Origin of the sequence: Pseudoalteromonas translucida KMM 520, assembly GCF_001465295.1 — a bacterium.
GTDB classification, from domain to species: domain Bacteria; phylum Pseudomonadota; class Gammaproteobacteria; order Enterobacterales; family Alteromonadaceae; genus Pseudoalteromonas; species Pseudoalteromonas translucida.
This window is the reverse complement of record NZ_CP011034.1, coordinates 2710559-2768229: the sequence shown is the minus strand read 5'-3', so window position 1 is coordinate 2768229 and position 57671 is coordinate 2710559. Positions and strand designations below refer to the sequence as shown.

Here is a 57671-nt window from a genome sequence, read left to right as displayed (position 1 = left end):
TTATGCGGGGCCAGCAGTAGATGACGATTATTAATGCGCCTAGCTATAGCCGAAATTAACTTAACAGCACTTGCGCATAATCTTGCGCAAGTTAAGAGCTTTGCGCCTAATAGCAAAGTAATGGCCGTGCTAAAAGCCAACGCTTACGGGCATGGCTTAGTTACCATAGCGCAGCACTTAAACGATGCCGATGCATTTGCTGTGGCACGTATAGATGAAGCGCTGGCATTGCGTGCTGGCGGTTTAACTAAACCAATTGTATTGTTAGAAGGCTTTTTTGATGAAGCCGATTTACCCATTTTATTAGCTAATAATTTTCAAACCATTATTCATGACGAAAACCAATTAGCGGCACTGGAAAATGCGCAGCTTGAGGCTCCTATAAACTGCTGGTTAAAAATAAATACCGGCATGCACCGATTAGGTATTGCACCAGAGCAATTTGATGAGTTTTATAATCGCTTACAAAAAACAGCCAATGCGAATAATACGGTTAATTTAATGACCCACTTTTCGTGCGCGGATGATGTTGACAGCAGTAAAACAATGCAACAAATAGCCTTGTTTAATCGCTTGGCAGAAAACGTTGAACAGGCACATTGCTTATCAAACTCTGCCGGTATTTTAGCTTGGCCAAGTGGCCACGGTGATTGGGTGCGCCCAGGATTAATGCTTTATGGTGTATCGCCTATGGCAAATACCACAGGTAAAACGTACCAATTAGAGCCAGTTATGCGCTTAACCACAAAAGTAATTGCAGTACGTAATGTAGCTGCCCATGAAGCGGTGGGTTACAGCGGGCGTTGGCAAAGTGATAAGCCAACCCAATTAGCGGTTGTTGCTATGGGCTATGGTGATGGTTATCCGCGCCATGCGAGAGCGGGCACTCCGGTAATAATAAATAAGCAGCGTTATGGTATTGTAGGTAGCGTAGCTATGGATATGATCACCTTAGATATAGGCAATAATACACATAATATTAAAGTAGGTGACGAGGTAACTATGTGGGGACCTGAGCTACCAGTAGAAGAAATAGCCCAGTGCGCCGATACTATACCTTACGAGTTATTGTGTAATATTACACCAAGGGTAAGCTATCAGTATCAGCGTTAAACTGCTGGTACTATTACTCTTTTATAAAGTAAATATCGCTAAAGCCCATACGGGCAAACTCTTGATCGCGAAAGTTACGCACCGACGCTGAGCCTTTCGAAGTCATTTCGATTTGCTGTACCATAGATAAGTAATTAGTAAGATCGATACCTTCAGCGGCGGCAATTGCCTGATACATGTCGTGGTATTTATCTTTAGCGAAATTAATTTCGCGCGGTTGGTTTTTAAATGTATAGGTTATTCTGCGTGCCATATTAAGCTCATTTCGATTGCGAATTAGGGTGATTTTACACTGTATTGAATCACCATTGAATGATTTTTTTAAATGAAATAATAAAGAGATAAAAAATGAAATTAACAGTAGAGATCAGCAAGTACCCACTTCATCAAGACTATATCCCGTTTATAAAAGGCTTTATAGATCGCTTAAACGAGTACGATAATTTAAAAGTAATTACTAATACCTTATCAACGCAAATATTTGGTGATTACGATTTAGTAATGCAAGTGTTAAGTACTGAAATTAAACGCTCGTATGAAGAGTTTGGTAAAGCTATTTTTGTATGTAAATTTCTATCTGGCGATTTGTCTCCACAATAACGGCTAATATATATTAGTAACACGGAACCACACAATATGGACTTTTTAACACAAACCTTAAGCGGTTTTACAGCAATGTCGCATTGGGAATATATTGCAGTGGGGCTGTCTATGGCTTATTTATTATTAGCAATAAAAGAGAGTTTATGGTGTTGGCCAGCCGCTTTTTTTAGCACCCTTATTTATACTATTATGTATTGGAATGGTGCATTGTTAATGGAGTCATTACTGCATTTTTATTATATGTATATGGCGGTGTTTGGTTGGCTAGTGTGGCGTAAAGGCAAAGCTAGCAACGATAGTTTAAGCATTACCTCATGGTCAATGAATCGTCATATAATATTGATAATAGTGACCAGCATAGTTGCTCTTGCCATTGGTTACTTTATGAAAAATTACACCCATGCAGACTTTGCTTACCTTGATAGCTTTACAACCTGTTTTGCGGTAGTTACCACTTATTTAGTGGCAAAAAAAGTACTCGAAAATTGGCTGTATTGGATTGTAATAGATGCCGCGTCTATGTATTTATATTACGAAAAAGGCTACTACCCAACGCTCGCGCTCTTTATTTTTTACACCATAGTGGCTGCGTGGGGATTTAAAACCTGGTACGAAGAGTACGAGCAAAAACAAGCTAAACCGATAGCGCAGTTATAAGACATTCATGCAGTCAATTAGCAATATTATCAACGGGTTTAATGCACAATTAACACTACTTAGTAGTGAGCGATTACATAGTGGTTTAAGCAATGACAACTTTTTAGTGCGCGCTGCACTAAATAATCAACAGTATGCTTATTTATTAAAAAGTTACCGCGATCACTGGCCAACATTAGGCTTAGCTGCACAAGCTCGATTTGCGCAGCAGCAACTGTGCCCTAAACCACTTTGGTTAGACAAAGCTAACAGGCTCGCTATTTTTGAATACATAGAAGGCGACACAGCCCAAAGCAATTGTACCCCTGAGCTAATTAAAAAGTTGGTTGGTTTACATTGTCATAATGTAGTTAGCGAGGCGATGAATATAAAGCAAGAGCTGGATTTTTATCAACATACAGCATTATATCAACGATATAGCCAAACTGTAGATGTGGCGGTAGCACAAATAGCAAAACTACCACGTGATGAAGGGTTTTGTCATAATGACTTAGTAAAAGAAAACATCATAGAAAACCCGCAGGGCATGTTTTTAATCGACTTTGAGTACGCACAAACCAACGACGTTTACTTTGATTTAGCCGCAATAGCTGTAAGCTTTGAACTAAACAGGGAGGGTAAGCAACAGTTACTTAAAACGTATCAACAGCAGTTACCGCTTTCGCAACGCTTTTACTGCTGTATTAATAAGCTAGAGTATTATCAAATAGTGCTTTTAGTACTATGTATTTGCTGGTATAGCGCTCGCTCAATAAATGAAAAAGTGATGCCCCTGTGCGCGCAATTAGACGCATTGATAGCGCTGCAACATTAACTTATCTCTTAAGTGGCTAATTTAAGCTAGTGGCCCACTTGGCTTTTTTAGCAACAAATAGCTAATTTACCAACTACCACTAAGTCTTTTATTTAAAAGCGTTTAAATAATAAGCATATGAGCGAATGGCGCTAGCATTTACCTTTAGATGTCTTTATCATTACGCATGCCAAAGCATTGATATCGCGAGTTGATGTGGCGGCAACAAATGTGCTCTCGTGGTGAAATGGATATCACGTGGCCCTCCGGAGGCTGAGTTGTAGGTTCGATCCCTACCGAGAGCGCCATTTGCATTCCTCTAATACACTTGCTAACTTTTAGTATTATCCTTTAAAAAATATTCAACATGACTTATCTACCAATTAAATGTGGCGACTACGATCAGCTTGAGCTTTATTGCATGCGTGCAAATAAAGTGACTATCACATTAGATACCCAAACCTTAGTGGGTGTTGCTAAAACCTTAGAGAACATTAAAGGCGAAGGCGAGTTTTTGGTGCTGCAAGAGCCAACAAACAAAATAATAAAAATACGGCTAGATAAAATTAAAACGATTTCACTCGCTTAGTTTGTAGCTATTTATTACTAGTAAAAACTTTAAAAGTAGACATTTAAGGTTGAAAAGTGCTATTTAAGAGACACACCTTATAATTGTAGAACCTCCCGCACTTATGCTTATCACTTTACCTATATCTGAGCTTGTCCCTGGCATGTTTGTTGACAATGTTACCAAGCAGCATGAAAGCATTAGTAGTATAAAAATCAAAACCAGTGGACTAGTGCGTGATAAGTCAATAATTAAGCGTTTAGTAACAGAAGGGGTGCTAGAGCTACTAATTGATTTTACTAAGAGTGATGTTGAGATACCCGCCAAATACAAACCACAAAATAAAGCTAAAGTAGCTAGCAGCCAAGAAAAGCCAGCTAAAGCTGCTGTCGCTATATCGGTAGAGCAAGAGTTTGCAAAAGCGAGCGTAAGCTATGAGCAGCATAATCGCAAAATACAGGCTTTATATGGTGACTTAACAGCAGGGCTCACGCTTAATTTAAATGTATTAGATGAAATTGCCGGTGAAATAGTGGCATCGGTATTTAGAAACCCCAATGCAATGACCATTCTTACCCGCCTTAAAGACAAACACAGCTATAATTGGCGTCATATGATCAACTGCGCCATTTTTGCAGCAGTATTTGCTAAATACTTAGGCTATGAAGAGTCTACTGTGCAGCAGCTTGCAATGGGGGCATTGCTGCATGATTTAGGTCAGGCAAAAGTGCCGCAGGGTATATTATCAAAGCAGACTAAAGTAACTAATAATGAGTTTGCTGCAATAAAAAAACATGTTGTACAAAGTTTAGGTTTAGTTAAAGGCGAAAAAGGAATAGCGTCATTAATGATGGACATGATAGTAAACCATCACGAACGGTTAGATGGTTCTGGCTACCCACGTGGTATAAGTGCTGATAAGCTAAGTCGTCCTGCTCGTATAATGGCAATTGTAGATGTATACGACGCGATAACAGCAGATAGGCCTCATCAAAATGGTGACGAGCCAATTAATGCACTGCGTTATTTACTTGCCAATAAGCAGCTGTTTGATGCTGAATTAGTGCAGCTATTTATTAAGTGCTTGGGAGTACACCCGGTAGGCACTATTGTAAAGCTGACCAATGAACGCTTAGCATTAGTACTTGAAGGAAATAACCTTAACCCAATTAAACCTAAGGTTAAGTTATTTTATAATGCGAAACATGGCCATCATGTTACGCCAAAAGATATTGATTTGAGTGAAGCTAGTGAAAAACTTAAAATTATTGCCAGTGTTAAACCCCTTGATTATCAGATTAACTTGTCTCGTTTATTAAAAGAGCATTTACTTTTATAGCGTTAGCACATTTGCGTTTTTGGCTTTTTTTAGCCGAAATAAACGCACCTAAAAAGCAACTTGCCATTAATGTTAACCACAATAAAGTACCTAGCTCTACATGCAGTGCTAAACAGCAAAATGTTAGCGAGATTAATGCACAAGTAATAGCGCCCAGCCAAAAGTGATTAACGGGATTATCACACTGCCCAGCACGCGTACACGCACAATAGTTTGCTTTATAAAAACAAAACACACTAGCGCCACAAAAAATAAGCCCAGCCAAAATAAGTAAAATACTCACCGTTTTCCCTCACTATAGTTTTATAGAGAGTGTAGATTGCAGCGCACTTCAAGTCAATCCAAATGAGAATCAATTACAATTAGAGCTTGTGCTCTAATAGCACAGTTCTAGTCCGATGAGTTTTAATAAGTTGTTAAATGGTCGTTAAAAAACGTGTTTTTTACTGTTTTTTGACGTGTTTGTAGAGTTTTTTATAAAAAATTAATGTAGTGTAATCAGGTTTGAAATCCTAATAACAACACACATAGCTACCCGAACAATAAGTTTGGTTAAGGAAACAACAATGAAATTTACTAAAACTCTAATCGCCGCGTCGCTGGTACTTGTTTCAGCAGATAGTTTTGCTGCAGCATTTCAGTTATCTGAGCAAAATGCCTCAGGACTCGGTCGCGCCTATGCAGGTGAAGCTTCAATCGCAGACGATGCGTCTGTAGTAGCTCGTAACCCAGCATTAATGTCACTATTTAAAGAAAAACAAATATCAGTGGCGGGTATTGCTGTACTTCCTGATGTAAGCTTAAAAGGTACTGATACAAATAACGGTATGGATCCAAGCGTACTAAATAATGACAGCATCGCTCCTAATGCAATTGTACCTGCGGGTTACTTTACCATGCCAGTTAACGATAAAGTGTCTGTTGGCTTTGGTGCATTTTCTAACTTTGGCTTAGCCACAGAATTTAATGGTGACTATGCTGCAGGTCAAATCGCCGGTGAAACTGAAATTGTAACGGTTAACTTAAATGCCAGTGTTGCTTATAAAGTAACAGAGCAATTTAGCTTTGGTATTGGCTTAAACTATATTTATGCAGATGCAACGATAATTCGTAAGTTTGGCGCATCACCAACACCAATTCCAGCTTCAACTGATGCAGTTCACTTAGAAGGTGACGATACTGGTTTAGGTTTAAATTTAGGCTTAATGTATCAACTTGATGAAAACAGCCGCTTTGGTTTTAACTACCGCAGCGAAACCGATATTACTTTTGAGGGAACTTTCTCAAGCGAATTACCAGCAGCATTAGGTGGTACAGAAGGTGCGTCAATTCCTGGTAGTGTTGAAATTACGTTACCAGCTATTGCTGAATTTTCTGGTTCGCACCAGTTAGATGAAAAGCTTGGTTTACACTACAGTGTAATGTGGACAGGTTGGAGTAGCTTTGACAAGCTAGAAGCTGATATAGGTGCTCCAATTCCTGCATTTACAAAAGAAGAAAACTACTCAGATTCTATGCGTTACGCAATTGGCTCTGATTACCAATACAGTGAAAACCTATTATTACGTGCCGGTGTTGCGTTTGATGAGTCGCCAGCTGATAAAAACCATATGTCGATTTCTATCCCAGATACAGACCGTTTTTGGTTTTCGTTTGGTGGTAACTATGCAATTGATCAGCATTCAGACTTTGATTTAGGTGTGAGTGTACTACGCGGTAAAACACAGAACTTTACAGAAACTGATAAGCTTGGTCAGCAGTGGTCTTTTGAATCAAAAGGTCATGCTGTATTAGTTGGCGCACAGTACAACTATAGATTTTAATACTTGCCTAGAGCCTAGAGCCTAGAGCCTAGAGCCTAGAGCCTAGAGCCTAGAGCCTAGAGCCTAGAGCTTAGAGCTTAGAGCTTAGAGCCACAAAAAAGCCGCGCTATGAAATTACATAGCGCGGCTTTTTTAATGCCTATAAAAATGTTCCGGGCTAATGCCCGGAAACTAAATTATAAGCTTTCTATTTTTGCTTTTTGCTCAAGTAGCTTGGTTTTAGCGTCGCTAAACTCAGCTAGTTTGGCATTTTCTTTAGCAAGTACCGCTTCTGGTGCGTTGTTAACAAACTTTTCGTTAGCGAGTTTGTTTTGCACTTGTGCTAGGCCTTTTTCGGCTTTTTCGAGTTGTTTATTAATACGTGAAAGCTCGGCTTCTACGTCAATTAAACCCGCCATTGGGATCATAATTTCAAGATTACCAACATAAGATGCTGCACACGCAGGCGCATCATCTTTATTTTCAAGCATGGTGAACTCTTCAATTTTTGCAAGTGATGCTAAAAATGAGTTGTTCTCCTCAATGCGGCGCACGTCGTCGCTCGAAGCATTTGCAAGTAGTACGCTAAGCGGCTTACTTGGGCTAATGTCCATTTCACCACGAATGTTACGAATTGCTAAAATGAATTGTTTAACCCATTCTAAATCGTCCATTGCTTTGGCATCAACGCTAGCTGCATTATAAACAGGGAATGCTTGTACCATAATACTGGTGTTCTCTGTTTCAAGGCCTGCAAGTGGTGCTACACGTTGCCAAATAGTTTCGGTGATGTATGGCATCATTGGGTGCATTAAACGCAACAAGCTTTCAAGTACGGTAATTAGTGTATTACGTGTGCCACGTTGCTGCTCTTCACTGCCTTTAAATAATACCGGTTTAGTTAGCTCTAAGTACCAATCGCAAAATTGGTGCCAAGTAAACTCGTACAGCGTGTTAGCTGCTAAGTCAAAGCGGTAATTATCTAAATGCTCAGTATAACTTTTAACAGTTGACTCAAATTGACCTAAAATCCAGCGATCGGCTAACGACAACTCTTTTTGTGCATCGGTTGCAAAGCCACAGTCTTGCTCTTCTGTGTTCATTAATACGTAACGACTCGCGTTCCATAGTTTGTTACAGAAGTTACGGTAACCTTCAAGGCGGTTCATGTCCCAGTTAATATCGCGACCGGTAGAGGCCATTGCTGCAAGCGTAAAGCGAAGGGCGTCGGTGCCATGTGCTTCAATGCCGCCAGCGAATACTTTGCGAGTATCTTTTTCGATTTTAGCCGCTAGTTTTGGCTGCATCATGTTACCAGTACGCTTTTGTACTAACTCTTCAAGTTCAATGCCGTCAATCATGTCCAGTGGATCAAGTACGTTACCTTTTGACTTAGACATTTTATCGCCGTTGTCGTCACGTATTAAACCAGTTACATACACGGTTTTAAACGGCACTTGTGGTTTGCCATTTTCGTCTTTTATAAAGTGCAGCGTCATCATGATCATGCGTGCAACCCAGAAGAAAATAATATCAAAACCAGTTACCAATACGTCAGACGGGTGGAAGGTTTTTAAATCATCAGTGTTTGCAGGCCAACCTTGAGTTGAGAACGTCCAAAGCGCTGATGAGAACCAGGTATCTAGTACGTCTTCATCTTGGCTTAATGTTACGCTGTCTGCAATGTTGTTTTCGCGGCGAACTTCAGCTTCATCGCGACCAACAAATACGTTGCCTTCGCTGTCGTACCAAGCTGGAATGCGGTGGCCCCACCAAAGCTGGCGTGAAATACACCAATCTTGTACGTCGTTCATCCACGAAAAGTACATGTTTTCGTATTGTTTAGGTACAAATTGAATGTCGCCGTTTTTAACCGCTTCTTTAGCCGGCTCTGCAAGAGGTGCAACGCGTACATACCATTGATCGGTAAGCAGTGGCTCAATTACCACACCCGAACGGTCGCCGTAAGGAACGGTTAAACCATGATCTTCAATTTTTTCAAGTAAGCCTAGTTCTTCAAATTCAGCTACAATCGCTTTACGCGCAGCAAAACGGTCAAGCCCGTGTAGGCGCTCAGGAATTGGCGCATCAAACTCAAGTTCTTTGCCATCAAAACTATAGGTTTCGCCTTGAGTAAGAATAGCGGCGTCTTTATCGAAAATGTTGATCATCGGCATTTGATGACGCTTGCCCACTTCATTATCGTTAAAGTCGTGCGCTGGGGTTATTTTTACACAGCCCGTGCCTTTATCTTTATCGGCATGTTCATCGGCGACAATTTTAATACGGCGATTAACAATGGGTAATAAAATCTCTTTACCAATTAAATCTAAGTAGCGTTCGTCATCAGGGTTTACTGCAACGCCCGAGTCGCCCAGCATAGTTTCTGGACGAGTTGTTGCTACTACTATGTAGTCTTTACCATCTTGCGTTTTAACACCGTCGGCTAGTGGATAACGTAAGTTCCACATGTGACCTTGCTTGTCTTTGTTTTCAACTTCAAGATCAGAAATAGCAGTATGTAATTTAGGATCCCAGTTTACTAGGCGTTTGCCACGGTAAATTAGGTTTTCTTTGTGCAGGCGTACAAACACTTCTTTAACGGCTTCAGATAGGCCATCGTCCATGGTAAAGCGTTCGCGATCCCAATCAACCGATGCGCCAAGACGACGAAGTTGCTTAGTGATTGTGCCGCCCGATTCTTTTTTCCATTCCCAGATTTTATTAATAAAATCTTCGCGGCCTAAATCGTGGCGTGTTTTACCTTCTTCAGCATGCAGTTTACGCTCAACCAACATTTGCGTTGCAATACCTGCGTGGTCAGTACCTACTTGCCATAATGTATTGTTACCTTGCATACGTTTAAAGCGCGTTAAGGTATCCATTATAGTGTCTTGGAAAGCGTGGCCCATGTGTAAGCTACCAGTGACATTTGGCGGCGGGATCATAATTGAATACGGGACGCCTTGGCCAGATGGTTTAAAGTAGCCTTTTTCTTCCCAGCCTTGGTATAGAGACTGTTCAATATCTTGCGGATTGTAGGTTTTATCCATTACACAGAACCTTAAATAAGTACTTAAATTAGTTGGTTAGCTATTTTACTAAAAGTGTTTTTAGTTATTAATATCTTGCGTGGTGATGTTGGCACCGAGTTGGCGTAGCTTTTTAAAACGCTCGCGAGCTGCTTGTTTAGCAACGGCTTCTACGGGTACAAAATCAAAAACTTGGTTAAAGCGGCGAATAAAATCCGGTAAGTTATTAGCCAAGTTAATTAAAACTTTACGATTGCCAACAGGGGGCGTAGTACCAATTTCTACCGGTGCGCCGCCTTTTGGGCCTTCACCTTGTAGGTTGTGAGGTACAAAACTGTCGGGATCAAATGCCCAAAGTGTTTCATCAATGGCAAAGGCGGTATTTTCGTTATCTACACAAATAAATACACGTTGGCCAAGCCGATACTGATCAGCGGCAATTTGAGCCGCCAAAGCAAAATGATCATCAGGCTTAGCCAGCGACTCATCTTGTTGCTTTAGAACGAAAAATTGGGCGTTCATGTTCATTGTATCGGGGTTTCCCATGACATTGAATGTGTCGCTAGTTAATACACATAAATTAAGAGGCTGATTTTGCCATATAACGGGTTTTGCTTCAATTAATACCCAAATAAATAAGGCGCCAAACGGCGCCTTATTAAGTAGCTAAGTGGTATGCTTAATCTTGAGCGGCTTCGCTTACGCCGGCTCTGTTTAATAAATATTGAGTAAGCATAGGAACAGGACGGCCTGTTGCGCCTTTTTTAGCGCCACTGCGCCAGGCTGTGCCTGCAATATCTAAATGTGCCCAGTTGTACTTTTTAGTAAACTTAGATAAAAAACACGCTGCGGTAATAGTACCAGCTGCACGGCCCCCTAAGTTAGTAAAGTCGGCAAATGGGCTCTCTAGTTGATCTTGATAGTCGTCCCATAGCGGTAGTTGCCATGCACGGTCGCCACTTTGCTCCGATGCTTTTAACAACTCATGCGCAAGTGGGTTATGGTTAGAGAGTAAACCGGTTGCATGTGCGCCTAGTGCTACAATACAAGCACCTGTTAATGTGGCTACATCAATAACGGTTTCTGGCTCAAAACGCTCTACATAGGTTAGTGCATCACATAATACTAAGCGGCCTTCGGCATCAGTATTTAATACTTCAACGGTTTGCCCCGACATAGTGGTTAAAATGTCACCTGGACGATATGCATTTGGCCCCGGCATATTTTCGCAGCCGGCTAAAATACCAATCACATTAATAGGTAACTGCATTTGTGCCAGTGCACGCATTGCACCAATAACACCTGCAGCCCCGCCCATGTCGTATTTCATTTCGTCCATACCTTCGCCAGGTTTTAATGAAATACCGCCCGAATCGAAGGTTAAGCCTTTACCAACTAATACGATAGGAGCTTGATCGTCTGCGCCACCTTTGTAGTTAATTACCGACATAACCGATTCGTTAACACTACCGCGACCAACAGCTAAGTAAGAGTTCATACCTAGCTCAGCCATTTGCTCTTCGCCGATTAGATCAACAGTAATATTGTCAAAATTAGTTGCTAGCTGTTGTGCTTGCTCGCCTAAATACGCAGGATTACAAATATTAGGTGGCATATTTGCTACGTCTTTACACAGCTTACTACCTGCAGCAATAGCCAAACCATGCTCAATAGCGCTTTCGCCTATAGTTAGCTCGCGACGCGTTGGAACATTAAACACCATTTTACGCAGCGGACGACGTGGGTCTACTGTTTTACTTTTTAGTTGATTAAAGGTGTATAAACAATCTTGGGTGGTTTCTACCGCTTGGCGTACTTTCCAGTAGGTATCGCGACCTTTAACGTGTTGCTCTGTTAAAAAGCATACCGCTTCCATAGAGCCGGTGTCGTTTAAGGTATTTATTGTTTTAGAAATAATTTGTTTATATTGCTTATCGTCAAGCTCGCGCTCTTTACCACACCCTACAAGCAATATGCGCTCGCTTAAAATATTAGGTACATGGTGCAATAATAAAACTTGGCCCGGTTTTCCTTCTAGGTCACCTCGGCGAAGTAAATTTGAGATATAACCATCACTGATTTTATCGAGTTGTTCACCAATGGGGGATAACCGACGAGGCTCGTATACACCAACTACAATACATGCGCTACGTTGTTTTTCTGGGCTACCACTTTTTACGTTAAATTCCATTGTCACTCCTGATTTTGAGTCATCTTTAGAAGCTAAGCAGAAACTAAAAATATTTTTAGTCTTATATACCTAAATTATTTAGGTGTAGCTCTAATCTTAGCTGATTTTGCCCGACTCTTACTGTGTAATTGAACTTTATCTGCTTAAGGGTCACTAATGCAACATTATATCGTGTTGTTAGGTAGGATAATTAATTTTCATGGCTTATAATATTAGATCTATGCTCGGCAACGCTGAGTAAAATTATGACTAACTATAAACGTTCACTATTACAGTGACACACCATGTTTAACAGGGGCGACTATTGCTTATTTTTCGTTATTTGACTGCTGAGGTTTTAAAATCGCAGGTCGCCGTATTTTTAACTTTGATGACCATTTTTTTGTCGCAAAAGTTAGTTAGTATTTTAGGCGATGCCTCTGAGGGCAGTATTCCTGCTAAATTAGTGCTATCGATGATCGCACTTAAATTGCCGCAGTTAGCCTCGTTAATTTTACCGTTGAGTATATTTTTAGGCATAATTTTGGCCTACAGCCGTATCTACGCCGATAGCGAAATGACCGTGCTTAAAGCCTGTGGTGTAAGTGAATGGTATGTGGTTAGAGTGACGCTTATATCAAGTGTGGGGTTGGCTATTTTAGCCGCCGCGCTCACTATGCATGTAGCCCCTTGGGCAAGCGAGCAAGAGTACCAATTAAAAGAGCAAGCTAAAGCCGATGCAGGATTGTCGGCATTAAGAGCTGGTCGCTTTCAGCAAACCGGTAACGAAAAAGCCGTGGTATTTATTCATAACATTGAAAACGGTGGAAAAGAGCTTAATAAAGTATTTGTTGCGCAACTCCCCGATAGCGAAAAAGACAACCTTGCACGCCTAGTTTATGCAGAGCAAGGAGTTGTAATTGAAGCGCAAAATGGCGAACAACAACTTGTTCTTAGCGACGGCAAACGCTATGAAACTGATGGCTTAACGCCTGCGCTCAATTTAACCGAGTTTGACGGTTATAGTGTACAAATACGAGAGCAAGAAATAGAGCACCAACGCCGTAAATTAGAAGCAATTCCTACTAATCAATTGTTGGCACTTAATACTCCAGAGGCTACCGCGCAGTGGCAATGGCGTATTGCTATACCACTTTCTATTCCTCTGCTTACACTATTAGCAGTACCGTTAAGTGTGGTTAACCCACGCCAAGGTAAATTTGCTAAGTTAGTGCCCGCAATTAGCTTGTACTTAGGTTATTTTATTTTACTAAACGCTGCTAAATTTGCTGTTGAAGATGGCAAAATACCTCCCTCTATTGGCCTTTGGTGGATTCACTTAAGTGCCTTATTTATTGGCGGGCTATTAATAATTAAAGGGCGACCACTTGGCGCTTGGCTTAAAGCGGTAATTACTAAGCGGGAGTTAGGCGCATGATGAAAACCCTTGATTGGTATTTAGGTCGCAGCATTTTACAAACCACCGGCTTTGCATTATTGGTACTGGTAGGCATTAGCACCTTAATTAAATTTATCGACCAGTTAAAGTCAGTTGGCCGTGGTAGTTACGACTTAATGACCGCGATGCTCTACACGCTTTACACAATACCGGGCGATTTGGTGGTGTTTTTTCCGATGGCCGCGCTCATTGGTGGCTTAACTGGTTTAGGGGCGCTTGCCTCAAACAGCGAGCTGGTGGTAATGCATGCAGCAGGTATGTCGCGCTTACAAATTATAAGCTCGGTAATGAAAACCGCCGTATTTATGGCGCTATGTATGATGGCGTTAGGCGAGTGGGGAGTACCCGAGGCGCAATTACAAGCTAAAGAAATGCGTAACCAGGCAATTCATGGTGGCGATGTTTTTAATGCGCAAAAAGGCGTGTGGGCAAAAGACGGTAATAATTTTATTAATATAGAAGATGTAGATCAAAATGGTAAATTAAATGGTGTGCATATGTATCACTTTGATCAGTCGCTATCGCTTACACAAATAACAAAAGCAAAAGATGCGCTAAGTCGCGAAAACGGCTGGTTACTGCGCGGCGTCAATAAAGTAAAAATAAGTGATGAGCTTATTACTACAGAGCAAGTGCCTGAGGAGTTTTACCCATCACAACTTACTGCTGAAAAGCTGGGTGTGGTGTCGGTTAAACCTGAGTCGCTGTCGTTTACTGGGTTATGGTCTTACTTAGGCTATTTAGAGCAAAACGATCAAGATACCAGCACGTATGAACTCGCGCTTTGGCGCAAACTTATGCAGCCAATATCTATCGCCGTAATGTTGCTAGTTGCACTGTCGTTTATATTTGGCCCGCTGCGTACCGTCACTATGGGCGCACGTATAATAATGGGCGTAGTTACGGGTATAGTGTTTCACCTAACTAACGAAATATTTGGTCCTGTGGTTATGGTGTATCAAATACCTGCGTTTATTGGCGCTGTAGTGCCTAGCATTATATTTACCGGCTTTGCTGCCTACTTAATGAATAAACGCGCATAAAACTAGTTATAAAATGGGTAGTTACAAGATACCTTGAAACAAAAAAGCGTGGCTACTTTATAAAAGTGCCACGCTTTTTTGTGCTTATAAATTACAGTATATTACTTTTAATTAATCAAGCTCACGGTAAATACGCTTGTTTTCTTCTTTGGTGAGTGCAATAACCTCGGTTTTAGAAAGATAATCTTGTAAAGCTTTTTTATTTTTAAAATCAACCAATACCACTAAATTACCTAAACCAAGTAATGCGCTAACGCTGCGAACAATTGCTTGCGGCCAGCTAATAAGTTGCCCATCTAGAGTTTGTACTTTTAAGCGCCATGCGCGCATGCCAATAGTTTGCCCGCTTTTAGTCCAAAAATAAGCAAAAAAGAATACGTTTACTCCAACAAACAACGCGCTTCTAATACCAGAGAGTAACGTGGAGCCTTGTATTAAAGCGGCAGGATCGTCAGTTTTAACTATCATATCTAAAGATGTTAGTAGCTGAATGACTGCAAAGTAGAGTATGGCAGTAAGCATAGATAAAGAAACTACGACCAAGGCATCATAAACTAACGACGCAAAACGACGCCAAAAGCCAGCTCGTGGAAATTCATTCAACATAAATATACTCTCACTATTAATATGCGCGCTAGTTTAGCAAATAGGCTGGTAAATACTACCTCTTCAGTAAGGCATTAAAGTGCTGCACAGAGTTAAATGTTAATGGTTGCTTAATTGTTAAGCGGTTGATTGTACTTATGTCATAAAACGCTTGCCGCTACCCTTATTGATTGTATAATGCTTAGCATAGAGACGAAGGCAGTTTTATAAACCTAAGCTCTAAAGTGGTTTTTCTTTATCTTCTGGTATTTAGAAGGTTAAAGAAAAATTATGCCAGCGTGATGAAATTGGTATACATGGGGGATTCAAAATCCCCTGCCGAAAGGCGTGCCGGTTCGAGTCCGGCCGCTGGTACCACTTTTTATAGCCCCGATCAAATTGGTCGGGGTTTTTTTATGCCTAAAATTTGAGTTCCGGACTCGAGCGGCACGCGGGAGTGCCGCTGTTATAAGTTAAATTCCGGCCGCAGATGCCACTTTTTGATAGCCCCTGCTAGATTTAGCCGGGTTTTTTTTATGCCTAAAATTTGAGTTGCCGTACTCAAGCGGCACGCGAGAGTGCCGCTGTTATAAGTTAAAGTCCGGCCGCTGGGCGAGAGTGAACCCAAATGTAGTTTCGCCGTGACTCGAAGTGAGTTTATGAATGAACGATGGAGGCTGCTTCAGGGATGAATTATTTGCTCAGGTATCAATCTAACTTTTTATGGCTGTAGAAGTAACAATGGACGTAAACTGTCACTTGGAATGGCATGGTAATAAGTTTATCTAATAACAAGGCCTCTTGATAAAGAGGCCTTGTTAATTTTGCAAAAAAAGTAGAAATTAAGCTACTTGTAAATGCTGCTTACTTTGACTTTTAACAAACAACAAACAGCCAGCTAAAACTAATAAAGGGAATAGCGGGTCATAAATACTACCATGGCTGCCAAAGAACAGATTCAAAATCATGATAAGTGATCCACCTATAGCCCAAGCAATAGTCGTTGGCACTGTCCAAATAACAAGTTGCTTTTTAACTTCAGTGACGCCCATTAAGCGGTTAACAATGTGGAATAAGCTATCGTTAAAGTAGCCCGCAAATAAACTACCCATAGTTGCTGCTGATGCTGCGAATAACATATTCACACCTTCCATTTCGAGCAGTACTGGCGCAGAGATTGACGCTGCAGTAATCATTGAAACAGTACCACTGCCTTGAATAATTCGCACCAACGTAGCAATAATAAATGGGATCATTATTGGTGATATTGATAACTCAATAATTTGGTTGGCAATTTCAGCACCTGCACCTGATGCGCGTAATACCGCGCCTAATGCGCCACCGGCACCGGTTACAAGTAAAATAATACCGCAAGTCGTAATGCCTTCTTCTAGTTTCGTTGTTGTTGTTTCTTTATCCAAATGAGGCGTTAATGTATAAACAGCCAATAAAGTACTTATTGAAAGTGCGATAATAGGATGGCCAAGAAAGTTAAAAACAGCACCAAAAGTACTGGCCGATAACCCGTCCATACCAAACTGCTTTTCAGCAAGGCCCATAAGCGATTTCACTAAGATTAATACAATTGGCACTACAATAGGCATAATTGACTTGGTTAGTGAAGGGAGATTTTTAGCTTCTTTTGTTGCCATGTAGTCATTGTGAACTTGCTTAGCACCATCGCCTGTGTGGCTTACCGTTGGGATAGCAATGAACTCTGGGAAGTGCTTTTCTAGCCAGCGTGAGTATAGAATAATACCGTATACGCAAGGAGCGGCAATCAAAAGCCCAAAACCTAACATTGAAGCTAAATCTACGCCAAATATACTAGCGACACCTAAAGGGCCAGGTGTTGGTGGAATACAGTGATGGGCAACAACTAAACCACCGGCCAGCGATACTGTTAAGGTTAAAATAGAGCGATTCGACGTTCTTGCTAACGATTTGGCAATTGGGTAAAGAATAATAAGTGCACTATCAACAAACACAGGAATACTTACAATATAACCAGTTACGGCCAGTGCGGTTTCTTCTTTTTTCTTACCTAGCCACTTAATAAAGTTGTAGGCTATTGATTCACCAGCGCCAGAGGCTTCTAAAATAGCCCCCATCATTACACCTAAACCGATAACAATACCAATGCCACCTAAAGTGCCACCAAAGCCATCACTTATGGCTGCCATCGTTTCGTTTACACTTAAACCGCCAATTAAACCAGCCAAACAGGCAGCTGCAAGCATAGCAATGAAAACGTGTACTCTGGTTCTTAATACTAAAAATATTAACACAAATACGGCTATTATTAAGCCGATTACAGATATTGGTAACATACGCGAGACCTCTTTGTTATTAAGTAATAGGTTTACTTTATTTTTGGGTGTCTAAGTAAGCATTTAAAATAGAGTTAAAGTCTTTATCTTTAACAAATCCTATTGCTAGTTCTTTTTCGTTATTCATTGACTGTGGCCAACTAGAAACAATACGTTCTACATTTTCATCTTTTTCGTAACTAATGAGCTCTAAAACGGGCTCGCCTTTTATTTTAACTAAGCATTCGATCATTTCTTTTGGTGATGTTTTTAATCCAGGTAAATTTACAGTGCGAAAGCCTTTTAACAGTTTTGTGTCGAGCTGACTTGCATGAATAATATTTTTAATCACGCTGTTAGGACTCGATACCCATAAAGGTAAATCAACATCGACTGGGCAGTTTGATGCTTGCTGTTTAAGAGGTTCGCGTATCATGCCACTGACAAAAGAAGAGGCCGCTTTATTAGGTACGCCTGGGCGAATACAAATAGTAGGCAGGCGAACCGTAACTGCATCAACAAAGCCTTTTCTAGCGTAATCGTTGACGAGTAATTCACAAATTGCTTTTTGTGTACCGTACGAAGAACTAGGTTGCATAGCTGTCATGTAATCAATTTGTTCTGGAAGCTCCCCACCAAACACAGCAAGTGAGCTTGAAAAAACAAGACGAATATTAGGGTTAGCTTGGCGACAGCACTCGAGTAAAATGTGTGTGGCTTTTAAATTAACCAGCATGCCTAACTCAAAATCTTCCTCTGCATGGCTTGAAACAATTGCAGCTAAATGGAACACGTGAGTAGTTTGTTCATTGATGATTTTTTCTATATCTTCTTTAACGGTAATATCAGCAACGATAGAGTGAACTTTATTATTGGTAATTAAATTGCTGTCTAATTTAATACGGTCTACTACTTTAATTGTTTCAATTTGAGGAAACTGTTGTAGCAAGTTATTTAGTAGCTCTGAGCCTAAAAAACCAGCACCACCGGTGATAATAATATTCATGTAAATACCTTTGTATGTTTATTAACTGTGTTATTAGTTATTGATAAATAGAGCTTATAAGTAGAATTTTAGCCACTCAAGACCATCTTCAGTGTTGTTTTTAGGGTTGTATTCGCAGCCGATCCAGCCTTTATAACCAGATTCGTCTAGTACATTAAATATATGTGGGTAATTAATTTCCCCTTCAGAGGGCTCATGGCGTGCTGGTACAGAGGCGATTTGAATATGCCCTGTCACCGAGGCGAGATCATTAATTAGGTGGGTCAGATCACCATCCATTATTGCAGCATGATAAATATCTAGTTGCAGCTTCACATTAGGACGGTCAATTAATTTAATTAACTCAGCAGCTTCTCTTTGGTGAGCAATAAAATAATGAGGCACATCTCGGTTATTTAATGGCTCTATCATCAGTTCAATATCATGTTTTGCAAACGTATCAGCGGCATAGCGAATGTTTTTAATAAATGTGTCAACATGCTGCTCACGGCTAAATTGAGCGTTTACAATACCAGCCATAGCATGTACTTTTTTACAATTTAATGCGGTGGCGTAGTCGAGCGCTATTGCAACACTTTGCATAAACTCTTGTTCACGCCCCGGGATGGCTGCAAAGCCGCGCTCACCAGCATCCCAATCGCCCGCTGGCATATTAAATAAAGCTTGCTCTAATCCAAATTGCTGTAATTTATCTGCTAATACTTGTGCTTCAAAAGCATACGGGAAAAGGTATTCAACGGCTTTAAAGCCTGCTTTGTGTGCGCGTTCAAAGCGTTCAAGGAATGTGACTTCACTAAAAAGCATAGTTAGATTTGCTGCAAATTTAGCCATTATTTTCCTCTCCCTTTTAAATCAGTTACTTCTGAGTCGGTTAGGTAACGTGTTTCTTTACCTTGTAATAAAAATGCTAGCTTAGCGGTTTCTTCTAATTCTTCTGCGTTATCTACTGCATCTAAAAAATCACTACCAGTAATGATAGGGCCATGATTAGAGAGTAAAAATGCCCGATACTTTCCTGCTAATTTCGCTAAATCTTTAGCTATTTGCGGATCGCCCGGGCGGTAATAAGGCACCACAGGTAACTCACCAACGCGCATTACGTAATAAGGTGTAAATGCCTTTATTGCATTGCTAGGATCTAAATTTTCAAGGCAAGATAAAGCGGTTAAGTACGTTGAATGTAGGTGTACAATTGCATTGCAGTTAGGGTCTTTTTCGTAAATAGCTAAGTGAAAAGACACCTCTTTAGAGGGCGGCTTACCTGTAAGGTGTTTTCCATCTTTATCAACTACAGAGAGCTCTTCGGCCACCAAACGACCAAATGAAGATCCAGTCGGGGTTGTTAAAAAATGGCCATTAGACAGCTTTACCGAAAGATTACCGGCACCACCTGTGGCATACCCACGTTCAAACATTGAACGGGCAAGCTCTACTACTTGCAGCCTTAATTGTGCTTCATTCATTTAAAATACTCCTGAGCTTGGGTAAAGAAAGGTTCAGAGCCAAAATTCCCAGATTTTAATGCCAAGGAAATATCGCTATTAATGCCCTTTACCCATGGCACACCTTGGCTAATTTGAGGGCCTATATGAAAGCCATCAAGCTGTAAACTTTGGGTAACAACGCCAGATGTTTCGCCACCGGCAACAATAAAATTGCGCACACCATATTCTTTAAGTTTAATGGTTAATTGGCTAAAGAGGTTTTCAACTGCTTGGCTGGAAACATCGGCACCATACTTTTTATGCGTTGCTTGTAATGCATTAACATCGGCAGTGGCATAAATTAAGGGGGCGAATGGGGTATTTAAGTTGTTAATCACCCAGTCAAATACTTGGTTGCTATAATTATCTAAGTTTAAGCAATGGTTGATATCGAGCGCGAAGTGAGGAGCTTTAGTTTTATAAGCTGCAACTTGTTTATTGGTCATTAACGAGCACGAACCCGATAATATGACGGTGGCTGCTTTGGTTGGGTAGCCCGCTTTTTTGGCTTCGCCTTGATCTTGTAGTTGCTGCTGCCAGTTTTTTGCAATGCCGGCTGCTAATCCAGAGCCGCCAGTCACTAATTTTAGCGACTTAGCCGCTTGGCCTAGGGTTGCTAAATGTGCACTATTAAAGGCATCAACCACAGCGTAGCGTTTACCTGCACTTTGTAGCTCAGCAAACTGATGAGTAATGGCCTCAGCGCCTTGCTCAATGGTTTGGTAATTTACTAAACCGGCTTCTCCTTGCGACTGGCTATTCATTAAGCGCACCAAGCTTGAGTCGGTCATTGGCGTTACCGGGTGATTACGCATACCCGATTCATTAAGCGGCTCGCCAAGTACAAATAAGTGACCGTTAAATACGGTGCGGCCATTCACTGGCAAAGCAGGGCAGACAATAGTGAAAGACTCACCGAGTGCCGCTAATAAAGCGTCGGTTACCGGGCCAATATTACCTTTAGCCGTACTATCGAAGGTTGAACAATATTTGAAATAAAACTGCTGACAGCCTTGCTGTTGTAGCCATTTTAATGCGGCTAAGCTTTGCTCTATTGCTTGCTCTACAGGACAAGAGCGCGTTTTAAGGCTTACGACAACCGCATCCGCGTCAACCACAGTGTTACTGTGAGGTACATCGTTAAGTTGTACCGTACGCATACCATGTTCAACGAGGAAACCAGCAATGTCGGTTGCTCCGGTAAAGTCGTCTGCAATTACACCAAGTAACATAATTATTTCTCCACACCAGGTAACTTAATACCTTTAAAAACCTTTATAACGGCACTGTTGTCTTCTTTGCACATACCAAGCGCGATGCTAGTAAATGATAATTCGCAGTCGAACTCTTACGTGGTATTCAAAACATAAATCATTAGCAAAATAGCGCTATAGTCAGTAACTACGATTATTAGCGCGATGACTATTCATTTATTCACATTAATAGAAGTTAGACCTATGGGTTGTTAAATCTAGTTAACTATTGTGACTATATGTTAAGGTTATTTTGTCGTCAAGCACTTTAGCTCACAAAAAATACCCATTAGTAATGTGTTTGTAGTGAAAAGTATTAAATAAAAGCGTGTTTTTTTACTTTCCGTATAAAAATTTATAACTTAAACAATAGCAAACATAAATTCACACTTTTAATCATGGGAGTAAATGAGCGCCGAAATTAATTTTTATTTTGCTGTGTGCTAATCAAGAGTCGAGATGAAATTGAGATAATGTGTGACTTAGTGCTTCGTTTTTATAGTTATATAACTAAAGCAGAAGGAAGTTAAAATACATCACTGAGCTGGGCTTTAGTGAAAAGCAGATTTAAATAGTTAAAATTAACATCTGCTCAGTTATCAGCATGCTGCCAATTAGTTTAATAAAATAAGCCCGAGCCCAAAGAGTGATATGAGCTACATAGCTCGCCTTAATTTGGCAATAGTATGTAGCTGCTCAGGGTGACTCAGATACCTAACGTATCTAGCGTTACTTTAAATACGTTAAACATTTATTTACTTCATTAGTCGAGCCCATAACAACGGCTACGCGTTGGTGAATGTGAGAGGGAAGTATATCTAAAATACGTTCATGCTCTGTATATGCTTTGCCATTAGCGTTCTCGACTAACATAGCCATTGGATTTGCTTCGTATAATAAACGTAGCTTAGCGGGCTGTTCAGGCTTGTTAATATCGTTGGGATAACAAAAAATACCACCACGGGATAACACCCGATGCATATCACCCACCATAGCGCCGTTCCAGCGCATGTTAAATTTTTTAGCACGCACGCCACTTTCACCTAAAAGCAGGTCATTAATATAATCACTAAAGCCAGCTGACCATTGATGAAAATTAGACATGTTCACCGAAAACTCTTGCGTATCAGTCGCTATCGTTAGTTTTTCGGTGGTTAATAAGTAACAACCTTGTGTTTTGTCTAAGGTGTATAAGCGAGATGGGCCACCCGTAGTAAGCGCCAGCATAGTCGATGGGCCATATAACACATAACCAGCACATACTTGTTCAGAACCTTTTTGTGCAAATTGTAATTCACTATCAGCAGCAACATCGTTTTTAGCGCGATAAATAGTAAAAATAGTGCCTATTTGACCATTAATGTCGATATTAGAAGAGCCGTCAAGGGGATCAAAGGCAACAATATAAGGTGCATTCTCAGTAGCGGCAACAACATAGTCTTCCTCTTCAGAGGCTATAGTCCTGACTTTACCACTTTCTAATAACATATCTTTGAGTAGCTGATTACTAATAACATCTAGCTTTTTTTGCGTTTCACCTTGAATATTTTCATCAAGGGTAGAGCCCAACACATTAGACAGTGCTCCTTGGCCTACCCGAAATGAAATTTCTTTACAGGCTGTTAGTATGGTTTTAATGAGTAAAATTAATTCAATTTCAACTTTGTCTTGCTCTAAACATGGGATTAACCGTTTCATGCTTTTTCCTCATACCTATTTAGGCAATTAAGCTCTTTAAATGAAATAGCTAAACGCTGCGCCATTGATTGCTCAACTTTGCGTAGCCATACGCGCGGATCGTAGTGCTTTTTATTGGGGAGATCATCACCATCGGGGTTACCAATTTGGCTTTGTAGGTAGGCTGAGTTTTCTTTATAGTAATTACTAACGCCTTCCCAGCAAGCCCATTGGGTATCAGTATCAATGTTCATTTTTATTACCCCATAGCCAATGGCTTCAGTAATTTCGGTTGCTGCAGAGCCTGAGCCACCATGAAAAACAAAGTTTAAACTGTTGTGCGCCAAACCAAATTTGTTGCTCACAAATGCTTGGGAGTTTTTTAATATTTCTGGAGTCAGCTTCACATTACCTGGTTTGTACACTCCATGGACATTGCCAAATGAAGCGGCAATAGTAAAACAATCGCTCACTTGGCTTAATTGTTGGTAAGCATAAGCGACATCTTCAGGTTGAGTGTAAAGTAATGACGAGTCTAGGTGTGAATTATCAACCCCATCTTCTTCACCACCGGTACAGCCAAGCTCAATTTCTATCCCCATATTAATTTTTGCCATACGAGATAGGTACTGCTGACAGGTTTCGATATTTTCAGTGAGCGTTTCTTCAGATAAATCTAACATGTGTGAGCTAAATAACGGTTTCCCATGAAGTTTGAAATACGCTTCACCGGCCTCTAATAGGCCATCTATCCAAGGTAGCAACTTTTTAGCGGCATGATCGGTATGAAGTACCACAGGAATACCATAATGCTTTGCCACAGCATGCACATAATGGGCTGCTGCAATGGCGCCAGTAATTGCGGGTCGGTGATCTTTAAGAGGCACCCCTTTGCCTACAAAAAATGCCGCCCCACCATGTGATAATTGAATAATAATCGGTGACTTACATAAGGATGCAGCTTCTAGCGCAGCATTAATAGAGTTAGTGCTAACAACATTGACCGCAGGAAAGGCATAGTTATTTTCACGGGCAACACGATATAAAGTATTTAAATGCTCCCCACTAACAACACCAGCAGGGACTAGATTAATTAAATTGTTCATTGTTTATCCGTATTTTGTAGATTGCTAATTGTGGTTTCTATAAATAAGTGAAATTTTTAATAGTAATAGAAAACGTACTACTGATTATTAAAATATAAATAGATTAATTAACGGTATAAGTATTTTTAGTTAAAATTAGTATAGTGCTAAATAAAGAGGTAGAAAAATGCGCAACTTTTTTTGCTAAAGTTAATGCTAAAACCAGTGATTAGAATAGTTTGCAACTAAACTTCAACTTGTAAAAATTTATAGCTTTAATTTTGTTTGGTGTGTTTTATCAAGTTATTTTAGATAATTCACACCATTAAAAAGTGCGGAGAGGCTTGCTGCAAATAGCTTACTACTTGCCTCTGCCTTTGAGATCATCTACTTCAGCATGTGTTAAATAACGAACAGGGTGGTTATTTAGGATAAACATTAACTTGGCTGTTTCTTCTAATTCTTCTGCATTGTCTACAGCATCTTCTATATCGCTGCCGGTGATCACTGGACCATGATTAGCTAACAAAAATGCGCGATGATGAGGAGCGAGCTTACCGAGCTCTTCAGCAATACGTGGCTCGCCTGGGCGTAAATAGGGGATCACAGGTAATTGGCCAACACGCATTACGTAATACGGTGTAAATGGGCGAATGGCATTATCAGGATCCAGCGTTTCTAAGCAAGACAGCGCAGTAAGGTAAGTAGAGTGTAAATGCACAATGGCGTTACAGTCAGGGCTGTTGCGGTAAATTTCTAAATGAAAAGCCACTTCTTTAGAGGCACGTTTACCCGAAATAAGAGTACCGTTTATGTCTACAACAGAAAGCTCATCAGCTACTAAGCGGCCAAATGATGCGCCTGTTGGCGTAGCTAAAAAGTTACCGTCGGGTAATTTAAGAGATAGGTTACCCGCTCCGCCTGTCGCATAGCCGCGCTGAAACATAGAAAGCGCTAAGCTTACCATTTTCTCTCTAAGATCTTGTTCTGTCATAAATAAAACTCCTGTGCCTTTTCAAAAAACAACTCATCGCCAAAATTACCTGATTTAAGTGCTAGTGATAACGAACCATCAATAGACTTTACCCAAGGCACACCTGAGGCGATTTGAGGGCCAATATGAAAACCTTTTACAGCAAGGCTTTGTGTTACCGTGCCTGACGTTTCACCGCCAGCAACAATAAAAATTTGTATGCCAAATTCTTTTAGTAAATAAGCAAGTTTGCTAAAAAATAACTCTACTGCTTCACTCGATGCATGTGCACCATATTTAGCTTGAATTGCTTTTAGCTGTGCAGCAGGTTGCGTGGCATAAACCATAGGGGCAAATTTGCCATCAAGATTATTTACTACCCAATCAAACGCGTGTTGCACATAGAGTGTATTATTCATGCACGCCTCTACATCTACGGCAAAGTGCGGGGCAAGGGTTTGATAGCGTAAAACTTGCTTGTTGGTCATTAGCGAGCACGAACCCGATAATACAACGCTAGGCGCTTTGCTTGGCAAGCCAGCGGCTTTAGTGTCGTTTTGATCTTGTAGTTGCTGCTGCCAGTTTTTTGCAATGCCGGCTGCTAATCCAGAGCCGCCAGTCACTAATTTTAGCGACTTAGCCGCTTTACCTAGGGTTGCTAAATGTGCACTATTAAAGGCATCAACCACAGCATAGCGTTTACCGGCACTTTGTAGCTCAGCAAACTGATTAGTAATGGCCTCAGCGCCTTGTTCAATGGTTTGGTAATTTACTAAACCGGCTTCTCCTTGCGACTGGCTATTCATTAAGCGCACCAAGCTTGAATCGGTCATTGGCGTTACCGGGTGGTTACGCATACCCGACTCATTAAGCGGCTCGCCAAGTACAAATAAGTGACCGTTAAATACGGTGCGGCCATTCACTGGCAAAGCAGGGCAGACAATAGTGAAAGACTCACCGAGTGCCGCTAATAAAGCGTCGGTTACCGGGCCAATATTACCTTTAGCCGTACTATCGAAGGTTGAACAATATTTGAAATAAAACTGCTGACAACCTTGCTGTTGTAGCCATTTTAATGCGGCTAAGCTTTGCTCTATTGCTTGCTCTACAGGGCAAGAGCGCGTTTTAAGGCTTACGACAACCGCATCCGCGTCAACCACAGTGTTACTGTGAGGTACATCGTTAAGTTGTACCGTACGCATACCATGTTCAACGAGGAAACCAGCAATGTCGGTTGCTCCGGTAAAGTCGTCTGCAATTACACCAAGTAACATAATTAGCTCTCCACACCAGGTAACTCAATACCTTTAAAAATTTTTATAACGGCACTGTCGTCTTCTTTGCCAAAACCGGCATTACTGGCGCTGGTAAACATGTTAAGCGCGGTGCTAGTGAGAGGAAGTTCGAACTCGAGATCTCGCGCGGTTTCTGACACTAAGCCTAAATCCTTAACAAAAATATCAACCATAGAGTTAGGAGAATAGTCACCGTCAACCACATGTTTCATGCGGTTTTCGAACATCCACGAATTACCGGCTGCATTTGTTACAACATCGTACATAAGATCTAAAGGAATATTTGCCCGTGCAGCTAATGCCATTGCTTCAGCACCTGCTGCTATATGTACACCCGCTAATAGCTGGTGAATAATTTTTACCGTTGCGCCTAGCCCTATTTCAAGGCCTATGTTGTAAACTTTTGCGGCGGTTGCCTCTAAAACAGGCGCAAGTTTAGTAAAGGCTGCTGCTGAGCCTGATGCCATAATAGTCATTTCACCGCTAGCTGCTTTTATTGCGCCGCCAGATACCGGGGCGTCTAACATAATAAGCTGATATTCAGCTAAACTCGCTGCAATGTCTTTAGCGTCTTGGGCAGAAATAGTAGCTGATACCATAACGGCTGTGTTTGGCTTAAGGGCGCTAGCAAGGCCAGAGTCAAACAATACAGACTTTACTTGTTTTGCATTAATTAACAGTAAAAGTACCGCATCTAGGTCTTTGGCAAAATCATTCGCGTTGCTTGATACCGCTTTAGCGCCATATTCTTTTAATGTTTTTAGCGCTTCAAGGTTTAAATCAACACCGTATACATCAAGTCCTGCACGCACACACGACTGAGCTGCGCCCATTCCCATGGAGCCAAGGCCTATAACAGCGACTGATTTGATTGGTTGTTCATTCATTTATTCACCTCGTTTTAAACGTGTATGTGCTTTGTGTTAAATATAGTTAACTATTGTGACTATATGTTAAGGTGATTTGGTCGTCAAGCACTTTAGCTTATAAAACCGACCATTTAGTCATGGATTAGTACTTTCAAGTATTAGGTTGTGTTGTGAATTTATGTGGAATATAGGTAGTTAAAAATAGTAGCTATGGAAGGAGGTAAATATAATTTGTTTTAAATGGCTTAATACTGCCAAGGTCAACACGCCTTAACTAAAGCTAATCATACTTTTAACGGGTAAAAGTGTGATTAGCTTTGTTATGTCATATTTTTAATTCGTTTATTTTACGGTTATTTTTTCGTTAGTATTATCTAAAATAACAAACTCGCCATCAGCGCCGCTAAAAAGGCCTGTTTTTAAACCCTCTTCACGTTCATCATGCCATTGATAAGGTTTAAGACCACTACACCCAGCAAGCATAATTACGCCAAGGAGTAGGAATATTTGCCGCGTTTTTTTATTTAATATGTTCATTAAAATTTCACCCTTGCTCCTACAGATAGCACCTGAATATCGTTAACGTCGTTGCCCATATCTAAATCTAGTGAATAGATGCGGTATGAGGCATACACTTCAGTACCGAATTTATTTAATTGTTGCACAGTGCTTAACCCATAGGCTGTACTTTCGCTTCCTTCATTAGGTAGGTGTTTTGAGCGTGTGTAATCAAGCGAAAAAGCGGTTTGGCCGTAGCTCGTATAATTTCTAATTAAACCAAATTTAGCGAATAGATTACTAGGGTTATCTTGGTTTTCACGCTCTAACATACCACCAGAGAGCGTTAAATTTAACCCTGTATTTTCATGAAGTACCGAAACAGAGCCATCATATTGTAAATCAGCATTGGTCAAATTAGGTTCAGCAATAGCGGCTGCGCCAATCACTTTAAGCCCGTTACCTTGTCCTTCGTACGATAGCGTTGCATCGTATCGACTATCGCTAATAATAGATGTAGCTAAGCTAAAGCCATTAAAAGTAGGTGTATCGTAACGCAGGCGATTGCGTCGGTTTAGGCCATCAAAACTATTAAAGCCATCGAGGATCCTAATATCAGTTAAAGCGCCACTATTACGTTCTCTAAAAAATAAACCGCCGGCTTGATCCGTCACGTTTGCACTAGCAATAAGTGCTGTGCCAGATAGGTCTCTTAATGCGCTTGAATGTGATGGGGTGAAGCCTTTGCCTAGCGATAGCTTGCCGTAGCGCTGACTTTCTAGATATACCTCAGTGTATCGTTGATCGAAAATATTATTAACATCCTGGTTCGTTTGACTTACGTTACCAGATTTATTAGGTGCAATAGTAAGCTCAATTTTTGCGCCTATAGTCATATCATCACTGGCTGCAACAGTACCTAAAAATTTAATTCTGCTTTCAGCAAAGTCATTATCAACAATGTAAGCATCAACGCTTTCACCATCATCAACAACCGATAGCATTTGGTTTACCCAGCCAGATACAACAAGCTTAGTTTTAGCCTTAGGGTCGGCATGAACTACCTTACTTTGTGGTATTGCAGGCACTTGCATAGTGACGTCTACATTATCATTGCTTTTGTTTTTTAGTAGGTTAACTTCTTGCTTTAAAGCTTCTAATTGCTGCTGTTGTTTTATAATAAGCTGTTCGAGTCTTTCATTGGTATTTGAGCCATTTTCTTGTGCAGCAACACTATTTATAAAACAAAGTTGACCTGCCAGTAATACGCCAGTAAGTAATTTTTTATTGAAGGGTATTTGATTGTTCATGTACTTTCCTTTATTGAGATATTGGCTCTATGTGTTAATCCTCGTTAATTGTTGTGACTATATGTTTGGATTTTAATGTCGTCAAGCAGTTTATTCACACAACTTACCAATTGGTAACATTTTAGGCATGAAAAAATATAAAAATTGTTGAAAGTACGAATGAAATTACAGGAAAATAAAGTTATTTAACAATAACAAGCATAACTTCACAGTTGCAGGTTGAGTTGATAAGATAGCTACAAAATAATAACTGACATTAGCCATTATGATCCCAGCAGAGCGCCATAAAATAATTTTATCATTACTTTCACAGCAAGATGTTATTAGTATCAATGAATTAGTTGATAATCTTGCGGTATCTCACATGACTATTCGTCGTGATATTGCAAAGTTAGAAAAAGATGGCAAAGTATTATCGGTATCAGGGGGAGTGCAGTTAACTACAATATTACATAATGAGCCATCTCATGACGCGAAAGCGCACCAGAATGCCGCAGAAAAAGCAGTAATTGGCAAACTAGCAAGTCAATTTGTGCCTGAAAATGCATCGGTTTATCTTGATGCTGGTACCACTTCACTTGAAATTGCACGTCATTTAGCACCTCGAAATGATTTACTCTTTATTACTAACGACTTTATGATTGCCATGTATTTAATGAAACATAGTTCGAGTGAACTTTACCATACAGGTGGCCGTGTCGATCGTGATAATCAATCGAGTGTGGGCAGCAAAGTGGCCGATTTTTTAAATGGCATGAATATAGACGTCGCGTTTGTTTCTACTTCGTCTTGGAACTTACGAGGACTTTCTACGCCGAGTGAACCAAAAGTTATCATTAAAAAAGCAGTTGCTAAGGCTGCACAAAAGATAATTTTAATATCAGATTCATCTAAATATGGAAAGATCGGCACCTTCCACGCACTCGATATTGAATGCTTTGATATAATTATAACCGATAGCGCTTTTCCAGAAAGTGTCCGTAATGAGCTTGAAGAAAAAGGCATTCAAGTAGCCGTAGGCTGATTTTAATAGTAGCAGCGGAGTAAACGGTATTTTATTAAATACCGTTTTATTTTATCCGTTTATAAAACCACTCATCTTGTACAGATCTCAGTAACTAAAAAGCTTTCCTTTGCTTGTGCAAAGCATTGAATGCATCTTTATATGTTCTAGCACGATTTAGCTTGAACCCACCACTTTTCCTTGGGGTTATTAATATAGCCTAGTGCACTTAATTTTTGCACAACACTCATTAAGTAACTTTAAAACTCTATCGTGTAATCTTTTTTATTGTCGCTAACGGCGATTATGTTGATCTGGACACATATTCTGCTCAAATATTTACTGTATGTTAAGAGTAAGCTGAAAGGAATTTATCGTATTACAAATAACCCTCAGTTGCTAAAACGGCTTACTAGTTTATTGATTTGCAAAGATCGCTTTATAAGTTATCAATAGTTACATCAGTAATATAAAGCTTCGCCATAAAATTGCGTCATGTACATTTAACAGGAGAGTAATAATGAGAGAATATAAAAGGTTATGGTGGGCCCTTTTAGGAGTCGTCGCAGTCACCTTTTCATTATTAGGTTACTACGGCACAGAAATTTACCGTGAAGCACCGCCAATACCAGCCGCGTTTGTATCAGAAAGTGGCAAAGTGTTAACCACAGAGGAGCAAATACTTGACGGGCAAACTGCTTGGCAATCTGTTGGTGGCATGCAATTAGGTTCGGTTTGGGGGCATGGAGCTTATCAAGCGCCAGATTGGACCGCTGACTGGTTGCATCGCGAGCTAGTGAGTTGGTTAAATTTAGCTGCACAAGATCAATTTGGTGCAGCATACGATGAACTCAATGAGCAGCAGCAACATATGCTGCGCTATGATCTTAAAAAAGATTATAGAACAAACACTTATAATACAGAAGCCAACACTGTGAGCTTGTCGTCGCGACGTATGCAGGCAATAGCGCAAACCAGTGATTATTATAATGCGTTGTTTGGTGGCGCAGCTGAGCTACAGCAAACCCGTGCTAACTATGCAATGAAAGAAGTTACTTTGCCCAGTGCTGAGCGCAGAGCGCGTTTAAACGAGTTTTTCTTTTGGACGGCTTGGGCGGCATCTACTGAGCGTTTAGATGGGAATGCAACCTATACCAATAACTGGCCGCATGAGCCATTAATTGATAATAAACCCACTACCGAAAACATAGTATGGTCGCTGGTCAGTATTGTGTTACTGGTTGCAGGAATTGGAGCATTAGTGTGGGCGTGGGCATTTTTACGCAGGCAGGATGACGAAGAGCCAATCGTGCCAAAAACAGATCCTATTTTATCTTTTAACTTAACGCCTTCGCAAAAATCTTTAGGTAAATACTTATTTTTAATTGTAGCCTTGTTTACCTTTCAAATATTTGTAGGGGCATTTACCGCTCATTATACCGTTGAAGGGCAGGGCTTTTATGGCGTGCAAACCTCTGAATGGTTCCCCTATAGTTTAGTGCGAACTTGGCATATTCAGTCGGCGTTATTTTGGATTGCAACAGGCTTTTTAGCGGCAGGTTTGTTTTTAGCTCCAATTATTAATGGTGGCGAAGATCCTAAATTTCAAAAGCTGGGTGTTGATGTATTGTTTTGGGCGTTAGTATTGGTAGTCGTTGGCTCGTTTATTGGTCAGTACTTAGCAATTGCGCAAATAATGCCGCCAGAACTAAACTTTTGGTTAGGCCATCAGGGCTATGAATACATTGATTTAGGACGACTATGGCAAATTGGTAAGTTTGTTGGAATATTGCTGTGGTTAGTATTAATGATGCGTTGTATTACACCCACTTTAAATAAAGAGGGTGATAAAAACTTACTGGTCTTATTTATGCTGTCGGTAATTGCGATTGGCTTATTTTATGGTGCGGGTTTTTTCTACGGCGAGCGTACGCATATTTCAGTAATGGAATATTGGCGCTGGTGGATTGTGCATTTATGGGTAGAAGGTTTCTTTGAAGTATTTGCCACAACTGCACTGGCCTTTATATTTTTTAATATGGGTTTAGTGTCTAAACGTATGGCTACAGTGGCTTCGTTAGCGTCTGCTTCGCTGTTTATGTTAGGCGGTGTTCCGGGGACTTTCCATCACTTGTACTTTTCGGGTACAACTACACCGGTTATGGCTGTAGGTGCAACCTTTAGTGCGCTTGAAGTAGTACCACTTATAGTGCTTGGTCATGAAGCGTGGGAGCATTATAAATTTAAAACGCGTGCGCCTTGGATGGAAAATGTTAAATGGCCAACTATGTATTTTGTAGCCGTTGCGTTTTGGAATATGTTAGGTGCAGGTGTGCTGGGCTTTATGATCAACCCACCAATTGCTTTGTATTATATTCAAGGACTTAATACCACAGCAACACATGCCCATGCAGCCTTATTTGGCGTTTATGGCTTTTTAGCGTTGGGCTTTACACTACTCATATTAAGATACATTCGCCCGCATTTAAAATTTGATGAAGGCTTAATGAAAACCTCTTTTTGGTGGATGAATATAGGGCTAGCGTTAATGCTATTCACTAGTTTATTACCGGTTGGTATTATTCAATTTGTTGCCAGCGCATCAGAGGGACTTTGGTATGCACGTAGCGAAGCATTAATGCAAAGCGATACTTTGGTAACGCTACGTTGGGTGCGCACTATTGGCGATGTAGTATTTATGGTGGGCGCATTAGCGGTTACTTGGCAAGTTGTTAAAGGGGTATTTAGCTCGCCAGAAAAAGCAGTTAAAACGCCCTAGTTATATTGTAAATATATAAAATAAAGTTAAACAAAAATGACGCTAAACAGCGTCATTTTTTATTGGTGTTTTTACTCTAGTGAGTTTTGGTTACTATGTAGTTTGTTAAATATTTTGCATAACAGCTCAAAATAACAAGGTAATTATTTGCATTGCTCAGTGCATTGCGCATTATCTACTTACACACGTCAAAATGTTCTATAACAGCACTGCGCAGTGTTGCTAAAGGCAGATAATAAAAAGGAACACAGATGAAACGCTCATTAATCTCATTAGCTATTGGCTTATCAAGCCTAGGGGCATTTAATGCCAGTGCAAATATTAATATCGATAAACAGATAAACCAGGTTGAAGATAAGGTGATTGAATGGCGTCGCGATTTTCATCAGCACCCAGAGTTAAGCAACCGCGAAACACGTACCGCTGCGATTGTAGCTCACCATTTAAAGGCCTTGGGGATGCAGGTTGAAACCGACATTGCCTACACTGGTGTAGTGGGGATTTTAAAAGGCGGTAAGCCGGGGCCAACAGTAATGCTGCGTGCTGATATGGATGCACTGCCAGTAACCGAAAAAGCCGATGTGCCTTTTAAATCACTGGTAACTACCAAGTATAATGGGGTTGATGTTGGGGTTATGCATGCCTGTGGGCACGACACGCATGTGGCTATGCTAATGGGTGCAGCTGAAGTATTAGCCGCTGTAAAAAATGAATTACACGGCGATATTATGTTTGTGTTTCAGCCAGCGGAAGAAGGCGCGCCACAAGGCGAAGAGGGCGGAGCTGAGTTAATGCTAAAAGAGGGGATATTTAAAAAGTATCAACCCGATGTGGCGTTTGGCATTCATGTTATGGCGGGATTAAACAGCGGCCAAATTGGCTATCGTAGTGGCCCAATTATGGCCAGTGCCGATCGCTTCGAAATAACGGTAAAAGGTAAACAAACACATGGTTCATCGCCTTGGGGTGGGGTCGATCCTATTTCAGTTGCTGCGCAAATTGTCTCAGGGGTTAATCACATTGTTAGTCGTCAAATAGATATAACTAAAGAGCCTGCCATTATCTCGTTTGGTAAAATAGCCGGCGGCGTACGTAATAATATTATTCCCGATAGTGTAGAAATGGTAGGTACTATTCGTAATTTTGATATGGATAACCGCCAACAAATTTTTGAAAAATTAACCACTACAGCTACGCATATTGCTAAAGCGTCGGGGGCCGAAGCACAGGTAAATATTTTTAAAGGTTACCCTGTAACGATTAATAACCCAGAGCTTACCGCGCAAATGCTGCCAACACTTAAAAATATAGTAGGCAAAGATAATCTGTTTGATGTGCCTAAAGTTACCGGTGCAGAAGACTTTTCTTTTTATGCTCAGCAAGTACCGGGTTTATTTTTGTTTTTAGGCGGCACGCCAACAGGGCAAGATGCTAAAACGGCACCAACCAACCATTCGCCGTACTTTTATGTTGATGAGTCAACGCTTAAAGTGGGCACTAAAGCAATGAGCCAGCTGGCGATTGACTATTTAGCTGCACAGCAAAAAAACTAACTTAAACTTGGCTCACGCTAGGGTTAAATAAATTACGGGCGCTAATAGAGGAGCGCCCGTGTTATTTTTGCAGTAATTAGCGTGTAAAAGCATTAGCAACTAGTATCAAAGAGCATAAGAAAGTACTCTCAAAGGTGTTTTTTTTACCAGTTCGGGTATTATCCGCCCCAACATAATTGATCGGTTGTAATTTATGACTCATTTAAGTGCAAAAGAAAATATTCAAGCCATTGTTAAAGCGATTAAGGCTGAAGAGACGAAGCTACGCGCTAAGCATCCATTATTAACGCATCAAAATACCTTGGGATTAGTTATTTTACTGTTATCTCTTGGGGCATTAGTTGGGGTTGGCTTTTTATATTATTTAGCCATTATTCCTGCGTGGTTATGTATTATTTTAGCTGCTATGGCTGCGTCTATTTCGCATGAGTTAGAGCATGATTTAATTCATAAACAGTATTTTAGTAATCAGCCATTTATGCATAATTTTATGATGCTAACTGTGTGGTTAATGCGCCCTAATACTATCAGCCCTTGGTATCGTCGTAAGTTACATTTACACCATCATAAAACTTCAGGCACACAACAAGACCTAGAAGAGCGTTTAGTGGGTAATGGTATTAAAAACCCTTTGTTACGCGCGCTGGTTATTGTGGATGGCTTATTAGGCTTATTAATTAACGCCAAACGCTTTTCTAAAGAGATTAAAGGCTTTCACTTTTTTAAGATATTTAATGCCGGTTTTCCTATTACCACCGCTTACTTTATTGTTTTATACAGCGTAATTATATTTCATGGTGTTAACTTATTTACTGGGCTTGCACAAAGCTCGCCGGCTTGGTTATTAAGCACTATGTCGTTATTTGAGTTTTTAATGGTGGTGTTAATTGTGCCTAATATTGTGCGCTCGAGCTCGCTAAATTTTGTTACCTCGTGCATGCATTACTATGGCGGTGTAACCAATATGCTGGAGCAAACCCATGTGTTAACCAGTCGAGTATTTATGCCGTTTCACTTGTTTTGCTTTAATTTTGGTAAAACCCACAGTATTCATCATTTTGTGCCAAATCAGCCGTTTTATTTACGCCAAATGCTAAGTAAAAAAGTGCTAAATGTAATGCGCGAACATGGCGTGCGTTTTAATGACTTTGCCAGTATTAAACAGGCAAATTTTTATAATGCTAACGCCAATTAAACTTTTAATTTAACTAAAACACCGTGGCAGTAATGATTGCAAAACCCACTGAAAATGAGCTAATTGCGCAATGTGTTGAAGCAATCAATTCAACTGGTTTTGCACAAAAAATAGTGAACTATATTGCTCATTTAGTGCAATTTGACTGCGCGGTGATTTTAGGCTGCAGAGCCCATAAACACCCCATTTATTTATACGACTCGATAGATACTCGCCGTGAGTTATTGTTTCAGCGCTATTTAACCAACTCGTTTATTAATGATCCCTTTTATATTGAACTGTCAAAAAATGGCCATGAAGGCGTGTATCGGTTAGTCGATATCAGCGCAAATAAAGACTTAGCAGCTTATACCCAGTACCAGCAACAGTTTTATAACGAAACCGGTTGGGTAGATGAGCTAAGTATAAGTGTGCGCACAGATGAAAGCCGCTGGATTGTTATTTATTTAGGTTTTTTAGAAAGCAAACAACGTTTTAGCGCCGCACAAAAAAGCACTCTAATAGCTCATTTTAGCCTTATAAAAGCATTATGCCGCCAACATTGGGGCAATAACTTATTATTGCTTGGGCCTTTAACTACCAGCGCTACAGGGCAATTAATTGAGCGTGGTTTAGATACCTTTGCCAACGAGCAACTTACCACCCGCGAGCGACAAATAGCTATGCTATTAGTGCAAGGCTGCGATTCTAACGATATTGCTAAGCAATTAAATATCACCTTAGGTACAGTTAAAAACCACCGTAAACGTATTTACGCACAATTAAAAGTGTCTTCGTTGAGTGAGTTTTTTCAGCTGTTTTTAAACCACTTAATCACTAGCGAATAAGGTTTATTGGCATAAACACTTGCCTTGCTTTAATGCTACTTTTACACCGTTAAACGGCGCTTCTACTTAAACTGATTAATATAAAGTACTTTCTATCCCTTTAGGGATATATGGTTGCTTAGCTGCTTTAATTAGTATTTTTACCCTAACTAATTAACACATGTGTGTGGGAAAAGTACAATGACAACACAATTACTGGAAGATATTACACATCGCGGCTTGGTTTCTCAGGTTAGCGATTTAGCGCAGCTTGAGCAGTTATTAGCAACCTCGCAAGTTGTGTATTGTGGTTTTGATCCTACCGCGGGCAGTTTACATATTGGCCACTTAGTACCTTTGCTAATGCTAAAGCGATTTAATGATGCCGGCCATAAAGCGGTGGCATTAATTGGTGGCGCAACTGGGTTAATTGGCGATCCAAGCTTTAAAGCCACCGAGCGCAGTTTAAACAGTAAAGAAACCGTACAAGGCTGGGTAGCAGATCTAAGCTCACAAGTAGAGAGTGTAATGAACCCGCATTTAAGCGAGCCAATTCAATTAAAAAATAATGCCGACTGGTTTAGCGGTATTGAAGTGTTAGATTTTTTTCGCGATGTAGGTAAGCACTTTTCAATTAATAATATGATCAACCGCGAGTCGGTAAAGCAACGTTTGCAACGCCCTGATCAAGGTTTATCGTTTACTGAATTTAGTTACACTTTATTGCAGTCGTACGACTTTGCTAAATTAAATAGCGAACTGGGTTGTAGTGTGCAAATTGGCGGCAACGATCAGTGGGGGAATATAGTAAGTGGGATTGATTTAACCCGCCGCTTAAATAAGCAAACTGTGTATGGATTAACTTTGCCACTTATTACTAAATCAGACGGTACTAAGTTTGGTAAAACGGAAGGCGGCGCAATTTGGCTTGATCCGAAAAAAACCTCACCGTATCGCTTTTACCAATTTTGGTTAAATTGTGACGATGCCGATGTATACAACTTTTTGCGTTTTTACACCTTTTTATCGGTAAAAAAAATTGAAGCCATTGAAGCAAATGACATTACCAGCCAACAAAAGCCTCAAGCGCAAGGTATTTTAGCCGAGCAATTAACCCGCTTTGTACATGGCGAACAAGGCTTAGCAAGCGCGCAGCGCATTACGCAACTATTGTTTAACGGCCAAGTGCAAACACTCACCTTGGCAGAGCTTGAGCAATTAGAGCAAGATGGGCTAGCCGTGCACGCAATTAGCGACGCGCAAATAAATATTGCTGAGTTATTGGTTAAAAGTGAACTGGCCAGCTCAAAGCGTACTGCGCGTGAGTTAATAAACGCGAATGCGATTAAAATTAATGGTGAGGCCATTACAGACGATCACGCGCAGCTAGATTTTCCGCTGTTTGATCGTTTTTGGGTAATACAGCGAGGCAAAAAGCAATTTAGGCTTATTAAGTTAGCTTAAAGTGTTAAAAACGTGCTGAATTGAACACTTTATGAAATAAAAAACGCACATAGCCTGTCTACTAATTAGGTTAATAGCCTTTTTGAGGTAGTACTATGTGTAGTTCAATGAAACGTAGCCGTGAGGTAAAAAAGTTACAGCTTAACTTTGAAAACGATCTTAGTAATGAGCAACGCTTGCGCTTTGCTGCTAAAGCAAATATAGCGCAAGCGCGCCGTGATGCGCTAAATAAAAACAGTGCTGGTAAGCATGTTGCTAAATCACGCTTTTTTAATTTATTTAGTTGGTTTAAGCACTATTTATCTAAATTTAGAGGCACTAAATAATTGCTTTAGGCTGTGGTGTTTTATTGCTATGCAGGTACACTTTTAATATAAAACTCGTGTAATAGCGAAGCGCCGTTAAAGGTGGAGCTCGTTAAAAATAATGGATATATAAAATGAACATAACTGGAAGCTGTTACTGCGGCGACATAAAATACCAAGCGAAAACACAAAGTAACACGCTATTAGTGTGCCACTGTAGTGATTGCCAACGCATGTCGAGCGGGCCATTTAGAGCGGTAATAATGAGTGAACCTAACGGCGTTACTTTTACCCAAGGTAAGCCTAAAGAATATATAAAAACGGCGCAAAGTGGTAATAAACGTGCGCAAGGGTTTTGTGGCAATTGTGGCACCTCACTTTATGCTACCAACGAAGCGACAGAAGACCGTGTATATGGCCTTAGAATAGGAGCGGTTGAACAACGCGATGAGTTTACGCCAGTAGCGCAAATTTGGTGTCAGTCTAGCGTTAGTTGGCTGAACGATTTAGTGCAAGTGCCTGCATTTGCCACCACCCCAAAAAATTAGGTTTATGATGAAAAAAATAACATTAATTACCTTATTCGCCAGTGTATTGAGCAGTGGTTTTGCTAATGCAAAAAACAGTGATATTGAGCACTTAAATACGGCTTCAGCAAGTTTACCATTTTCGCAAATTGTAAGGGTCGATAATACCTTGTATATGTCGGGTCAAATAGGGCTTACAAGCAGTGGTAAACTAGCACAAGGAGGTTTTGCAGCAGAGACTAAGCAAACGCTAGAAAATATAAAAAGCACCCTAGAGCAGCATAATTACAGCATGAAAAACATAGTAAAGTGTACGGTTATGCTAACCGACATAAATGACTTTAAAACGTTTAATAAAATATATGCTGAATATTTTACCCCGCCATATCCTGCACGCAGTGCATTTGCAGTAAAAGCATTAGCACTAAACTCAGTTGTAGAGGTTGAATGTATTGGCGCTGTTTAAGCTAAATATATAAAAGTGGGCTAAATAATAATTAGCTCTAAAAAGTGGGCTAATGTAATGATTACACAGCCCACCTTTAATTAACGCTTAGGCTTTGTTGCGCATAGTAATATTACGCCCGCCTAGATAGCCAAACACTGCACACAGCGCGCTCGCACCCGCGCAAAACCACAACGTAGATGCCCAGTTACCAAAATAACTATGTAGCGCACCTGCAATAATAGGCCCAGTAGCGGCAAGTAAATAACCAATACACTGAGCCATACCAGAAAGCGCCGCAGCTTGATGTGAGTCGTGAGTACGTAAACTAATAAACGACAAGCCCAATATAAAGCATGCGCCCGAGCAAAACCCCATAGTGATTGACCAAACAGACGCATAGTCTGGCATATACAACAGTCCTATAGACGACAGGCTTGCCAACACTCCTAAAACAAAGGTGAGTACGCGCTGATCTTTTAGTTTTGCTAATAACGGAATTAAGATAATACCGGGCAAAGCCGAGGCCACCTGAAATGAGCCTTGCAGCGCACCCGCTTGTTGTGCGCTGTGGCCACTGTCTATTAAAATGCTCGGCAACCAGCCAATAATTATATAAGTAAATAATGAGTTACAGCCAAGCAGTAAGGTAATTTGCCACGCAAGGGCTTGACGCCACACTTTAACGTCGCCGGTGTTTTCAACCAGATCTTTAGTCGGTTTAGTGCGTAGCTTTAATTGCGGTAACCAAATAAATAAACTTATTAAAGTAATTAACGCATAACTGGCTAAAGCAATTTGCCAGCCCATTTGTTTATATTCGGCAAGGGGAATAATTAACGCCGAGTAACTACCGCCAAAAATACCCATAGCAAGCACATACGCCGATGTCATTACTGCTACTTTGTGTGCAAAGTCGCGCTTAATTAAACTCGGTAACAGCACATTTCCTATCGCAATACCCACCCCAATGACGGCAGTGCCTAAATAAAGTACCGGCACAGAATCGATCATGCGTGATGCTAAGCCTAAGCCAATTAAAATAAGGGCAATAAATAGCGATACTTCTAAGCCTTGCCTTTTAGCTAAACTAGTGGCTAATGGGCTTGCTAAAGCAAATGCAATTAACGGTAAGGTGGTAAGCATACCGGCTTGTGATGCGCTTAAATTAAAACTAAGAATTATTTGGTCCAGCACGGGGGCTAAACCAGTCACTGGCGCACGTAAGTTACTGGCAATAAGTAAAATACCCAGTACTAATAATGCGTAAGATAAGCGAGATTGAGATTGTTGAGTTAACAAGGTAAACGTCCTAGCAGGTTGGTTATTTAGCAAGAAGCAATAGAGACTAGTATAAAGGCTAAGTCATCACTATAATTTAGTAAAAGAGACATTAAATAACTAAAAACAGACAAAATGCAGCTACCCCAAGATTGGAATGAAATAAAAAACTTTGAAATCATGCCGCAGCCGGTTATAGCTAAAATAGAATATGCCCAGCTTAGCCGTGAAATTCCGCTGCATACCCATCCAAAAGGACAGTTAATTTTAGCCCTACACGGTTATGTTACCTGTGAAGTGGCAACAAAAATGTGGATGGTGCCTACGCATAGTGCCATTTGGATCCCGGCAAATGTTGAGCACAGTAATAGAGCATCTGATAATGCGCATTTATGCCATTTATTTATTGATGCAAATTTACAAGGTATGCCAAGTACAGCCTGTACATTAACCATTAGCCCATTAATAAAAGAGTTAATGCTTAGTTTGGCAAGTAATCAGCAAAACTATAGCTTAACGGGTAAAACCGCGCGGCTTGCACAGGTATTATTTGATCAGCTGGTAGATATGCCAATTCAACCTTTAGACTTTGTACTATCAAAAAATAGTGTCATTAAAAATATGAGTAATCAGCTTATTAGTCAGCCTTATAGCCGCAAAACACTGCCACAATGGGCACAGCAATTTGCTTTAACTGAGCGTACTTTAGCGCGGTTAATAAAAAAAGAAACCGGTATGACCTTTGGAAAATGGCGCACTCAATTGCATATTATAATTGCACTGCAGGCGTTGTCTAATCAGCAAAGTGTGCAGCAAGTATCGGAGCTATTAGGTTATGAGTCGGTGAGTGCGTTTATTACTATGTTTAAAAAAGTAATGAAAAAATCGCCCATGCGTTACATGAGCGATCTGGATGTTTACCAGCTATAAGTTGCCGAGATCATGGCGTTACGTGGCCGCCCTGGAAAGTAGCGGTCGCCGGTAAAGCTAGTGTAATCGGCGCGCTCGGCATAAGCGGTATCGGTTAGGTTAATAATATGCGCGGCAAGCGCTAAGTTATTTGTTACTTGCCACTGTGCTCGTAAACTTAAAATGTCATGCCCGTCATAACTGTGTAAGTTTTCAGGGTCGGTATAGTAACGGCCAACATGATGCCATTGCAGCGCCACATTGGCGTTATTAAACGCCTGCCAGGTTAAATCTAAGTTGGCAATTTTACGCGGCGCGGTATCAACATCATTACCTTTAATATTGATATTATTGAGTATTTGCTCATTAGTATAACTATGTTTGGCATAACTGGCGGCAAAGTTAACTGACCAAGCTGAGGTAAGAGCATGCTCAAGTTCAAGCTCAACCCCACGGTGGCGCGAACTGCCATTATTAACGGTAAAAAAGTCGCTGTCGCGGTAAATAGCATGGTGCTTACTCATAGCATAAACCGATAAATTATAACGACTATTTTGATAAACGCCTTTTAAGCCAAACTCAGCATTATTAGCTATTTCGGCACTTAAATTAGTGGTGCTTTGCTGGCGTTGTAACTGATATAGCTCGGCGGCTTGTGGTGCTCGGTAGCCACGCGAAAAGTTAGCATAAAGCAGGTTATTAACAGTGTACTGATAGCTAACTCCAAGCTTTGGCGATAAGTTACTAAAATTATTTTTTGTACTTGCAGGGCGGCTATATCGGCAACCACCAAATCCGCACTCTGTACCGTCTTCTTTCGTGCGCCCCGCTAACATGTTATTAGTGTAGTCGTATTGCATGTGCTCATAACGAGCGCCAACAGTCACTAACCAATCGTTTAATTGCAGATCGACACTGGCAAAAGGTGCATATAAAGTGGCATTTACGTCGTAATCGTAATGCTTACCTTGGGGCACTGTAGCCACTAAAAATGCTGAGCCTTGAGTTGGCTTATTTTGACTTTGTAAAAAGTCGGCGCGGGTGTATTCGCCATCTAAGCCAACGTTAAGTTTAATATTATCCTCTAGCTGATGCTGATAAAGCGACTGTAGCCCCACACCGGTTTGACTGTTGTACTCTAGTGGCGTACCAGGTAAAAAATGCTTAAAAAAGTCCATACTTTGGTTACGAAAATACACCGTTGTTGAGAGCGTATCGTCATTTAGCTGCCAAGTCGCGTTACTCCATACTCGTAACGAACGTGCTTTTCTAAACGCATCCGGATCAAAGTTTTGTTGGGCTATGCTCTCGTCTTTATAGCTTTTAAAGCCGGTAATAAAGCCTGCGGTTTGTTGATCTAAATGGGTATAAGTAAGCCCAGAGGTAAGCGCTAAATCGCTATTGTTATACCGGTGACGTAAGTTTACCTTTTGCTGTTTTACGCTTTCGTCATCGCGATAGCCACTGTCGTCGGTAATGCTGGCGTTAATACCTAACCCGCTGCTGCCCATATCGTGGCCAGCACGTAATTTATAACGGTTATAGCCAAACGAGCCATAATCTAACCCGATTAAGCCGCCATCTTGCGTTGTATCTGGGGTGATCACGTTAATAACCCCATGCACCGCATTTGAGCCATACAGGGCAGAGCCTGGGCCTTTAAGTACCTCTATACGCTGCGCCATTTCGCTATGTGCTTCAAACAACTCGTTTATATTACAAAACCCAGCTGCTCTTAGCGCAATACCATCCTCAAGTGTGAGTAAACCACCACAGGCACCTGCACCGGATAAAACAGGCGAGCGTAGTGCGGGTAAATACTCTTGCCCATTACCACGTTGTATATTCGCGCCAGCGACTCTTTGCATGGCTTCTTCAATATGCGTGGGGGCAATGGCATTTAATTGTGCCTCATTGAGCACGCTAATTATTACGGGTAACTTTGTACTAAGCGCCTCAACACGCGACGCAGTGGTTGTTATGAGCTCAATTGGCTGAGCATCATTTTGCTTGGCAATGGCTATAAGTGGCAGCTGAGAGAGTAACAGCAAAGAGGGTAAATAATGGCGTTTCATATATTCCTACACATTGATTATATGGTAATGGCGCTATGGTAAGCGTTAGGCAAACGTATTGAAATAACTTGCGTTAAACGGTGTTGCGTAAACGATAAAGCCGATAAGTAATTGATAAAATAAAGCACATAACAGCCGGCACTACTAAAGTTGCTACAGAAAATAATTCAAATAGCATAAACCCAATTACACCACCGCATAAAAACCCTAGGGTGATCAGTAAAAACACCATGAACTTTCGGCTATCTACAGCATCGCCTTTTAATGCGCGGCCCATCATTAAACCAAGGTCGGTAAAAATACCGGTTAAATGTGTAGTACGCACTACTGCGCCACTGTAATTGGTTGCCAACGCATTTTGTAAGCCACAAGCGGCAGACGCCAGCACTATGCCATAAACAAAGGAGCTATAAAGTAAGTAGGCACTGGCTAGCAGTAATAATCCTTCGATTAATAATAAAGTGTCGTAATGTCGGCCTAACTTTAACGAGCCACCGTTGAGTAAAAACCCCGACAACGCAGAGCCAAGCATAAAGCTTATTATTATACTAAACAGTAATAATGCCGCACTGCCATCACTCATTAATTTTATGCCAAATAAAGTAACAGAGCCCGACAAATGAGAAATAGCCTGATGTTCAAACCCTAATAAACCCACAGCGTTCACAATGCCGGCAATAAATGCCAGTGTAAATGCGCCATATTCAACCCAGCGTGGCAGCTTTGTAAACATAGTTAACTTCTCTATACTTGGTTATAGATATATTTAATATCATACACTTAAATTTTCTTCTTCTAAAATAATGATAAAAAATAACCGTAATTAAATGTATCTCTATTTTATATGGCTTAAGTTAAATTGATCGTGCAATTTTAGTGCTTCGTATTAGTTATTTTTTAAAGAGAAAATAACTATGTTTAACGCCCAGCAGCAATCGCGCATTATAGAAATGGCATGGGAGGATAGAACCCCGTTTGAAGCAATAGAGCAACTTTATGGCTTAAACTATTCGCAGTTGGTGGTTTTTATGAGCCAAAATATTGCCAGCGGCAGCTTTAAAGTATGGCGAAAACGCCACGCTGGGCGCAAAACCAAACATTTAAAGCTGCGTGATCCCGCCATTATGCGCAGCCATTGTAAAACGCAATATAAGCAGCGTTAAGATTACTTTATACAGAGTTTCATATGTTGTTCAGGCTAACTTGTTAATCTTGCGTTATTAACTAAAGCAGAGATTAACTATGTATAAAACCATTTATAGCGCATTAATTATTTTAATGTTGAGCTCATTTAGCGCACAAGCAAAGCACGACAAAGATGATTATTATGATAAGCACCATAATAAACATAGTAAATACGAGCATGGCTCAAACAAGCACTACAATAAAAAGCACCACAATAAAAAACATCATTCAAATAAGCATGAGTGGAAAAAATACCATAAAAAATATGACCGCCACGATAACCACTTATCTAAAAAAGAAGCTAAAAAGCTTATTCGTCAAGGGTGGACGCCACCGGGTTGGCACAAAAGTTACCACAGAGGTGATATTTTAGAGCGTGATATTTATAAGCGCGCCAAAGTAATAGACAGATACCGAGATAAAGGGACTGTACGCATAGAGGTAGATCGTACTATTATTCATATGGTACACGACACGCGCGAAATACTGTCTATTTTGAGTCGATAAACAACCAACAGGAGTTTAAATGTTTATTACGCTGGCAATAATAACAAGCTTTTTATTATTTATAACGCTATTACCTATGGCGTATAGCCAGCATTATCTGGTGCGTGGTTGCGACTTTATTCGCTTACAAGTGTTTTATATTGCAAGCTTTATAGCATGTGTTGCTGGGTACTTTGCATTTAATAACGCCACAGACTTTTTGTATATTGTTGCAGGCGCTGTATTAATTATGTTTTTACAGGGAAAGTGGATATACCCATATACTTGGCTGGCAAAAAAAGAAGTGCAAAGCGCCTCAAAACACATCGCGCACAGTGTAAGAATTATGTCGGCAAATGTACTTATGTCGAACCATAACAGTGAGCAATTAATTAGCTTGGTTAATCAGCATCAACCCGACCTACTTATTACCCTTGAAAGTGACAGTTGGTGGCAAAATAAGTTATCAGTACTTAAAAAAGACTATCCATATTACATAGAGTGCCCTAAAGACAACCGTTACGGCATGCATCTATACAGTAAATTTAAAATATTTGACGCGCAAATATGCCAGTTAATAGAAGACGACATACCGTCAATTCATATTTTATTTGCAAGTGCACAAGGGGTTAAAATGCAAGCGCACTTTATTCACCCAGCGCCACCAAGCCCCACCGAAGAAGACTCATCGCGGCCGCGCGACTCAGAGCTAATTATGGTAGCAAAAGCACTTAAAAACCCAACACGGCCAACTATAGTTGCCGGCGACTTAAACGACGTAGCTTGGTCGCGCAGCACCCGTTTGTTTATGCAAATTAGTGGCTTACTAGACCCCCGTAAAGGCCGTGGATTTTACAACACGTTTCACGCTAGTTACTTTTTTATGCGCTGGCCGCTGGATCATTTATTTCACAGTGAAGGGTTTAAAGTAAAGCGTATAAAACGATTAGCAAAATACGGTTCTGATCACTTCGCGCTATTAACCGAATTAACCTACGAAAATGCCGACCAACAATCGCTAGAAACTAAATCGGCGCAGCATAAGCAAGAAGAGATTCAACAACTTGCTATGAGTAAAGCAGATAAACGCAAAGTGCCAATGTTTGAAAAGAGTTAGGCTTTTAGTCATATTTTTGTAAAGAGCTTAGGCGCTGCGTTTTAGCACTGTGATAAAAGCACGGTGATAAAAAATTATGAGTAAAAGTGCGATATAAAATCGCAATAACAAAAATTGATGTTAGATCAATTGAATACAAAAACACCGCGCTTAAAGCGGGGTGTTTTATTTTTTGCTTACTAGTAACGAGTATTTAGCACTCGTACTTTATAGCAAGTTTATGAGCTGTGGATCATGATGCTTTTAACGTTCACAAATTCGCGCATGCCAAAGCCGCCGTGCTCTCGACCGTAGCCACTTTCTTTAACCCCACCAAATGGTAAGTTTGGTTGCGCTAAACCGTAACCGTTTATGTTGATCATACCAGTGTCGAAGTGCTTTTTAGCCAGCTCAATGGCTTTTTTCACGTCTTTTGAGAAAATGCCGCCACCTAAACCATAGCGAGACGAGTTAGCAATTTTCATTGCATCGTTGTTGTCTTTCGCTTTTATAAGCGAGGCAACAGGGCCAAATAACTCGTCGTCGTACGCTGGCATGCCTGGCGCTAAATTATCAAGTAGCGTAGGAGGGTAGTAAAAGCCGGTTTGCTCTGGTATTTCACCACCGGTGACTATGTTTGCTCCCGCTTTAACCGATTGCATTACTTGCTCGTGAATACCGTCGCGTAAATCTTTACGTGCCATTGGGCCTAAATCTGTGCCCTCGGCCATTGGGTCGCCCATTTTCATGGCTTCAAAATGCTGTTTTACTTGTGCTTTAAAGTCATCATACAGAGACTCAACCACTACAAAACGTTTTGCCGAAACACACGTTTCGCCGTTGTTGACCATACGTCCTGTTACACAAGTTTTTACGGCAAGTTCTAAGTCGGCGTCATCAAGTATTAAAAAGGCGTCGTTACTGCCAAGCTCTAATACGGTTTTTTTAACGTATTTACCCGCTTGCTCGGCTACTTTTTTACCTGTGCTATCGCTACCGGTAAAGGTAACGCCGCTAATCGCTTTATGCGCGATTAATGCGCTGGCTGTTTTGCCATCAATAAGTAGGTTACTAAAGCAGTGCTCAGGAAATCCGGCTTGTTTAAACAAGGTTTCAATTTTTTCGGCCATACCAAATACATTGCTGGCATGCTTTAACACTGTGGTGTTACCGGCCATTATATTAGCGGCGCTGTAGCGAATTACCTGGTAAAGCGGAAAGTTCCAAGGCTGAATGCCAAGTAGTACACCCGTAGGCTGATAGCTAACAATTGCGCGGCCGCCGTCCATGTCACGTTCTTCATCGGCAAGAATTTTAGGGCCGTGCTCGGCACTATAACGACAAATGCCTGCGCACAGTTCAACTTCTTGCAAACCTTGGGCGTATACTTTACCCATTTCTTCGGTCATAAGTTTGGCTATGGCATCTTTTTGCTCTTCGAATAATGAAGCTAATTTGTTTAAGTGTTTTGCACGTTCGGTCACTGACACTAAGCGCCACTTTAAATAGGTTTGATGAGATTTTTCGATTACCTGCTCAGCTTGCTGTTGCGACAGCAGCGTATAGGTATTAATGATTTGCTCAGTTGTTGGATTGATCGTATTAACTGTGTTGCTCATTGTAATCTCCTCTGTGTTTGTCTGTACTGAGGGTTGCAAAGGTAACGCCAGTTATTGTTTGTTGAGATTTTTTTATAAGTTGATGTTATTAAGGCAATTTATTTTTTGTATAGCATGAGTTTAATATTTTTATAGTTATTAATCTGTTATGTTCTGTAAATAATGCAAGTCGCTGCAAAATTTACAAGAAAATTAAAGTAATTTACGTGTTTTTAGGCTTAGCTTTTTATTATTAGCTTGCTAGTTAGAGCCAGTAAACCCTCATCAAAAAATGGTTAATATAAATGAATGAAATTTCAATCTTGCCGCTAGGCGATAGCTATCAAGAGCTTGCTGCAAATTTAAAACTGCAACTTGCAGAGCAATACCCAATTAAGCATATAGCGCGCGATACTGTATTGTTACAACAAGGGCAAAAGCAGCGATATGGCTATTTAATTCTCGATGGGGTGTTAGGTGCAATACATGACGATGCAGAGGGCGGGCAAAGATGTAAGGAGTTTTACTTTAAAGATGAGTTTGCGCTACTTTATGGAAATTGGCTAACGAATACCGAAGCGTTTTATCAGCTAAAAGTAATTAATAGGGTAAGCGTTATTAGCGTCCCATTGAATGTATTTAATCAATCCGAATGGCAAATAATTAAGCAACAACTTATTGCGCAGCAGCTTATATTTAAAGAAGCCAAAGAAGCATTTTTATTGCTTAATACACCCGAGCAACGCTACCGTTATTTACTAGCCGAAAAGCCCCATTGGTTGGCGCAGTTAAGCTTAACCCAAGTGGCTATGTATATTGGTATTTCGGCAATTTCTTTATCAAGAATTCGTAAACGACTTAACTTAAGTTAAGAGTAATAACGCCAAAGCTAGTTAGACTTGCTGTTTTAAGGAGTCACTATGTTTTTAATTGCTCAGTCGTTAGTTGCTATAGCAACATTACTTGACCTTGCCTCGTTTCAGTTTAAGTCGCGTTCGTTAATTTTAACCTGCTTATTTATGTCGGTATTGTTGACCGCAGTGCACTTTTTTATGTTGGGGCACAATAGCGCTGGTTGCTTAATGTTAATTGCCGCCTTTAGGTACTTTTACTGCATTTATGCACGTAAAACGTGGGCAATGTATGCTTTTATGCTGCTGTGTTGCGTGGCTGTTTATTTTACTTGGCAAGATTGGTTTAGCGCACTGGCACTTATTGCGACGTTAATTCAAACGTTTGCATCGTTTCAAAAGCACGACTTACATATGCGTTTATGTATGGTTGTAGGTACTTTATTTTGGATAAGCCATAACGTTTTTGCAGACTCTCCGGTCGCTATTGTTATGGAAAGCTTATTTTTAAGCAGTAATTTAGTAGGCTTGTATCGTTTTTACAGCACAAAAAAAATACCTTGTTGAGCTTTACCCAGGTGTAAGTAAAGCTAATTACAGGCTATAACTGTTTAGCTATTTCTTTGAGTAAATAGGTTTCGCGTATAATCGACAGCCCTTGCTTATCGCTGGTGGCAAGTGTTCGCTCGTTATGGGCAATTGCTTCATTTATATCTACCCACTTGGCAACCATGCCATTTTGTTGCTCGTAGTGTTCAAGCTGTGCTTGGCCTAACTTTTGGTCAATATTACATACATAGCAATAAGATTTTATATGAATAATGTCAAAGTCGTCTTTGTACCAAGGGCGGTATTCTTCATACAGGCCGAACTCTTTCTTTATTATTATATTTTGTGCGCCGGTTTCCTCTTGCAACTCTCGTATTAACCCTTGCTCTATACTTTCGTGCTCATCAACACCACCACCAGGTAAACTAAAGTCATCATATCTTTTTGTATACATTAATAAAATATGCTGTTTATGCATGGCAATAGCGCGAGCGGTAATACGTGTGAATTGACTGCCTTGCTCAATATTAATACTTGGATGAATGAGGGTTTTTAATGGGCGCATTGGCTCTCCTGTAATAAAGTTAAATTATATCAGTTATTTATTTTAGGTTTTTGTTAAATAGTATATAAAGTGAGTGTTTTTTAAGTTTAAGTACATCAAGTATGCTTAAAATACTCATTTATAAAAATTTAACTAAATAGTTAAAGCTTTGTAATTTAAGCGACAAATAGCGCGTCTTTCTTTTAGTGCTAAGGCCAAGTAGAATAATAAAAAAGCATAGGGATTAATCATGTTAAATATACTATTAGTGGACGATGACGTTGAGTTTAGTGACGTAGTTTGTCATATAGTCGAATTCCTCGGCCATAATATAAGCACTGCAACCAGTTTAAAAGAAGCCCATCAGTGGCTAGAAAACAATAGCTTTGATCACATACTGCTCGACTTTATGCTACCCGACGGTAGCGGCTTGCACCTACTCGATCATTTAAAAATGATAGGCCATTCACCCAAAATAACTCTAATATCTGGGCACCCTTCGGTAAAGGGAATTTTAGCCGATATGTGCGAGCCAAATGTTGCGCATTTATTAAAGCCATTACAGCGTGAAGATCTTGAACGGGTATTAAATGGCCCGAAAAAAACAATTAAAAAAACAAAATCATCAGCTATAACCCGCCATTTTGGTACGCTAATAGGCGAGTCTACAGCAATGCATAAGCTGTACACCATGATAGAGCGAGTATCTAAAACCCACGCCAACGTAATGCTTATGGGCGAAAGTGGTGCGGGTAAAGAAGTAGTTGCTCAGGCAATTCATAATGCCAGCGAATGTGAAGGGCCGCTGGTGGCAAGTAACTGTGGTGGTTTTTCAAAAGAGTTGATTAGTAGTGAGCTGTTTGGGCATGAAAAAGGCGCATTTACCGGCGCTATTGCACGTAAAGAGGGCGTGTTTGAACAAGCAAATGACGGCACGTTATTTTTAGACGAAGTAACCGAAATGCCAATTGGTATGCAACCAAACTTACTGCGCGTGCTAGAAACAAAAAAAGTAACACGTGTTGGCGGAAACCGCGAAATACCTACAAATTGCCGAGTTATTTCGGCCACTAACCGCTCACTTACCGATTTAGCGCAAAATAATATTATTCGTGAAGATATTTATTTTAGATTGGCAGTGTTTCCTATTGATATACCGGCACTGCGCGATCGAAAAGAGGACATTCCACTATTAGCAAATGCCTTTTTAGAGCAATTAAATGATGAAAATGGCACCGCATTTAACTGGAATAACGACCAGTTAAAAGAGCTACAAAGTTATGACTGGCCTGGTAACGTGCGCGAACTGCGCCATGCAATACATCGTGCGTTTATTATGAGCGATCCACAAACCAGTGATATTACCTTACCCGATAACTTAGAGTCGCCATTTTCAAAAGTGAATAGCCAAGTTAACGACAAGCAAGTATCAGCAGGACAAACTATTGAAGAAGTAGAAAAAGAACTTATTCATGCCACGCTCGATAAAGTACAAGGTAATAAAACACTGGCTGCACAAATGCTGGGTATTAGTACTAAAACACTTTATAACCGCCTTAATGCTTATGGTGGCATTGGCGAATATAAATAAAGTTTGAGGAAAATAATGAGTAATCACAGTAAAAAGCCTCTAAATGAGTTAGTACACGATGCTAGAGCGCCACTTAATCGAATTTCGATGAATGCAGAGTTGATAAAGCTGGTGCTAGAAAACGATATGCCAAAAGAGAAAGCACTCGATGCGCTAAATAAAATTATTGCTAACTGCCAACAGTGCAGCGAAAGCTTACAAACAATTACAGACTCGCAATAATTTATCTCTTTGAATTAGGATGCTAAATGAGTACGCAAAAAGAACCAAGTAAAGCTAATGTCATTTGGGCAACATTTATTGTTGTGGTGTTATCTATCATTATTGGTAATGCATTTTTGGCAGTAAATACCATACAAGGGTTAAGCAAAACGCAAAATAGTTTAGACAATACCAATATGCTCACTACCGCTATCGAAAAGTTACATTTGTCAGTTGTGCAGGCTGAGTCGGGTCAGCGAGGTTATTTACTTACAGAAAAAAGTGATTATTTAGTTCCTTATTACGATGCACTTGAGCAGCTTGAGTCACAAACTGAGCATGTAAAATCGTTAAGCTCAGAAATTAATGGCCAGGCAGAGCGCATTGCACTGTTATTGTCGTTAGTGGATAAAAAGGAAATTGAATTAAAAAAGACCGTTAACTTAGCGCAAAATAATAAAGAGCGCAGTGCGCTGTATTTAGTAAACACAGATAAAGGACGAGAGCTGTATAAACAAATTCGCTTAGCGGTAAACGAAATTCAAGAGCGAGAAATGTTGTTTAAAGTTAGCCACTTTTCTAAGTTAGCAAAAATAAAAAATGAAGCTAAAATTACTTTTGTCATTACCGCAGTCACTAGCGGTTTGCTAATTATAGGCATGTTTGTACTTACACGGTTAAATTTAAGAAATACTGCGCAGTATCGAGCAGAGCTTGAAAAACAAAACGAAGCCTTAGCTAGCAAAGTGACAGAGCGAACTCAAGAGCTAATGCTTTATTCAGATGAGTTGAGTCGCAGTAACCGCGAGTTAGAAGAGTTTGCGTTTGTAGCAAGCCATGACTTGCAAGAACCACTGCGTAAAATTCAAGCATTTAGCGATCGTCTCGAAACTATGTTCAAAGACGAGTTAGGTGAAAAAGGCATGGATTATATAGCGCGGATGAAAAATGCAGCGCAGCGTATGTCTAATTTAATTAATGACTTATTAGAGTTTTCGCGTATTACCACCCGTGGCAAAAATTTTGTTGATACCGATTTAAATAATGTATTAAATGATATTTTAAGTGATTTAGAAATTGCTATTAAAGAGTCTAATGCGCAGATTAATGTGGGCGATATGCCAATAATTCAGGCCGATCCAAGCCAGATGCAACAGTTATTTTTAAACTTAATTTCAAACGCGGTTAAATTTAGGCACCCAGAACAACAACCCGTTATTAATATTGAACACATAAAAACGAGTGAATTTAGTGAAGGGCATAATACCGAGGTTTGTTGGCAAATAATTACTGTTAAAGACAACGGTATTGGTTTTTCGCCAGATTATGCAGATAAAATATTTGTTCCATTTCAGCGTTTACATGGTCGCTCGCAGTATAAGGGCACTGGTATAGGTTTATCTGTTTGTCGGCGTATAGTAGAGCGCCATGGCGGCACTATAACAGCACAAAGTAACATGGGTGAGGGTGCAAGCTTCATTATAAAACTACCTGTGGAAAGCGAGCTTTTCACATTGCAAGGAGAGGCTTAAATGCCACTTACTAAAGTAAAACCAATCACTATTTTAATGGCCGATGATGATGAAGACGATCGTTTATTAACTCAAGATGCCCTAGCCGAAAGCCGTGTACTTAACGAGCTACACTTTGTTGAAGATGGTGTGGAGCTATTAGAGTACTTGGAGCGCAAAGGTAAGTTTGAGCAAAAAGATACATCGCCCAGACCAGGTTTAATTTTATTAGACTTAAATATGCCACGTATGGATGGCCGCGAAGCATTGCAAGCCATTAAAGCAAACCCATGCTTAAAGGGCATACCAGTTGTTATTTTAACTACCTCAAAGCAAGAAGAAGATATGGTTAAAGGCTACGACTTAGGTGCCGCGTCGTATATAACTAAGCCAGTTACCTTTGATGGTTTAGTTGAACTAATGAAAGCACTAGGTAAGTACTGGGTTGAGTTTGTAGAACTACCAAATACTTATAATGATTAAAAACAGCCACTAAAACGGGAGATTGCATGTCTATTAAGGCAACCAAGCTGCTACTTGTTGAAGATGATGAAGATGATTATATTCTTACCCGCGATTATCTTGAGCAGCTCAGTTCCCATACATTTGAGATTGAATGGGTTAGCGACCCTAAACAGGCAGTTAAAGTACTTAGTGAGAATAAGCATGACATTTGTTTGCTAGATTATCGCTTAGGTGCCTCAGATGGCTTAAGTGTATTAAAACAAGCAATAAAAAACGGCTTTAGTGGCCCAATAATTATGTTAACAGGGCAATCTAATGAAGCGTTAGATTCGGCTGCACTTGATGCCGGCGCTGTAGACTATTTAGTTAAAAGTGAAATGACCACTAGCCGCTTTGCGCGTGCAATACGTTATGCTTTAGCCCGTCGTGATGTTGAAGATGAGCGACTTGAGCGATTAAAAGCCGAAGCCGAAAACCGCTCAAAAGATCGCTTTTTAGCACACTTAAGCCACGAGCTACGTACGCCGCTGTCGTCGGTTTTAGGTTACACCGAATTATTAATGCAAAGCGACTTTAGTAAACAAGCCGAAAACGAGCTAGGTGTAATTTACCGCAATGGTAAACACTTATTAAGCTTACTTAATGACGTCCTCGATTTATCAAAAATAGCGGCCGATAAACTTGAGCTTAATTGCAGTGATGTAAATCTTGATAGCTTAATGGCTGACGTATTTACTTTAATGCGAGTATCGGCGCTTGATAAGGGCTTGTCATTACGCTTTGAATCGCTGCAGCCCTTGCCTTTAATCGTTAATATTGACGCAACTCGCCTTCGACAAATACTTATAAACATTATCAACAATGCAATTAAATTTACCGAGCAAGGCGAAATAACCCTTTGTGCTTGGACTGAATTTGTTAGCGACCGTGAAATGCTGTTTTTTAGTATTGAAGACTCAGGCATGGGCATTGCGCCAGAAAAACAAGCGCTTATATTTAAACCGTTTGAACAAATAGCCGATGTTGAGTCGCGCGCGGTAGGCGGTGCTGGCTTAGGGCTTGCTATTTGTACTGAGTTACTTAACAGAATGCAGGGTTCAATTGCCTTAGATTCTGCGATTGGCAAAGGCTCTAAATTTATTATTTCGCTCTACCCCGGCAATATTAAAAATGTAGAGCGCAGCTTATTAAGGCTCGACTTAACCCCTAATATGCAGCAAAAAAATGCACCATGTAAAGTTAATGGTAGGGTATTAGTGGTTGATGATTTACGTGATTTACGCGTTTTAGTTGGCCACATGATCACCTCTGCAGGTGCAAAAGTAGATTACGCTGAGCACGGTAAGCAAGCACTCGAAAAAGTACGTAATGCCCAGCAACAAGGAATAGACTACGACGCTATTTTTATGGATATACATATGCCAATCATGGGCGGAAAAGAAGCCACTATAGAGCTTAGAAAAATTGGCTTTGAAGGCGCAATTATTGCCTTAACGGCGGCAACTATGAAAGGCATACATAATGAGTTATCGGCATTAGGGTTTAATAATGTGATAGCAAAACCAGTCGATTCCAACTTACTGTATCAGTGCTTACAAGATACGCTTAGTAAAAATAATAAAATAGCAGATGTATTAATTCCCCCCGAAGTTACCCATAGTAATACCCGCTTTTTATTAGTAGAAGACGACGCCGATGCGGCGCAAATAACGCAACTTTTACTAGAAAGCTTAGGGGTTGAAACACACATAGCAAGCAGTTATGAGCATTGTTTAGCCATACTTAAAACAGATGCTAACTATGATAAAGTGCTACTAGATATGAACCTGCCCGACGGCAGTGGTTTAGATTTAGCAAACCATATAAAACAACATTATCCAAAATTAAAGCGCGTTATTGTTAGTGGTATGGAGCCTGATCCAGTGAAAATAAAGCAGCTTGAAATTGAGCAAGTGCTGCTTAAACCAATTAATTTAGCTTTGCTAGAAACACTTATTTAACCAACAATATAGAGTTGATTTATGCAGTCAGTAACATTGGGTTGTGAGCAAGAATTACCCTCAAAAGTAGTGTGTGTAGGGCGTAATTACACCGCCCACATTGCAGAGTTAAATAATGAACTGCCAGAGCAAATGGTGTTATTTAATAAGCCTAATAGTGCAATTGGTACTAAGTTGCTAGCAACGCATAATAAGGATGTTTTACATTACGAAACCGAGCTTTGCTTTGTGGTAAAAAATAGACGTTTAGTTGGCGTTGGCTTGGGGCTTGATTTAACCAAGCGCGAAGTGCAGGCTAAGTTAAAAAACAAAGGTTTGCCGTGGGAGCGAGCAAAAGCGTTTGATGGCTCTGTGCTATTAACGCCGTTTGTTGAGCTTAACGAGGAAATGCAACATTTTAGCTTTGAGCTCAAAATAAACGAGCAACTAATACAACAAGGCAATAGCGATTTTATGCTACATAAACCAGCGCAAATTTTAGCTGAAATTAGTGACTTTATGTACTTTGAAGATGGCGACGTGATAATGACCGGCACACCTGCAGGGGTTGGGGAAGTAACGGCAGGCAGTATATTTAGTGTAACGCTATACGCCAATGGGCAACGTATATTGGCGCATAAATGGCAGGCCGAGTAATAATGCAAAGTTAAAAGTGCACCTATGCAGTAGGTGCACTTAGCTTGCGGTTTTTACTTTTAACTTGGTCTTTTTAGCTAGTGCGCATTAGCTTAATAAGGCATAGGGTATTGTCTAAAAATACTATTAATAGCGCCGAGAATTTCATCGCTTAAAGTAAGGTTAAACGCACCAATATCTTCTTTTAATTGCGCCATAGACGTAGCACCAATAATAGTAGAAGTTACGCCATCTACCTTATTACACCAAGCTAGGGCAAGTTCTGCAGGAGTTAAGTTATGGGCGTGAGCAAGTTCTACGTATTGCTTTATTGCTTGTTGTGCGTTTGGCGTATCGCGGAAAATACCGTTACGTTGCATAAAGGTCCAACGCGTTCCCTCAGGGCGTGCGCCGTTTAAATATTTACCGGTTAATGAACCCGCCGCCAATGGTGACCAAGGTAAATAAGCAATATCTTCGTGTACACATTGTTCTATTAAGTAAGGCCAATCTTTGGCGTGCACTAGGCTAAATTCGTTTTGAATCGACACCATGGGCGGTAAATTATGCTCTTTAGCTAAGTTTAAAAACTGGTTAACACCCCAAGGTGTATCGTCTGAAAGGCCACAGTGTTTTATTTTTCCGGCTTTTACGCAGTCGTTTAAACCTTCTAATATATCGAGCATATCGGCAGTTTGTTGCTGCGCATCTACCTCGGTAAATTTAAGCATTCCTGGCCATTGTTTGGCAAAGTGTGGCGTGGCGCGGTTGGGCCAATGTAGTTGGTATAAATCAATGTAATCGGTTTGCAAACGTTTAAGCGAGTCATCAACTGCAGCAATAACTGTTTGGCGGGTAATATTGCTCCCTTCACGTATCCACTGTAAACCGTTTCCGGCAATTTTAGTGGCAAGTACTATGTCGCTACGTTTATTTTGATTACGCGCTAACCAGTTGCCAATAATTTGCTCTGTTTTGCCGTAGGTGTCGGGAGATGGCGGCACAGCGTACATTTCGGCGGTATCAATAAAGTTAACACCTTGCTCAAGCGCATAAGCTATTTGCTGATCTGCATCGCTTTGCGTGTTTTGTAACCCCCACGTCATACTACCTAAGCAGACCCTAGAGACGTTTACACCACTGCTACCTAGTGGGTTGTATTGCATATAAGCTCCTTATTTACTGGCTTAGTTTTGGGTATATTGCTGTATAGCAGATAAAAGCGGCTCAGTGATTGGCGACTTTTTACCAGTTTGAAAGTCAAACATTACGACTTGCGAAGTGCCTGTTGTGGTTATGGCATTTTGCGCGTGGCTAAACACGTTGTAGTTCATCATAAAGCGATCTGATTTAATATCGCTGATGGTGACACCTACAGTGAGGGTATCGGGAAAAGTTACTGGGCGTTTATAGCGAATAGTGTTTTCGCTGATCACAGGGCCAATGCCTTTGCTGCTAATGGTTTCAAAAAGGTTTATTTTATTTAAAAAATCGATGCGAGCTATTTCAAAATAGCGTAAATAAACAACATTATTTACGTGTTGCAGGGCATCCATATCTCCCCATGCCACTGTAATGTCAGTATGAATAGGATGTTGATCTTTAAACGTTTGCATACATTTACGCCCTTTAATTTTAAAGTGTTTAGATTATCAATATGGGGTTATTACCTCAAGGTAATTAACCTAGGGTATTTTATGTTTGGTTTAATTAA

General features: G+C 40.4%; 56 protein-coding genes and 2 tRNA genes (1 of these 58 cut by a window edge). 33 read left to right on the top strand and 25 right to left on the bottom strand.

The features are described 5' to 3' along the window. A protein-coding gene (gene dnaB, locus PTRA_RS12760) for a replicative DNA helicase (RefSeq protein ID WP_041454554.1) crosses the window boundary here: on the top strand, positions 1-34 show its end. Its footprint begins 1346 nt before the window's first position; the window shows 34 of its 1380 coding nt (coding positions 1347-1380); its start codon lies off the left edge, out of view; it ends in the stop codon at positions 32-34. Continuing rightward, positions 34-1113: an alanine racemase gene (gene alr, locus PTRA_RS12755; RefSeq protein ID WP_041454553.1), complete on the top strand. Its 1080-nt coding sequence runs from the start codon at positions 34-36 to the stop codon at positions 1111-1113. Before dnaB ends, alr begins: the two co-directional genes overlap by 1 nt. Before the next feature lie 13 nt (positions 1114-1126). On the opposite strand, the gene PTRA_RS12750 is transcribed toward alr, so the two are convergent. Continuing rightward, a complete protein-coding gene (locus PTRA_RS12750; protein ID WP_011329083.1) occupies positions 1127-1366 on the bottom strand; it encodes a DUF2960 domain-containing protein in 240 nt (79 codons plus the stop codon). Positions 1367-1461: 95 nt separating this feature from the next. Here PTRA_RS12750 and PTRA_RS12745 point away from each other — a divergent pair, with 95 nt between their 5' ends. The 6 genes from PTRA_RS12745 to PTRA_RS12720 all read left to right on the top strand — a co-directional run bounded on the left by PTRA_RS12745 (position 1462) and on the right by PTRA_RS12720 (position 5073). Further along, positions 1462-1713 (top strand): hypothetical protein, encoded by a 252-nt coding sequence (locus PTRA_RS12745; protein WP_011329082.1) that lies wholly within the window; start codon positions 1462-1464, stop codon positions 1711-1713. A 36-nt stretch (positions 1714-1749) separates the two neighbouring features. Then, on the top strand, positions 1750-2373 hold the full coding sequence (gene pnuC / locus PTRA_RS12740) for a nicotinamide riboside transporter PnuC (protein ID WP_058374061.1): 624 nt from the start codon (positions 1750-1752) through the stop codon (positions 2371-2373). Between the two features lie 7 nt (positions 2374-2380). Beyond that, positions 2381-3187: a phosphotransferase gene (locus tag PTRA_RS12735; RefSeq protein ID WP_058374060.1), complete on the top strand. Its 807-nt coding sequence runs from the start codon at positions 2381-2383 to the stop codon at positions 3185-3187. 212 nt (positions 3188-3399) lie between these two features. Beyond that, positions 3400-3474 (top strand) — tRNA-Arg (locus PTRA_RS12730). A 59-nt stretch (positions 3475-3533) separates the two neighbouring features. Continuing rightward, complete coding sequence (locus PTRA_RS12725; protein ID WP_058374059.1) at positions 3534-3755, top strand: Rho-binding antiterminator; 222 nt, start codon at positions 3534-3536, stop codon at positions 3753-3755. Positions 3756-3858: 103 nt separating this feature from the next. Continuing rightward, positions 3859-5073: an HD-GYP domain-containing protein gene (locus PTRA_RS12720; RefSeq protein WP_058374058.1), complete on the top strand. Its 1215-nt coding sequence runs from the start codon at positions 3859-3861 to the stop codon at positions 5071-5073. Here the strand turns inward: PTRA_RS12720 and PTRA_RS12715 are convergent. After that, the gene (locus PTRA_RS12715) at positions 5033-5356 is read right to left on the bottom strand and encodes a hypothetical protein (RefSeq protein WP_058374057.1); all 324 of its coding nucleotides are present in this window, start codon (positions 5354-5356) and stop codon (positions 5033-5035) included. The genes PTRA_RS12720 and PTRA_RS12715 overlap by 41 nt on opposite strands. A 283-nt stretch (positions 5357-5639) precedes the next feature. Between PTRA_RS12715 and PTRA_RS12710 the strand changes: the two genes are divergently transcribed. After that, positions 5640-6896, top strand: a complete 1257-nt coding sequence (locus PTRA_RS12710; protein WP_058374056.1) for an outer membrane protein transport protein — start codon at positions 5640-5642, stop codon at positions 6894-6896. A gap of 176 nt (positions 6897-7072) precedes the next feature. On the opposite strand, the gene PTRA_RS12705 is transcribed toward PTRA_RS12710, so the two are convergent. The 3 genes from PTRA_RS12705 to pepA form a co-directional block, all read right to left on the bottom strand. Then, on the bottom strand, positions 7073-9928 hold the full coding sequence (locus tag PTRA_RS12705) for a valine--tRNA ligase (protein ID WP_058374055.1): 2856 nt from the start codon (positions 9926-9928) through the stop codon (positions 7073-7075). A gap of 60 nt (positions 9929-9988) precedes the next feature. Further along, positions 9989-10435 carry a DNA polymerase III subunit chi gene (locus PTRA_RS12700; RefSeq protein WP_058374054.1) on the bottom strand — a complete coding sequence of 149 codons (447 nt, stop codon included), beginning with the start codon at positions 10433-10435 and terminating at the stop codon, positions 9989-9991. 151 nt (positions 10436-10586) lie between these two features. After that, the gene (gene pepA / locus PTRA_RS12695; RefSeq protein WP_058374053.1) at positions 10587-12098 is read right to left on the bottom strand and encodes a leucyl aminopeptidase; all 1512 of its coding nucleotides are present in this window, start codon (positions 12096-12098) and stop codon (positions 10587-10589) included. A 304-nt stretch (positions 12099-12402) separates the two neighbouring features. On the opposite strand from pepA, the gene lptF reads away from it, so the two are divergent. After that, positions 12403-13515, top strand: coding sequence for an LPS export ABC transporter permease LptF (gene lptF, locus PTRA_RS12690; RefSeq protein WP_011329072.1), 1113 nt, complete (start codon positions 12403-12405; stop codon positions 13513-13515). Further along, the gene (gene lptG / locus PTRA_RS12685) at positions 13512-14579 is read left to right on the top strand and encodes an LPS export ABC transporter permease LptG (RefSeq protein ID WP_058374052.1); all 1068 of its coding nucleotides are present in this window, start codon (positions 13512-13514) and stop codon (positions 14577-14579) included. The genes lptF and lptG overlap by 4 nt, the downstream gene beginning before the upstream one ends. Before the next feature lie 111 nt (positions 14580-14690). Here lptG and PTRA_RS12680 read toward each other — a convergent pair whose 3' ends face one another. After that, on the bottom strand, positions 14691-15185 hold the full coding sequence (locus PTRA_RS12680) for an RDD family protein (protein ID WP_058374051.1): 495 nt from the start codon (positions 15183-15185) through the stop codon (positions 14691-14693). A gap of 272 nt (positions 15186-15457) precedes the next feature. Here PTRA_RS12680 and PTRA_RS12675 point away from each other — a divergent pair. Beyond that, positions 15458-15542: transfer RNA gene (locus PTRA_RS12675), tRNA-Leu, on the top strand. A gap of 464 nt (positions 15543-16006) precedes the next feature. Here PTRA_RS12675 and PTRA_RS12670 read toward each other — a convergent pair. The 12 genes from PTRA_RS12670 to PTRA_RS12615 all read right to left on the bottom strand — a co-directional run bounded on the left by PTRA_RS12670 (position 16007) and on the right by PTRA_RS12615 (position 28923). Then, on the bottom strand, positions 16007-17494 hold the full coding sequence (locus PTRA_RS12670; RefSeq protein ID WP_058374050.1) for a GntP family permease: 1488 nt from the start codon (positions 17492-17494) through the stop codon (positions 16007-16009). A 37-nt stretch (positions 17495-17531) separates the two neighbouring features. Further along, on the bottom strand, positions 17532-18479 hold the full coding sequence (denD, locus tag PTRA_RS12665) for a D-erythronate dehydrogenase (RefSeq protein ID WP_058374049.1): 948 nt from the start codon (positions 18477-18479) through the stop codon (positions 17532-17534). A 54-nt stretch (positions 18480-18533) separates the two neighbouring features. Then, on the bottom strand, positions 18534-19310 hold the full coding sequence (gene otnI, locus PTRA_RS12660) for a 2-oxo-tetronate isomerase (protein WP_058374048.1): 777 nt from the start codon (positions 19308-19310) through the stop codon (positions 18534-18536). After that, on the bottom strand, positions 19310-19942 hold the full coding sequence (gene otnC / locus PTRA_RS12655; RefSeq protein ID WP_058374047.1) for a 3-oxo-tetronate 4-phosphate decarboxylase: 633 nt from the start codon (positions 19940-19942) through the stop codon (positions 19310-19312). Before otnC (PTRA_RS12655) ends, otnI begins: the two co-directional genes overlap by 1 nt. Next, a complete protein-coding gene (otnK, locus tag PTRA_RS12650; RefSeq protein WP_058374046.1) occupies positions 19939-21195 on the bottom strand; it encodes a 3-oxo-tetronate kinase in 1257 nt (418 codons plus the stop codon). Before otnK (PTRA_RS12650) ends, otnC (PTRA_RS12655) begins: the two co-directional genes overlap by 4 nt. A 750-nt stretch (positions 21196-21945) precedes the next feature. Beyond that, positions 21946-22914 carry a class 1 fructose-bisphosphatase gene (locus tag PTRA_RS12645; protein WP_058374045.1) on the bottom strand — a complete coding sequence of 323 codons (969 nt, stop codon included), beginning with the start codon at positions 22912-22914 and terminating at the stop codon, positions 21946-21948. Further along, complete coding sequence (gene fbaA, locus PTRA_RS12640; RefSeq protein ID WP_058374044.1) at positions 22911-23999, bottom strand: class II fructose-bisphosphate aldolase; 1089 nt, start codon at positions 23997-23999, stop codon at positions 22911-22913. The genes PTRA_RS12645 and fbaA overlap by 4 nt, the downstream gene beginning before the upstream one ends. A 340-nt stretch (positions 24000-24339) precedes the next feature. Next, the gene (gene otnC, locus PTRA_RS12635; protein ID WP_058374043.1) at positions 24340-24972 is read right to left on the bottom strand and encodes a 3-oxo-tetronate 4-phosphate decarboxylase; all 633 of its coding nucleotides are present in this window, start codon (positions 24970-24972) and stop codon (positions 24340-24342) included. Next, a complete protein-coding gene (otnK, locus tag PTRA_RS12630; RefSeq protein WP_058374042.1) occupies positions 24969-26225 on the bottom strand; it encodes a 3-oxo-tetronate kinase in 1257 nt (418 codons plus the stop codon). The genes otnC (PTRA_RS12635) and otnK (PTRA_RS12630) overlap by 4 nt, the downstream gene beginning before the upstream one ends. Before the next feature lie 2 nt (positions 26226-26227). Then, on the bottom strand, positions 26228-27133 hold the full coding sequence (gene ltnD / locus PTRA_RS12625; RefSeq protein ID WP_058374041.1) for an L-threonate dehydrogenase: 906 nt from the start codon (positions 27131-27133) through the stop codon (positions 26228-26230). Positions 27134-27457: 324 nt separating this feature from the next. Further along, entirely contained in the window at positions 27458-27652 is a 195-nt protein-coding gene (locus PTRA_RS12620) for a hypothetical protein (RefSeq protein WP_058374040.1), read from the bottom strand. Beyond that, positions 27652-28923 (bottom strand): porin, encoded by a 1272-nt coding sequence (locus PTRA_RS12615; protein ID WP_058374039.1) that lies wholly within the window; start codon positions 28921-28923, stop codon positions 27652-27654. The genes PTRA_RS12620 and PTRA_RS12615 overlap by 1 nt, the downstream gene beginning before the upstream one ends. A 265-nt stretch (positions 28924-29188) precedes the next feature. Between PTRA_RS12615 and PTRA_RS12610 the strand changes: the two genes are divergently transcribed. The 9 genes from PTRA_RS12610 to PTRA_RS12570 all read left to right on the top strand — a co-directional run bounded on the left by PTRA_RS12610 (position 29189) and on the right by PTRA_RS12570 (position 39021). After that, a complete protein-coding gene (locus PTRA_RS12610) occupies positions 29189-29947 on the top strand; it encodes a DeoR/GlpR family DNA-binding transcription regulator (protein ID WP_058374038.1) in 759 nt (252 codons plus the stop codon). Between the two features lie 499 nt (positions 29948-30446). Then, positions 30447-32705: a nitric-oxide reductase large subunit gene (locus PTRA_RS12605; protein WP_058374037.1), complete on the top strand. Its 2259-nt coding sequence runs from the start codon at positions 30447-30449 to the stop codon at positions 32703-32705. Positions 32706-32956: 251 nt separating this feature from the next. Then, positions 32957-34258, top strand: coding sequence for a M20 family metallopeptidase (locus PTRA_RS12600; protein WP_058374036.1), 1302 nt, complete (start codon positions 32957-32959; stop codon positions 34256-34258). A 193-nt stretch (positions 34259-34451) separates the two neighbouring features. After that, positions 34452-35453 carry a fatty acid desaturase gene (locus tag PTRA_RS12595; protein WP_058374035.1) on the top strand — a complete coding sequence of 334 codons (1002 nt, stop codon included), beginning with the start codon at positions 34452-34454 and terminating at the stop codon, positions 35451-35453. 32 nt (positions 35454-35485) lie between these two features. After that, the gene (locus tag PTRA_RS12590; protein WP_058374034.1) at positions 35486-36280 is read left to right on the top strand and encodes a LuxR C-terminal-related transcriptional regulator; all 795 of its coding nucleotides are present in this window, start codon (positions 35486-35488) and stop codon (positions 36278-36280) included. Positions 36281-36460: 180 nt separating this feature from the next. Further along, positions 36461-37723 (top strand): tyrosine--tRNA ligase, encoded by a 1263-nt coding sequence (tyrS, locus tag PTRA_RS12585; protein WP_058374033.1) that lies wholly within the window; start codon positions 36461-36463, stop codon positions 37721-37723. A 107-nt stretch (positions 37724-37830) separates the two neighbouring features. Then, positions 37831-38049 carry a hypothetical protein gene (locus tag PTRA_RS12580; protein WP_099046592.1) on the top strand — a complete coding sequence of 73 codons (219 nt, stop codon included), beginning with the start codon at positions 37831-37833 and terminating at the stop codon, positions 38047-38049. 113 nt (positions 38050-38162) lie between these two features. Next, the gene (locus tag PTRA_RS12575) at positions 38163-38576 is read left to right on the top strand and encodes a GFA family protein (protein ID WP_058374031.1); all 414 of its coding nucleotides are present in this window, start codon (positions 38163-38165) and stop codon (positions 38574-38576) included. A 4-nt stretch (positions 38577-38580) separates the two neighbouring features. Further along, on the top strand, positions 38581-39021 hold the full coding sequence (locus PTRA_RS12570) for a Rid family detoxifying hydrolase (protein WP_069188191.1): 441 nt from the start codon (positions 38581-38583) through the stop codon (positions 39019-39021). Between the two features lie 87 nt (positions 39022-39108). On the opposite strand, the gene PTRA_RS12565 is transcribed toward PTRA_RS12570, so the two are convergent. Continuing rightward, positions 39109-40302, bottom strand: a complete 1194-nt coding sequence (locus tag PTRA_RS12565; RefSeq protein ID WP_011329059.1) for an MFS transporter — start codon at positions 40300-40302, stop codon at positions 39109-39111. A gap of 114 nt (positions 40303-40416) precedes the next feature. Here PTRA_RS12565 and PTRA_RS12560 point away from each other — a divergent pair, with 114 nt between their 5' ends. Next, positions 40417-41211, top strand: a complete 795-nt coding sequence (locus tag PTRA_RS12560; protein ID WP_011329058.1) for an AraC family transcriptional regulator — start codon at positions 40417-40419, stop codon at positions 41209-41211. Here PTRA_RS12560 and PTRA_RS12555 read toward each other — a convergent pair. Both PTRA_RS12555 and PTRA_RS12550 read right to left on the bottom strand, forming a co-directional pair. Beyond that, positions 41199-43265 carry a TonB-dependent receptor gene (locus PTRA_RS12555; protein WP_058374029.1) on the bottom strand — a complete coding sequence of 689 codons (2067 nt, stop codon included), beginning with the start codon at positions 43263-43265 and terminating at the stop codon, positions 41199-41201. The two genes, PTRA_RS12560 and PTRA_RS12555, sit on opposite strands and share 13 nt — an antisense overlap. A 73-nt stretch (positions 43266-43338) precedes the next feature. Next, positions 43339-43998, bottom strand: a complete 660-nt coding sequence (locus tag PTRA_RS12550) for a YoaK family protein (protein WP_058374028.1) — start codon at positions 43996-43998, stop codon at positions 43339-43341. Positions 43999-44179: 181 nt separating this feature from the next. Here PTRA_RS12550 and PTRA_RS12545 point away from each other — a divergent pair, with 181 nt between their 5' ends. From PTRA_RS12545 to PTRA_RS12535, 3 genes are all read left to right on the top strand, one after another. Next, complete coding sequence (locus tag PTRA_RS12545; RefSeq protein WP_058374027.1) at positions 44180-44428, top strand: TIGR03643 family protein; 249 nt, start codon at positions 44180-44182, stop codon at positions 44426-44428. Positions 44429-44507: 79 nt separating this feature from the next. Further along, positions 44508-44957, top strand: coding sequence for a hypothetical protein (locus PTRA_RS12540; protein ID WP_058374026.1), 450 nt, complete (start codon positions 44508-44510; stop codon positions 44955-44957). Between the two features lie 19 nt (positions 44958-44976). Beyond that, positions 44977-46053 carry an endonuclease/exonuclease/phosphatase family protein gene (locus PTRA_RS12535; RefSeq protein WP_058374025.1) on the top strand — a complete coding sequence of 359 codons (1077 nt, stop codon included), beginning with the start codon at positions 44977-44979 and terminating at the stop codon, positions 46051-46053. A gap of 218 nt (positions 46054-46271) precedes the next feature. Here the strand turns inward: PTRA_RS12535 and PTRA_RS12530 are convergent, their stop codons facing one another. Further along, a complete protein-coding gene (locus PTRA_RS12530; protein WP_058374024.1) occupies positions 46272-47651 on the bottom strand; it encodes an NAD-dependent succinate-semialdehyde dehydrogenase in 1380 nt (459 codons plus the stop codon). 284 nt (positions 47652-47935) lie between these two features. Here PTRA_RS12530 and PTRA_RS12525 point away from each other — a divergent pair, with 284 nt between their 5' ends. Together PTRA_RS12525 and PTRA_RS12520 are read left to right on the top strand one after the other, a co-directional pair. Continuing rightward, on the top strand, positions 47936-48502 hold the full coding sequence (locus PTRA_RS12525; protein WP_058374023.1) for a Crp/Fnr family transcriptional regulator: 567 nt from the start codon (positions 47936-47938) through the stop codon (positions 48500-48502). Positions 48503-48550: 48 nt separating this feature from the next. Further along, positions 48551-49048, top strand: coding sequence for a YgjV family protein (locus PTRA_RS12520; protein WP_058374022.1), 498 nt, complete (start codon positions 48551-48553; stop codon positions 49046-49048). 34 nt (positions 49049-49082) lie between these two features. On the opposite strand, the gene PTRA_RS12515 is transcribed toward PTRA_RS12520, so the two are convergent. Beyond that, positions 49083-49595 (bottom strand): NUDIX hydrolase, encoded by a 513-nt coding sequence (locus PTRA_RS12515; RefSeq protein ID WP_058374021.1) that lies wholly within the window; start codon positions 49593-49595, stop codon positions 49083-49085. 229 nt (positions 49596-49824) lie between these two features. On the opposite strand from PTRA_RS12515, the gene PTRA_RS12510 reads away from it, so the two are divergent. Genes PTRA_RS12510 through PTRA_RS12485 form a run of 6 tightly spaced genes read left to right on the top strand, consistent with a single transcriptional unit; the run spans position 49825 to position 55978 of the window. After that, positions 49825-51165 carry a sigma-54-dependent transcriptional regulator gene (locus tag PTRA_RS12510; RefSeq protein WP_058374020.1) on the top strand — a complete coding sequence of 447 codons (1341 nt, stop codon included), beginning with the start codon at positions 49825-49827 and terminating at the stop codon, positions 51163-51165. 15 nt (positions 51166-51180) lie between these two features. Then, positions 51181-51387 carry a hypothetical protein gene (locus tag PTRA_RS12505; RefSeq protein ID WP_011329047.1) on the top strand — a complete coding sequence of 69 codons (207 nt, stop codon included), beginning with the start codon at positions 51181-51183 and terminating at the stop codon, positions 51385-51387. 26 nt (positions 51388-51413) lie between these two features. Next, positions 51414-52898, top strand: a complete 1485-nt coding sequence (locus PTRA_RS12500; RefSeq protein ID WP_058374019.1) for a sensor histidine kinase — start codon at positions 51414-51416, stop codon at positions 52896-52898. After that, entirely contained in the window at positions 52899-53360 is a 462-nt protein-coding gene (locus tag PTRA_RS12495) for a response regulator (RefSeq protein WP_058374018.1), read from the top strand. It begins immediately after the preceding gene. Positions 53361-53386: 26 nt separating this feature from the next. Next, a complete protein-coding gene (locus PTRA_RS12490; protein ID WP_058374017.1) occupies positions 53387-55342 on the top strand; it encodes a hybrid sensor histidine kinase/response regulator in 1956 nt (651 codons plus the stop codon). A 21-nt stretch (positions 55343-55363) separates the two neighbouring features. Further along, a complete protein-coding gene (locus tag PTRA_RS12485; protein WP_058374016.1) occupies positions 55364-55978 on the top strand; it encodes a fumarylacetoacetate hydrolase family protein in 615 nt (204 codons plus the stop codon). A 92-nt stretch (positions 55979-56070) separates the two neighbouring features. Here PTRA_RS12485 and PTRA_RS12480 read toward each other — a convergent pair whose 3' ends face one another. Both PTRA_RS12480 and PTRA_RS12475 read right to left on the bottom strand, forming a co-directional pair. Next, positions 56071-57123 (bottom strand): aldo/keto reductase, encoded by a 1053-nt coding sequence (locus PTRA_RS12480; RefSeq protein ID WP_058374015.1) that lies wholly within the window; start codon positions 57121-57123, stop codon positions 56071-56073. Positions 57124-57144: 21 nt separating this feature from the next. Next, the gene (locus PTRA_RS12475; protein ID WP_058374014.1) at positions 57145-57573 is read right to left on the bottom strand and encodes an acyl-CoA thioesterase; all 429 of its coding nucleotides are present in this window, start codon (positions 57571-57573) and stop codon (positions 57145-57147) included. Positions 57574-57671: the final 98 nt, after the last annotated feature.

Bases quoted from the DNA above. Each gene is read 5' to 3' on its own strand.
- alr (WP_041454553.1), top strand. From the start codon at position 34: ATGCGCCTAGCTATAGCCGAAATTAACTTAACAGCACTTGCGCATAAT.
- PTRA_RS12750 (WP_011329083.1), bottom strand. From the start codon at position 1,366: ATGGCACGCAGAATAACCTATACATTTAAAAACCAACCGCGCGAAATT.
- PTRA_RS12745 (WP_011329082.1), top strand. From the start codon at position 1,462: ATGAAATTAACAGTAGAGATCAGCAAGTACCCACTTCATCAAGACTAT.
- pnuC (WP_058374061.1), top strand. From the start codon at position 1,750: ATGGACTTTTTAACACAAACCTTAAGCGGTTTTACAGCAATGTCGCAT.
- PTRA_RS12735 (WP_058374060.1), top strand. From the start codon at position 2,381: ATGCAGTCAATTAGCAATATTATCAACGGGTTTAATGCACAATTAACA.
- PTRA_RS12725 (WP_058374059.1), top strand. From the start codon at position 3,534: ATGACTTATCTACCAATTAAATGTGGCGACTACGATCAGCTTGAGCTT.
- PTRA_RS12720 (WP_058374058.1), top strand. From the start codon at position 3,859: ATGCTTATCACTTTACCTATATCTGAGCTTGTCCCTGGCATGTTTGTT.
- PTRA_RS12710 (WP_058374056.1), top strand. From the start codon at position 5,640: ATGAAATTTACTAAAACTCTAATCGCCGCGTCGCTGGTACTTGTTTCA.
- PTRA_RS12705 (WP_058374055.1), bottom strand. From the start codon at position 9,928: ATGGATAAAACCTACAATCCGCAAGATATTGAACAGTCTCTATACCAA.
- PTRA_RS12700 (WP_058374054.1), bottom strand. From the start codon at position 10,435: ATGAACATGAACGCCCAATTTTTCGTTCTAAAGCAACAAGATGAGTCG.
- pepA (WP_058374053.1), bottom strand. From the start codon at position 12,098: ATGGAATTTAACGTAAAAAGTGGTAGCCCAGAAAAACAACGTAGCGCA.
- lptG (WP_058374052.1), top strand. From the start codon at position 13,512: ATGATGAAAACCCTTGATTGGTATTTAGGTCGCAGCATTTTACAAACC.
- PTRA_RS12680 (WP_058374051.1), bottom strand. From the start codon at position 15,185: ATGTTGAATGAATTTCCACGAGCTGGCTTTTGGCGTCGTTTTGCGTCG.
- PTRA_RS12670 (WP_058374050.1), bottom strand. From the start codon at position 17,494: ATGTTACCAATATCTGTAATCGGCTTAATAATAGCCGTATTTGTGTTA.
- denD (WP_058374049.1), bottom strand. From the start codon at position 18,479: ATGAATATTATTATCACCGGTGGTGCTGGTTTTTTAGGCTCAGAGCTA.
- otnI (WP_058374048.1), bottom strand. From the start codon at position 19,310: ATGGCTAAATTTGCAGCAAATCTAACTATGCTTTTTAGTGAAGTCACA.
- otnC (WP_058374047.1), bottom strand. From the start codon at position 19,942: ATGAATGAAGCACAATTAAGGCTGCAAGTAGTAGAGCTTGCCCGTTCA.
- otnK (WP_058374046.1), bottom strand. From the start codon at position 21,195: ATGTTACTTGGTGTAATTGCAGACGACTTTACCGGAGCAACCGACATT.
- PTRA_RS12645 (WP_058374045.1), bottom strand. From the start codon at position 22,914: ATGAAACGGTTAATCCCATGTTTAGAGCAAGACAAAGTTGAAATTGAA.
- fbaA (WP_058374044.1), bottom strand. From the start codon at position 23,999: ATGAACAATTTAATTAATCTAGTCCCTGCTGGTGTTGTTAGTGGGGAG.
- otnC (WP_058374043.1), bottom strand. From the start codon at position 24,972: ATGACAGAACAAGATCTTAGAGAGAAAATGGTAAGCTTAGCGCTTTCT.
- otnK (WP_058374042.1), bottom strand. From the start codon at position 26,225: ATGTTACTTGGTGTAATTGCAGACGACTTTACCGGAGCAACCGACATT.
- ltnD (WP_058374041.1), bottom strand. From the start codon at position 27,133: ATGAATGAACAACCAATCAAATCAGTCGCTGTTATAGGCCTTGGCTCC.
- PTRA_RS12620 (WP_058374040.1), bottom strand. From the start codon at position 27,652: ATGAACATATTAAATAAAAAAACGCGGCAAATATTCCTACTCCTTGGC.
- PTRA_RS12615 (WP_058374039.1), bottom strand. From the start codon at position 28,923: ATGAACAATCAAATACCCTTCAATAAAAAATTACTTACTGGCGTATTA.
- PTRA_RS12610 (WP_058374038.1), top strand. From the start codon at position 29,189: ATGATCCCAGCAGAGCGCCATAAAATAATTTTATCATTACTTTCACAG.
- PTRA_RS12605 (WP_058374037.1), top strand. From the start codon at position 30,447: ATGAGAGAATATAAAAGGTTATGGTGGGCCCTTTTAGGAGTCGTCGCA.
- PTRA_RS12600 (WP_058374036.1), top strand. From the start codon at position 32,957: ATGAAACGCTCATTAATCTCATTAGCTATTGGCTTATCAAGCCTAGGG.
- PTRA_RS12595 (WP_058374035.1), top strand. From the start codon at position 34,452: ATGACTCATTTAAGTGCAAAAGAAAATATTCAAGCCATTGTTAAAGCG.
- PTRA_RS12590 (WP_058374034.1), top strand. From the start codon at position 35,486: ATGATTGCAAAACCCACTGAAAATGAGCTAATTGCGCAATGTGTTGAA.
- tyrS (WP_058374033.1), top strand. From the start codon at position 36,461: ATGACAACACAATTACTGGAAGATATTACACATCGCGGCTTGGTTTCT.
- PTRA_RS12580 (WP_099046592.1), top strand. From the start codon at position 37,831: ATGAAACGTAGCCGTGAGGTAAAAAAGTTACAGCTTAACTTTGAAAAC.
- PTRA_RS12575 (WP_058374031.1), top strand. From the start codon at position 38,163: ATGAACATAACTGGAAGCTGTTACTGCGGCGACATAAAATACCAAGCG.
- PTRA_RS12570 (WP_069188191.1), top strand. From the start codon at position 38,581: ATGATGAAAAAAATAACATTAATTACCTTATTCGCCAGTGTATTGAGC.
- PTRA_RS12560 (WP_011329058.1), top strand. From the start codon at position 40,417: ATGCAGCTACCCCAAGATTGGAATGAAATAAAAAACTTTGAAATCATG.
- PTRA_RS12555 (WP_058374029.1), bottom strand. From the start codon at position 43,265: ATGAAACGCCATTATTTACCCTCTTTGCTGTTACTCTCTCAGCTGCCA.
- PTRA_RS12550 (WP_058374028.1), bottom strand. From the start codon at position 43,998: ATGTTTACAAAGCTGCCACGCTGGGTTGAATATGGCGCATTTACACTG.
- PTRA_RS12545 (WP_058374027.1), top strand. From the start codon at position 44,180: ATGTTTAACGCCCAGCAGCAATCGCGCATTATAGAAATGGCATGGGAG.
- PTRA_RS12540 (WP_058374026.1), top strand. From the start codon at position 44,508: ATGTATAAAACCATTTATAGCGCATTAATTATTTTAATGTTGAGCTCA.
- PTRA_RS12535 (WP_058374025.1), top strand. From the start codon at position 44,977: ATGTTTATTACGCTGGCAATAATAACAAGCTTTTTATTATTTATAACG.
- PTRA_RS12530 (WP_058374024.1), bottom strand. From the start codon at position 47,651: ATGAGCAACACAGTTAATACGATCAATCCAACAACTGAGCAAATCATT.
- PTRA_RS12525 (WP_058374023.1), top strand. From the start codon at position 47,936: ATGAATGAAATTTCAATCTTGCCGCTAGGCGATAGCTATCAAGAGCTT.
- PTRA_RS12520 (WP_058374022.1), top strand. From the start codon at position 48,551: ATGTTTTTAATTGCTCAGTCGTTAGTTGCTATAGCAACATTACTTGAC.
- PTRA_RS12515 (WP_058374021.1), bottom strand. From the start codon at position 49,595: ATGCGCCCATTAAAAACCCTCATTCATCCAAGTATTAATATTGAGCAA.
- PTRA_RS12510 (WP_058374020.1), top strand. From the start codon at position 49,825: ATGTTAAATATACTATTAGTGGACGATGACGTTGAGTTTAGTGACGTA.
- PTRA_RS12505 (WP_011329047.1), top strand. From the start codon at position 51,181: ATGAGTAATCACAGTAAAAAGCCTCTAAATGAGTTAGTACACGATGCT.
- PTRA_RS12500 (WP_058374019.1), top strand. From the start codon at position 51,414: ATGAGTACGCAAAAAGAACCAAGTAAAGCTAATGTCATTTGGGCAACA.
- PTRA_RS12495 (WP_058374018.1), top strand. From the start codon at position 52,899: ATGCCACTTACTAAAGTAAAACCAATCACTATTTTAATGGCCGATGAT.
- PTRA_RS12490 (WP_058374017.1), top strand. From the start codon at position 53,387: ATGTCTATTAAGGCAACCAAGCTGCTACTTGTTGAAGATGATGAAGAT.
- PTRA_RS12485 (WP_058374016.1), top strand. From the start codon at position 55,364: ATGCAGTCAGTAACATTGGGTTGTGAGCAAGAATTACCCTCAAAAGTA.
- PTRA_RS12480 (WP_058374015.1), bottom strand. From the start codon at position 57,123: ATGCAATACAACCCACTAGGTAGCAGTGGTGTAAACGTCTCTAGGGTC.
- PTRA_RS12475 (WP_058374014.1), bottom strand. From the start codon at position 57,573: ATGCAAACGTTTAAAGATCAACATCCTATTCATACTGACATTACAGTG.